The organism is Sporosarcina sp. E16_3 (assembly GCF_017347125.1).
Taxonomy (GTDB): Bacteria; Bacillota; Bacilli; order Bacillales_A; family Planococcaceae; genus Sporosarcina.
The window spans coordinates 1-41,495 of record NZ_JADPRX010000036.1; the positions used below are offsets into that span (position 1 = coordinate 1).

Here is a 41,495-nt window from a genome sequence, read left to right on the forward strand (position 1 = left end):
GTGTCAGAACTCTCATTATACAGGATTTGGGGAGGTGCTCTTTTTTCTTGCCGTTTTATACTTAGAGCCGCAAGGGCTCAGAGATATGAAATTGATTCAACTGTATTGTATTCACTGAATAGTGCTGTGCACAGGCACCTGAATTTTTTATGTTTAGCTAACTGGTTGAATTGCTTGCCATTGTGCCTTGTATTTCGATAAAAAATGCCTGTGCAAGAGTCCTATTTCCTCTCTTGTACAGGCATTGCAATCAGCTACCCTTTATAAAATATACATCCCCATCACACCGCACAGTATTCCCAGCAATACCACGGATCCTGCTACAAAAAACAAGACTCTTGTAGGGAACGATTTTGCAACTAACAACAGGGATGGCAGACTGATAGAAGGTAATGTGATTAAGAGTGCTGCAGCTGGACCACCGCCGAGCCCAAAGGACATAAACGTTTGGATGATAGGTATTTCCGCAGCTGTCGGAATCACAAATAACATACCAGCAATTGCAAAGATGATAATTGTAAAAATGGTATTGGCAGAGGCTTCACTCACATGCGGGAATAACCATACACGAATTGCCCCCATCAATAGAACGGATAGGATATAGGCCGGAAGAATATACAAAGTCATTTTCCCTAAGCTTTTCATCCATCTCGAAATGAAGGTCCCTGTTTCCACCTCTTCCGCTTTTTCCATGATTTTATCGAGATCCACCTGTTTTACAGCAGGCACAAAACGATTGGCCAGATAGCTGACGCCAAAAGTCAAAATCACACCGAACACCAGTCGGAGTAAAGTGAATTTCCAAGACAAAACAAATGTCATGAAAATTAGCGTGGCAGGGTTCAAGGTCGGGTTGCCGAGCCAAAAAGCAAGGCTAGCCCCTACAGAGACATTTTTCTTGCGTAGTCCGACAGCAACTGGTGCAGCACAACAGGTACACATCATGCCTGGAAGTGAGGAAAGGCCCCCAATTGCGGTGCTGCCAAAAGAAGTTTTTCCAAGTACTCTGAGTAACCAGTTTGCCGGCAATAAAACCTGCACTAAAGAGCCCAATAGAATACCCAGAACAGCCGCTTTCCAAACTGAATTGAAATAGATCAAGGCATAGGACCATGCGCCTTGCCATGAGACAGATCCTGCCTCAGACGGATCCCCCAAAATGGAATCCCCGATTGAATGAGAAGTAATGGCCAAGATGCTTTTGCTATAATACGGAATCCATTTTAAATAGGCCAATCCCACAATGGCAATCAACAAAAATATCAAAATGTAAACAATCGTCCTTTTGGAACGGGACGATTGAGATGGTAATAAATGATTCATCTGTACATCTCCCAAGAAAATAAAATAACTAGCTAATTATAGCACTATATTACGTAAATAATTAACTGTTTTTTCCTTTTCATTTTCTTCATATAGTTGTAGTGGATGTTGTGATTTCAGGTACACAATAGCGTTGTGTAGTATTTTAAAGAGTGAAAAAGGTAGATCATAACACTAATAAAAGGAAAAAATAATAAGTGCAAAGTTATACATTCTATGTAAATCAGATAATTACCACGGGAGAAGTCCACCCAAAACAGCAATCTTCTAAGCTGCAAAATGAAAAAAACATTTCTGTGCCGACGAAAGACGGCAGATTCACGAAATTAGGATCCGTGATAATGAATTCTAGTCAAATTTACGTCTATTCTTACATACGTGAATAATTCAGGTTTAAAATACGTGTAAACGGTAATCGGGGGAAACGATGCATGTCCGAACCTTTTAAACCATAGACATAGATATGGGGGTGGGTGCTTGGCTCAATTATTTCTATTTTTATTCTTAATCGGAATATTTATTTATGGCATGGCATTACTAAGATTAGGGCTTTTCAATTTATCTGCAAACTCCTTAAAATTATGGCTTACTAAATTAACGGATACGCCCTGGAAAGGTTTACTAGCAGGGGTTGGAATTACTTGTATTCTACAAAGTAGTTCGGCAGTCATGGTCATTACGATTGGACTCATTGCCGCTAGATTACTCACATTCCCTCAATCTATAGGAATTATTTTAGGAACAAATATCGGTACGACATTAACAACTGTACTCATCACCTTTGACCTAGAGCGATTCCTTGTACCTCTAGCCATTTGTGGGGCTATTTTATTATTAACTAGAAAAAGAAAGTTACGAAGTATCGGTCTAATACTTCTCGGCATAGCCGCTGTCTTTACTTCCATGAGTGGCTTTGAACTCTTAGCAGGTCCATTGAGCTCAATTGGATTTGTTAGTAATTCACTATTATCTTTGGATGACAGTTATCTTTATAGTATTCTCACCGGTACATTCATAACGGCGATTATTCAATCAAGCACAGCCACTATAGGCATTGTAATGGGATTCCTAACAAATGGCGTTGTACACTTGGACACTGGAATCGCTATTATGCTAGGTTCCAATATCGGTACATGTGTCACTGCTTTTTTGGCTTCTATTGGTGCTGGCAGGGAAGCAAGATTGTCTGCCTATGCCCATATATGGTTGAATATCATCGGGGTTATCGTATTTTATCCCTTTATCGGTTTGCTCACTTCGATTGGATTACAGCTTGCAAGTGAAGCTGACACACAACTCGCTTATATAGGTATTTTGTTTAATGTCCTTTCTTCACTCATTATCCTTCCTTTTGCAACTTCATTTGGAAAACTTATTATGAGAGTTCATGATCGTAAGTGAAATGGCGCCATCGTAGGTTTAAAAGAAGTACAATGCATAATACACAATGAAAAATAATTCACACACCCGAGTGAAAATTCAAATAGGTTCAGAAACTCTTTTGGATAGTTGATTTCATTGTATTAATATACAATTGATGTGTATTTTCAGAATAGCGTCGCGCACAGTGGTACCTGACAATTAAAAACGTAAAAAGATCACTATAGTGAATAAATATGTATAGTCCGTTAATAGTGAGTGAACACAAATAGAGAAGCCCATAAATACTGGCTTCTCTATTTGCGTGGCATATAATCTAAAGGCTATAAGTTCAAAATACCTGACTAATACTAGTTCATTCTGTAATTCACTTCTATTATCATGCATTTTTTTCTTGCAGCTGTTGTGTTAGTAACCCGCCTTCACTTAAGTATTTATTCATTCCTTCAGCCGCACGATAGGCAAAGGCCCCAATCGTTCCAGTAGGATTGTAATTACCAGTGTGTGGAAAAGACGAGCCCCCTACCACAAATAAATTTTCCATATCCCACATTTGCGAATATGTGTTGACTGCAGAATTTGCTGGACTAGCGCCCATAATAACCCCACCTATAAAGTGATCGGTATAAAATTTGTGATCAAATTGTAAATCATCTGCAACCTTGTCAACATCAACAATATCTGCACCCATCTTGTTCATTATTTCTTCACATCGGGCTACACCAGCTTTAGATCGATTAATATCATCCTCCATATATTTAACAGTCACACGCAGTAGTGGATTGCCTAGTGCATCTTTATATGTTGGATCTAAATCCAAATAGCTGTACTTATTTGGTAAAAATGCAGTTTGTGATGTGATAAACAAGTTTCGATTCGTGTAATGCAACGAGTTTTTCTTAAATTCCTTACCCCATGTAGGTGTTCCAACTGGGACTTGGTTATTGGAGATTGGTCTTGCTCCTAACTGACTAAAGTGGATCTCAAAACCATGCAAGTAATTGAGATTTGTATGATCTTCATTATCCCCTGCAAAATCATCAAGGGTGGAACCAAGTGAACCAGTTCCCATATAGAGGTTATACTTCTTATCTTCAAAAAAACCGCGAGCACCAATATAGGTAGAAAGATTTGAGAAATGGCCTGTAAAGTTTTTACCGATTATACCTTTACCCGTTTCTGGATTGTATGGGGTCCCGATTTTTGATAGTAAAAGTAATTTCGTATTTGAAAAGACAAATCCAGCAAGTACAACAATATCAGCAGGTTGTTCGTATTCTTGTCCAGTGCTCGTATCAACATAAATCACGCCAGTCGCACGTTTCCCATTATGGCTGACTCGCGTTACGTTTGCCCCGTTTCGCAGTTCCATGTTCCCGGTCTTCTTAGCAGTTGCAAGTACCGTTCCGATTGGATCAGCTTTCGCACCGAAATTACAACCGTATTCTTCACAAAATGCACAATATACACATCCATTAATGGTTTCTCCATCTGGATTTTGATAAGTTTGTGACACGGTAGCACCCGGCATTCGATAAGGATGATAGCCCAGTTCTGTAGATGCTTTTTGAAATAAATTAATAGCTGGCGTAGTTTTTAGTGGCGGATTAGGATATTTATCGGAGCGTGGTGGTCCGAGTGGGTTTTCTTCTCCCGAAATTCCAGCAGTTTTTTCAAATTTATCGAAATATGGTTCCATTTCATCGTAAGTAACCCCCCAGTCTTGCATTGTTGAATCCTTCGGAATTTTCCCCTTACCATAACGTTCAACTGTTTTGCTGTATATTTCAAAATCATAAGGTAGCCAGCGAAAGGTCCATCCGTTCCAGTGAACGCCAGCCCCACCCGTATTTTCACCCAATCTTGCATTCACATTGTTTCTTACTGGAAGTGCTGTTTCGGATAGATCACCTCTTGATGTTATCGTTTCTTTATGAAGGTTTTGCATCAAATCATAACGTTGCGAGTAACGTAGCTCGTCCTTTGTACCATTAAAGTCTTCGTGCTTCTTATCTTTACCGCGTTCAAGTATGACAACTTTATGACCTGCTTTAGTTAGTTCTGCCGCAACAATACCACCGGCCCATCCTGATCCAACGATGACTGCGTCAACCTTATTGAGTTTTTTGACCATTGCATTTCCTCCTATTGAATATATGATTAGTGTCCCTGATAATTTTCCAAACTAACTGGATCCATTTTTACAAAGTCTTCACTATCAATAACCCCCATATAGGATGCTTGTGCTCCAGGAAACTCCTTCATTCTCCAACCATCCATATTTTTATTACCACCATATAGTGGATCACAGTACGCACCTTCTAGTGTGGATCTATGAAGCAAGAAGAAGAATTCGGATGATAATAAACCATTCATTTTAATTTTTCCATCTTGTAAATCCTGCAAAATTTCACCTTGCTGCGCTTCCGTGGCTTTATCGAAACTAGTATTAAATCGTTTACCACTTTCTTGATTCATTACTCTTAGGCCAAGTAAAAAAATACTTCCTCGATCCAAAATCGATTGTTCACCTCGCTTTTCCTCAGCTCTTTCGCTTGGTTTAGTCTTAGGAACGAATGGACCTTGTCGATAGTCTCTGGCATTTACTCCCCATTGACCGGCTAACTGCTTGTCAATATAATAGGGCACCCCTAATTCAATTGCACCCGGCCCATTCTCATCTTTTGGAAAAATTTGCTCAGTTGCAGCTTGAAGTACCGCAAAGTCTTCCCTACGGGTAAAAAATTGTAAGGCTTCTTGAAAGTCGGTAGCATGTTCCATACCAGTTTTTGTAGCTGTTTCATTTTTTTGAACGAATTTGTTGGTCAGCAATCCTCCAAGAAACGAACCTCCTACAACTCCGCCAGCTACCATTCCTGTGTTTTTTAAAAACCTTCGGCGGCTAGGGTCATATGTTTTATCATCCTTCGTTTGCTTGTCATCATCTGAGTATTTATCTGTCATTTATTACCCTCCTCAAACTACTGTTTAAATTACACATTGATATCGATTTAAATATGATGTTCTAGGACTATTAATATTAAAATCCCTATCATTTTAGTAATCACCCTCCATAAGGACAAATTGAAATTCTTTATCGTCTTTCTCTTGAACAAGACCTCGGAGAATGGATTGAATAGAAAGTACTTCATGCTAAGGAAGATCTAAGCAATTTCTAAAACCAATAAAATTGGAACTACTTGACAATACTTGCCTTTTATAACTATTGCCCATTATTCGCTAAAATATAACACCTACTTGAATTCATCCTTAGATTTTCTCATTCGATAAATAGAGGATTGATGTAATTTGAATAAATAGATGACACTAAACTTTCCGCTTAAAAGCTATTCATATAAAATATATATAAGCATAAAATAACGCCCACCTGTCAAACGGGTGGGCGTTAACGTATTAGTTAAGTATTCTAAATGACAAGGAAGGTTACTGGTAGAACTTTTATCTGCGTATTCTAATTCCTTACTTAACGACTTAGCAACTTTAATTCCTTCGACCGTATACTCGTTCCAGACTTCGGGTATCAATTTTGTTGTACTAGTGCATGATAGATTTATGACATTTCATTAAATTGTTTCGTTATGCGAACTGCAATCCCAATCAATGCCGCATCTAGTATGCATTTTGAATAACCTACACTTATTTAGACAATAAACTTGAGGCCTAGTAAAATAACCACTTACACGTGAGAAGTGTCTGGTTCGCATTAAATGTTAAATTGTTCGGGTAGAAAGTAACTAAAATGAGGCGATTAACAGACAATGGAAAACACGCAAACGTTTGAACTCAAAAAGAATATACCACTGATGGCCGTTTTATTATCCGGTGCATTTATTACAATTTTAAATCAAACCCTTCTTGCAACAGCCTTGCCACCAATCATGAAAGATCTTCAAGTTACAGAAAGTACAGTTCAGTGGCTGCAGTCGATTTTCATGCTCGTCAACGGAATCATGATTCCAATCACAGCATTTTTAATCGGAAAATTTACTACACGGAAATTATTCATTACTGCGATGAGCATATTCGCCTTTGGTACATTCATCGCTGCCATTTCTCCTAACTTTGCCTTCTTGTTACTAGGACGGGTTTTTCAAGGAGCAGGTGCGGGGATAATGATGCCACTTTTGCAAACGATTATGTTCCTCCTCTTCCCTGTTGAACAACGAGGAAAAGCGATGGGTATGTATGGTCTTGTCATTGCATTTGGACCGGCAATTGGACCGAGCCTTTCAGGATATCTTGTGGATCACTATGCATGGAAAAGCGTCTTTTATGTTGTCCTACCGATTGCTCTTATAATTATCATTGCGGCCTTCTTTTTGCTGAAAAACGTCACGGAACTAACCAATCCAAAGATGGATTACTGGTCCATTGTCCTCTCGACACTTGGTTTTGGCGGACTCCTTTACGGTTTTAGTATTGCCGGTAACACGGGGTGGCTTCATGTGAATGTTGGCATAGCATTTGTAGTCGGAGCTATTTCACTCTATTTATTCATTCAACGACAATTGAAGCTGGAAGAGCCCATCCTCGAATTTCGGGTGTTTAACTATTTGGTGTTCACGTTGGCCACTGGACTCGGCATGATTGTATTCGCCTCCATGATTGCAACAACCGTAATTTTACCAATCTTCATGCAGAACCTGCTTGGATTCAACGCCTTTCATTCTGGCCTGATGCTCTTGCCAGGCGCCATCGTAATGGGCATTATGAACCCAGTGACAGGAACACTGTTTGATAAATTTGGAGCAAAGTGGCTGTTGCGAGGTGGATTTTTCATCCTAACAGTGACAACGTTCATGTTTGCAAACCTATCCGAAGAAACAAGTTTCACGTATTTAGCAGTCTTGAATGCGGTTCGGATGCTCGGCATTGCTATGGTCATGATGCCGTCTACAACGCTTGCGTTGAATCAGTTGCCAAATCATCTAATAGCTCACGGAACTGCCATGAACAATACGTTCCGTCAGATTTCTGGTGCAGTTGGGACTGCGGTTCTGGTCGCCATCACGGTAACAGCGGCGATAGGTGACGACTCGGTTGCTGGTGCCATCCACGGGGTCAATGTCGCCTTCCATATGGCAGGATACATTGCAGTCTTCGGACTTTTGTTATCATTTACAATTAGGGATTCGAAGCCGAACCAAAGCTCGACGGAAGCGTAACGCAAATAGGCTTCCGCACCATTTGAGTATGGGCACTGAACAGTATAAAGGGATTTCAAAGCGGGTATGTGAGCGGTAGTTACTCACATATCCGCTTTTCATTTGGAATCCGTTGTTAACCATTCTAGGCGCACGTGTTCCGCTAGTATGGCTTCAGCCGCTTGCGCGAACAGGATGTTGGTCATGCAGATCTGCCTGCGGTGCATTTATGACAATTCAAGGAAGGCAATAAACATACCTAGGGAAGCCCAGCAAAGACTAATATGATTGGACTCCCAGTTCTACTGTTTGCAATTGAGTGCATTATCTGAGTAGTTCCTCACGCAGTGGAACCTAAAACAAAAAGAGCTGTCCAGGTTCATTGGGACAACTCGGGTACTACAATTGTTTCATTTCGTGCCATCACTTTTTCATCATGCAGATGACAGGCGACGAAATGACCGGACTCTTTTTCGAGCCATTTCGGCTTTAATTCCGCACAGACCAGCATAGCGTACGGACAACGCGTACGGAATACACAACCTGACGGCGGATTTATGGGGCTTGGCAGTTCACCTTGCAACAAAATACGTTCACGTAATTCTTCGATGTCTGGATCCGGAATTGGAATGGCCGATAATAACGCTTCCGTATAGGGGTGTAGCGGTTTATCGTAGAGCTGTGCACTCGTGGTCAACTCGACCATATGCCCAAGATACATGACACCAATACGGTCTGAAATATATTTCACCATCGACAGATCATGGGCAATGAATAAATACGTCAAACCTTTCTCCCGCTGTAACCGCTGCAACAGCTTCACGACTTGCGCTTGTACGGATACATCCAGTGCTGAAATCGGTTCATCCGCGATGATGAATTCCGGATCAAGTGCAAGCGAGCGTGCGATGCCGATACGCTGGCGTTGTCCACCAGAAAATTCATGTGGATAACGGTTCGCATGATCCCCGCTTAACCCGACATCCTCCAATAATTCATTGACACGATTGCGCATTTCTTTCTTTGTCTTGTACAAACCGTGGATTTGCATTGGTTCAGCAATAATCTCATAGACCGTGGAACGCGGATTCAATGATGCATATGGATCTTGGAAAATCATTTGCATTCTCTTTAAGAAATGCCGTCTCTCTTTACTCGTCATGTCGTGAACGCTTTGGCCGTTGTACAACACTTCCCCGTCAGTCTTATTGTACAGGCCTAGAATCGTACGGCCTGCCGTCGATTTGCCGCAACCCGACTCACCAACAAGGCCGAACGTCTCTCCTTTGTAAATATCAAAACTAATTCCATCGACTGCTTTCAACTGGTCTCCGCGCCCAACATCAAAATAACGTTTCAATTCTATTACAGACAATAATGCCGGTTGTGTCATATCGTTCCCTCCTTTGTCACACCGTAACGTCGGACAGCACAAAGTTCTTTCTCCAATTTAGTGCCTGCAAGCTTCATCACTTCTACCGATTTCCCCGTGGAATGTGAATGAAGGAGCAACCCGTCACCAAAATAAAACCCGACATGACGGATACTCGCTTTTCCTTCATTATCAGCAAAGAATAGAAGATCTCCTTTTTTCCAGAGCGACTGATTGTCTACTGGAATTTCCACACCCACTCTCGCTTGGTCACCACCATCCCGTGGAATGGAGTGCCCACAAGCTTTCAACATACTGTATGTAAAACCGGAACAATCATAGCCATACGAAGACATGCCTCCCCATATGTAAGGCAGGTCGAGGAAAGCAAGGCCTTTATCAACCGCAACAGAAGGTTGTTCTTTTTTAAATTGATGAACAGATGGCGCCAGTTCCGTATCCCGTTTTAGTAGTAAGGCTTCTCCATCAGGTGCGCACACGCGTAAATGATCACCAGACTCTCCGATATAGGGGAGAATCGAGTTAAAAGGAATAATCACGGAAGGAGAACCGTCCAATTTCCAAAGTTGTGCTTTTCCTGCCGTCACTTTTGCAAATCCAGTCGCATGTATCGGTTGTGCTTCCTTTAACTGTGCAAGAGGGACCCAACCCGGATAACCGCGTTCGTCTTTAGTTGATGATTGCCAGACAGCAATGATTTTCGCCCAATCCCCTTGCACATCTTCAACGATGACCGGTTCACCAAACAGCAACTGCGTCTGAATCCGATTGCCATCGCACAAGTCAAGGCGTGGTTCATACGTTAACTTCCCAAGCCATTCCGTTAACCGGACTGGGTTCGCTGTTCCAGGTTCATCAATTACCCGGACAGATTCAGGTGAAGTCCACACGGTTGCAACCGGGACCACACAATACCAGGTGTTTACAATCGTTTCCATCAACCATCCACTCCTTTATCTATATGCTCCATCTGTTCATAGCCATTGCAAAAGTCATAGAACAGCCCTGACGTTTCCAGTAAACGAATTGTACTTCCTTGTTAGACTATTCCTACTGGGACAATATCCTTCGCCAGCATAAGCGGTGCATCAAAATCGAAGCGAGGTACGTTTGGCTAACACGTCGCATAATGCGGCTGGCAATCCTAAAGTTAGCGGTACAGCATCAACTATTCAAGAAAAAAAGCGGCGCCACAACGGACGCCGCGACTTTCTCCTAGTTCTTATCCGTATATTTCAAATCGATATAACCAACCGGGTGGCGCAAAATTCCGGTAATACTGGGTTTTTCAAGCGTCGTCTGGTTATAATAATAAATCGGGAAGACAGGCATTTCTTCCATTAGAAGCTGGTCCGCCTGTTTCAGCAATTCCCAACGTTTGTTTTCATCTGTTTCATTTTTAATGTCTGTAATAAGCTTGTCATACTCCGCATTCGACCACGTCGTCCGGTTCATAGACGAGTCTGTGATGAAACTTTCAAGTGCATTTACAGGATCTGCATAGTCATGCAAGAAAGAAGAGCGGGACATCTGGTATTTAAACTCTTTTTGTTCAGACGCAAAAACTGCGCTCTCAATATTTTTCAGGCCTACGTCAACGCCAAGAACTTCCTTGAACGTCGCTTGTAGCGCTACCGCGATGTTTTGATGGGATGGGCTTGTTGAATACGTCAGTTCCACTTTTGGTAATTCCGTATAGCCCTCTTCTTTCATACCTTCTTCGAGAAGCTTTTTCGCTTCATCCTTATTAAATTCAACAAGGTTCCCTACAGAGTCACGGAATTCCTTGCCGTCCGGACCGATAAATCCGTATGTGACGAAACCATATGCTGGCTTTTCGCCGTTTTTCGTCACGTAGTCGACGATTTCTTGCTGGTTTACCGCGAGTCCGAATGCTCTTCGGATCTTAGTATTTGTGAAAGGCTCCATCGAGGTATTCAAACGGTAGAAGTAAAGTCCCGCTTGGTCATCGATTCGCAGTTCATCGCTATCTTTTAACTTTTCCGCAAGTTCAGGTGGTACTCCTGATTGATCTAGCTCACCCGATTCGTACATCTGATATTCTGTTGTTGGATCATTGACCATAGCCCACTCTACTTTGTCGAGCTTCACAGCCGCTGCATCCCAATAATTTTCGTTCTTTTCGAAAACGAAACTTACATCATGATCCCACGATGCTAATTTGAATGGACCATTCCCAACAAATGATGCCGCTTCTGTGAACCATTTCGGATCGGCAGTTGCTACTTTTTCATTGATTGGGAAGAAACTTGGGTTTGTAATAATATTTAAGAACGCCTCATTTGGTGCCGTTAATGTTACGACAAAGGTTTTCTCGTCCGGCGCTTTTACTGCAACATCCTCAGCAGTACCTTCACCAGTATTATAGGCTTCCGCTCCTTCGATGAAATACGCTAGGAACGAAGCAGGTGAAGCTGTTTCCGGGTCAAGCATATGACGCCAAGCATAGACAAAGTCCCCCGCTACTACAGGATCTCCATTTGACCATTTCGCAGTATCACGGATGGTAAATGTATATGTCAGGCCATCTTCAGAAACATCAATCTTTTCTGCCGTCGCTTCTACAGCCAGATGATCTTCTGACAGACGCGTCATGCCTTCCATCAAGTTGTTTAATGCACCCCATGAAACAGCATTGAATCCAACTGATGGATCAAACGATGTCGGTTCCTCACCATTATTTAAGTATAGGATTTTTTCCTTTGCCACCGTTTCTTCTTTCTTTTCCTCGCCTTTAGTATCCTTGACCTTCTCTGGTTCTTTCCCAGCATCCTTCGTAGCAGTACAAGCTGCCAGCACGAGTGCAAGCATGGCTACAATGATAAACGTCAACCACTTCTTCATACAAAATCCCCCTTTGTTTGTGATGAATATGGAAGCACTTTCGTGCGTATTGCCAACGTTTAGGTGAAAACCAGTTTCGCGCGTTCATCCTGTAACCAGCAATTGACTGCATGGTCTTTAGTTAGATGTGTTGTTTCAGGATAAACACGGTCGCAGACATCCATTGCAGATGGACATCTCGCTGTGAATGGACAGCCCTTAGGCGGTGCAAACAGATCTGGCGGCGTCCCTTCAATCGGCTGTAGTTCCTCTTCTTTCAAATCAAGCCGCGGAACCGAGTTGAGTAGCCCTTTCGTATACGGGTGTTGCGGCGTATAGAAAATCTTACGCTTCTCTCCTATTTCAATCACCTTGCCCGCATACATGACTGCGATGCGGTCTGCAATCTTGGCGACAACGCCTAAATCGTGCGTAATAAGGATGATGGATACGCCTGTCTTTTCTTGGATTTCATTAAATAGCTCAAGAATTTGTGCTTGGATTGTAACGTCGAGTGCGGTAGTCGGTTCATCCGCAATTAGCAGTTCAGGTTCGCAAATGAGGGCAATCGCAATGACAATTCGTTGCCTCATTCCTCCTGAAAACTGGTGCGGGTATTGTTTCAGCCGCTCTTCGGGATTCGGAATGCCTACTAGTTCCAACATTTCAATCGCTTTCTCCCGCGCATTTGCCTTACTCACCTTGTGATGTGTTCGATATCCTTCAGTCAACTGTTCGCCAATTTGAAGTGTCGGATTTAGGGCGGTCATCGGATCTTGAAAAATCATCGAAATATCAACACCTTGAATCTTCCGCAGACCTGCTTTACTCAACTTCGTCAGATCTTTCCCTTTGAACAGGACTTTTCCATTCTTTATTCTTCCAGGCGGCTGCGGAATCAGCCCCATGATTGTGTTTGCCGTGACACTTTTTCCGCATCCGGATTCTCCTACGATTGCGAGCGTCTCTCCCTTGTACAGCTCAAACGATACACCGCGGAGTGCCTGGACTTCACCGCCAAATGTCTTAAATGATACGTGTAATTCTTCTACAGTTAGCACCTTTTCGGTTGAAACAGTTTTTCGATTCTTGCCCTTCTGTCTGTCTAAATCTTCATGCTGATTACAAACGAGCGTATTCGCATTATCCAATTGATGTTCATTCAAAATCCATCACCCCCTTAGTTTCGGATCGAGTGCATCTTGCATACCGTCACCAAGAACGTTAAATGCAAACATCGTCATTGATATGAAAAATGCTGGGAAGAACAATCGCCACCAGTGTCCAGAAAGGATAACTGGAAGTGCATCATTCGCCATGACACCCCAACTTGCAAACGGTGCCTGTATACCAAGCCCTAGAAAACTAAGAAAAGCTTCTGCGAAAATTGCACTCGGTACAGTCAATGTCATTTGGACGATAATCGGCCCCATCGTATTTGGTAATAAGTTTTTCCGGATAATCCTCGGAGTCTTTGCCCCAAATGATTTAGAGGCGGTAACAAATTCATAGTTTTTAATTTGGAGAACTTGTCCCCTTACGATACGGGCCATTCCGACCCAGCCTGTGATGGTCAGCGCAATGATAATTGTCGTCAAACTTGGCCCCATAACAACCATCAGCAAGATGACAACAAGCAAATGCGGCAATCCATACAGTATTTCGATAATGCGCATCATAAGGGTGTCGGTCCGCCCACCTTTATAACCGCTGATGCCACCATAGATAATTCCGATGAAGAAATCGATTAAAGCCGCCATGACACCTACAAACAATGAGATACGCGCCCCGTACCATGTACGAGTGAAAACATCGCGTCCCATCTCATCTGTCCCAAACCAATGTTCAGCAGAAGGTGCTTGATTCTGATTCGGTAAATTCGTTTGCGTTACAGTATGCGGCGAGAAAATCGGACCGAAGATTGCAAACAGTGTTAATATGATGAGAAAAATAAGTCCGCTAATTGCCAATTTATTCTTCCGCAAGCGGCGCCAGGCGTCTTTCCAGTAGGACAGCGATGGCCTGACGACCGTTTCTATTTTGTCTGAGTTCTTTCCCTTTGGTTTGAACCATTCATCAGGAATAGTTACGCTTTTGTCTTTCTGTACCATTACACATCACCATCCTTCCTGTGCAGTTTAATGCGCGGATCTAGGAAGCCATAAACGATGTCGACGAGGAACAGCATGAAAACGAGAAATGCACTGTAGAAGACGGTGGATCCCATAATTACCGGATAATCCCGGTTATTAATACTTTCAACGAAATATTTTCCCATTCCAGGTATCGCGAAGATTTTCTCAATAACGAATGTCCCTGTCAAAATCCCTGCAAGCATCGTTCCCATTATAGTGACGACGGGCATAAGTGCATTACGAAGGGCATGGCGCACGACAATACGGAACGGTGTAAGCCCTTTCGCACGTGCCATCTTCATATAATCTTGCGTCAACACTTCAAGCATACTTGCCCGCGTAAGCCGTGCGATAATTGCCGTCGGGCCAGTCGCAAGCGCCAATGTCGGCAATATCATATGAAGTGGGCTACTCCACGTTGCAGGTGGTAGCAATTGCCATGTAACGGCGACTTGCTGGATTAACAGCGTCGCAAGCACGAAGTTCGGAACGGATATCCCGACAACAGCGAAGGTCATTGCCATATAATCAATAAATCCGTTATGCCGGAGCGCCGCGAATGTGCCAAGAATAACACCTGATATGACAGCAACAAGAATTGTAATCATCCCAAGTTCGAATGATATCGGAAATCCCCTGGCAAGCAAACTGTTCACGGTCTCATTCGGCTTTTTAATCGATGGCCCAAAATCAAACGTCACAATCGATTTTAAATAATAGACGTATTGCACAGCAACTGGCTGATCAAGTTTATAGTACTTTTCAAGGTTCGCCTGAATCGTCGGATTCGTTGTCCTTTCTTCATCGAACGGCGATCCTGGTATTGAATGCATTAGGAAGAATGTCAATGTTGCGATGATAAGAATCGTAGCAATCATCATGAAAAACCGTTTGACTATGTATACAGCCATGCATCATTCCCCCAAACTCTTTGTCTTTCTCCCTTTATGTATCTAACAATTCAATTAAATGGGTAATTACAACTCTATCAAACTTTTGTGAATATTACAATATCACTACTGAGAAAAAACCGTTACCCGAAGTAATCCAGGTAACGGTTTTCAAGTACTGATTAGTAGAATGTTTTGCAACATTAAGAGTGCCGACAATATGAATCAATTTTATTGTAAAAACCAACGACACCATTCATTATCTGTATCACCATTCAACACACAAGTTCTTTTTAAAACCCATCCAAACTCCTCAACGCCTGCTCCAAAGGTTCCTTTAAAGGTAAGGCTAATGTTTTTGCATACGTTGCCGTAATATGGTTATTGTCCCGATACACCACGATATTCCCAATAACCGGATAGCAAGTTGTTTGATCACAGAAATAATCCGTGAGGTCTGCGAATATCACGTTCGAAGGAATGCCCCCGGTATTCTCCCAAGGTACTTCCTTTGAAACCCCCTTATCCCTTGGAATCGCACAACTTAACGGGTTTTCCTTCTTTTCTAAACAGCTAGGGATATTCTTTTTCATACGGGGGTTATCACGTACAGCGAATACCGTGCTAATCCCCTCCAGTTCTTTCCACTGGTTAATGTAACCTGGTGGGATCGTCTTACGCCTATTCAATGTAGACGTGGTGAAAACCAAGTCTGGCGGATCTTCTTTTAAGTGTTCGATCAAATTCTCATTCCATTTTAAACAAGCTTTGGTTAAGTAATGTTCCGGATCTTCGTTTGTAAATCGGCAGCCATCATGGTTGTAGACGTCAATTTGGAAGTTCAGGTCTTCCGCTAAAACTTCCAATGCGGGAAACCAATGTCCCGAATGAGACCCGCCGACCAGCGCTACCGTATAGCTAGGATTCGTTAACACCCCATACGAACATTTCTTCACTTTGACACTATTTATCGCAAAGCAGTTTGGATTCTCATAAAAGGAAGGAAGATCTGATTGAATATCGATGGATCCCGGAATTGGAACGATGCCTTTCGGGGGCTCGCTATTCTCATAGACAGCCTTCGCACCTGGAAAGGCTTTTTCATCATGATTAACGACCAGAGCATCAGCCTTCACCTTTTCAATATACGTTGTAATGGCAAGTATTGAACTTCCTGTTACCACCAACAGGCCACATAAGACAGCCGCAAGTCTGCCCTTCATTCTTTTTTTATCCAACTTCAGTATGGGTGCTTCTAGTAGTTTTGTTGAGAACAGCGATAACAGAACCGCCGCTATGACGATGACACTCCCCGCAAGAATCGGAACGGTTTCTACGTCCGCAGTAGCCTTATAAAAGATTAAAAGAGGCCAATGCCATAAATAGATCCCATAAGTAAGACCGCCTAAAAACGTCAGTGACTTAACACTTAAAAATCGGTCCACGCCAAATTTCGTACTATTTTCGGAAGCGATTAACACCAATAATGCCCCGCTAATCGGGACAAGTGCTAAATAACCAGGGAACCCCGTTGATACTGGAAGCAAAAAACCTGTAAAACAAATGATGGAGAGCCCGAGCCACCCCAACACCGTGTTTAGCCATTTATTCATCAGTAAGTATGGTAAAACCAATGCTAGCATACCGCCTATGCTAAATTCCCACATGCGTGCAAACGTATCAAAATACGCCCAAGGCTGATTCACTTCTGTTTGATAAATAGAATAACTAATCGAACAGATGAAGACAATAAGCAATGCCAGTAAAAAAGTTTTACGTACCGGTGTTTTCAAGACTTTCCTGGCTATAAAATACACGGAAGTGATTAAAATCGGCCAAAGGATATAAAATTGAACTTGTACACCCAGTGACCAAAAATGTTGAAATGGACTTACCGCATGATCTTGCGCTAAATAATCAACAGCATCCAACGCCAAACGCCAGTTTTCAAAATAGAAGGTGGACGCGGTCATATGTGTAATGGTCGAGCTCCATTCCAACTGAGGTAAAAACAGCAATGCAAGGCTTCCACTCACGATGATGACCAATAAGGCTTGAGGGCAAAGCCTTCTCGCAAGTCCCACCAAAAAGTCTCCAAATTGCACAGTTCCCGTTCTCTCTATTTTCGATAGAAGAGACATGGTAATCAAATAGCCTGATAGAACAAAGAATACATCAATTCCTCCTGATACTCTTCCCAGCCAAATATGATAAATCACGATTAGCAATGTCGTAATCATGCGTAACCCTTCAATCTCCGGGCGATATCTTTTTTGAGGGCTTTTAAAATCTTCCATTCTATTCATTACACTCCCAGTATTATGACAACATCTTGAATGCCTTCATTATGTTAATTTATTACAATTTCCCAGATTGCATATAGGTGGAATATGATTAATCTCTTCAATGATTTACGTCTTTTGTATATTCTAATTGCAAATAAAAAACGCTTCCAAACATCGTCCACTGATTGTTTAAAGAACTTATGCTTTGCTACGTCCTGTGGCAAAGCATAAGTAACCAACAGGGAGGGAGGAACGAACTGCAAATCCTCCTCGTTGGCCCTAACCAGTCGGGCTTTTACGGGCAGTTGATCCCCCAACTTCTCGTATCCTTGAAGTGGGGCTCTTACTGCCCATTAATGCGGGATCAATACCGTTGAGTGGATGGAAAACCAGGTTGGTGTCTCTATATAGTGAGCGGTTGGTTGACGGCTACTTCTTTTGGACAAATAACGACCTGATTTTCCTAATATGATTGGGTGAATACCCTTGGATTGTGTCTTATTCTGGTATCATCCCGCTTTTTGCCCCAATACTATTCCTGTATTAGCCAATGCTCCGAGTCCGCATCCCGCTTCATATAAAACACACGCTCCGCTACCCCTTCTCGCCCATATTGGTAGTGGATTTTAAACTCATTCTCAGAAACAGAAGCCGTTTTTCGATAAGATGCCTCTAAAAACAGTTCGCCCAACCGGCTAATTTCTGTAAACGCAGGCATTTCCGACAAATTTCCGAAGCCCAATAGATCGTCATATAAATACAAATCGAAATATTGCTCCGGTGTATACTCACCAGTAAGCTGTCCGGATAAATAATCAATATAAATCGAATTGGTTCGCTCTTCCGTTGCTACACCTACAACTTGCCCATAAATTTTGTGCACAGGGGTAATCGTTGCCCCCTGCACCGATTTACTTGCCGGGAAATGGTTCAGTAAAAAATATTCCCGCGCATTCAACAACTGGTCGTACCCCCCTGCAATTGTGATTCCCTGTTTTTCATAACGATCCATAATTTCAGATGGCAACGGTTTTCCGTTTATCTCTAGCTGGCCGTTTTTCAGCACGACACGATCACCTGGGACTGCAATCACCTCGTAATAAACATCCATATATGTCGGTAAATGGCTTGTCGTATTTGTCATCGTGCGTACAATATCGCCCGCCTTATAGACAACCTCATCGAATAAATTCGCTTTGCGCTCAATAACCGTATGGAAAGCATCCGAATTCCCGTTTAATGAAAACTTTTCATTATCCACATAATACAGACCGTCGACTTGATCAAAATGCGGAAGTGTCGCAAATTCCTCATAATCAACGGCTGACAGTTTCTTCTTCTTCTGCAGTGCCGAGATTTGCGCCAAATCATCCAGTGGATCATATGGGACGCCAGGTCCCTTATCTGAAGATAGAAAATTCGCCGGGTCAATTGTGAGAATAAGAAACAGTGCTACTATAGGAATCGCCGCCGTGACAAACAGTATTTGCCAAGAAAACTTTTTAGCCTGAGGCCGTAAACGTTCACGTACACGCTGCTTAATCCGCCTTTCCTGCTTCGTTGTATCGCCCATCATTTGATCAAGCTTACGTTTGAAATCGTTCAATTTTTCACTACCTCCTCGTCCTCTCCCTCAAAAAATCCCTTTAGCTGTTGCTTCGCCCTTCGTAGCCGTGTTTTCACGGTATTTTCATTCAGCTGTAGATAGTTTGCTATTTCCGCTATAGATTGCTCGTCATAATAAAACAATAGTAAAGGTTCACGGTATTTTAACGGCAGTTGGAAAAGATTTTTTTCAAGTGTAGCCAGCCGCTCTTGCTCCAACACTACTTCTTCTGCACCTTTTACCGAAACAAAGATTGTATCGAACAGCACATCTTTTTTATGCTTCCACGAGCGCAAATAATCTTTTGCACGATTGGCTGTCATTTTCGTTAAATAGGTCTTCAATGATGCCTCATTGCGAAACTGATCACTCTTTTGAAAATACGTAACAAATACTTCTTGTACAATATCTTCCGCAGTCGACCAATTCTTCACATATAAATAAGCGATGCGTACTAAATAACGCGAATGCTCATCGATTAGTTGATCAATAGTACTCATTTACGAACCCTCGCCCTCTCCTATGGCCACGTCATGTCCCCCTCCACATACGCAACAAATTGCTCAAACGACTTTTTCTCTGTCATTCCGTATCGGCATACTTCATAATTTGAAGTATGCCTATTTGCATACCCCTCGGTCGTCGTAAAGCCAATCAACACCCCTGCCTCTTTAGCTGCCACGATGAAATCCTTATTATAATGCCCATACGGATAGGCTAATGAAACTGCTCCAGGCACTTGCTCGATATTTTGCTGTATATCCAGAAGTATCTCTTCTTTTGAACGTTCTAACGCAATACCTATACCCAAAACCGTATTAAGTGAATGCAGTTCATATGTATGTGCTTCGAACTGGAAAACATCCGCCAGCTCTTCTATATCCGCTGCGGTAAAAAACTGTAGCGGGCCATCCGCATCAAACAGCTGCTCTCCCTGCGCCCGCCCTGTACGCGAGGAAATAATGTGCTGAAGCGCACTAAACCCGTATTGCTTTAAAATGGGATATGCATACTCCTTCGTCGATAATAAACCGTCGTCGAATGTAATGAGCACTGCTTTGCTCGGTACAACAAGGCGCCCCTCCAAATAATCATAAAGCTGATGTGCCGTCAGCGTCTCAAAATGATGATCCGACAAGTACCCCATTTGTTGCTCAAACGCTTCTAAGGAAATCGTACTATCCATCGTTCTCATCATCTCACGCGGCAAAACCTGATGGTATACAAGCACCGGCAGACCCGCATCCATTGCAACAGACTGCTTAGAAATATATCCCGGCCGCTCTCCTATTGTAATGATATACCAATCCTCTTCCTCACGTACGACCGGATAGCGATAGCCTTCTTCCAATTCAAGGATGACGCCACTTTGTAAGTTAGCATCCTCGTAAACTGCGGTCTTTTTCAGCGTATGAACAGCAGCCAACCGCTCCGTATGGACAAGTGTCGAAAGCTTCTTTTTTTCAACCCTCGCCTGCCCCTTACGGACAAAAGTAGTCATATTTCCCAATCGAAGCTCATAATACGCCTCATCCTCACCTGTTACAGCAACAGGCTGATTCGCCTCCAACACGCCAATCTGAGTCACAACATTCCCCTTCATATAAATCGGCTGGCGCTCCTGTAATATAAGCACCCGCTCAAATTCCCTTTTCGTGACAAACCGCTCCCCTTCCTTACCCTGCGCAAAAACTCTTCCTTCCGATTTAACCAAAATCCATATCGAACCAATACTCATAATACATACAATCAAGCACACCAATAACGGCACTTTACTAGAATTCTTCCTCATCCCCTTACCTCCGTTGTCAATTAAGTAACGTACAGACGGAGAATTCCAGAAAAAGTTTCAAAAGTTTCAAAAGTTTTTTTAAAAAGATGCACCAAAAATTGAATCATCTTAATTGAAATTTCTTTCAACTGCATTATGATTGAGGTGAGAAGAGATTAAGAGGAGGATTAATATGGAGAAAAAATCCCTGTTAGACTATCAAGAGTTTGATGAAAAACGATTTACCAAGAAAAATATCTATACAAAAGCGGATAGCGTCGCATTCGTGTTAAACTTCTTTCCGGGTCAAGAAATGCCTGCTCATAAGCATCCTGGTATGAATTTAACAGCTCTCGCGATTCAAGGGAATGGTGTGTTTACGATAGATGACCAAGAAACGACAATCATGAAAGATGAACTCATTCACTGTAATGGAAACTTGATGATTGCTTTCAAAAATACTAGCTCCGAAAAAACGAGTATCTATGTCATTTTGAACAAAGCCGATGAATAACAAGGTATTTTAATTATGTGTGTGCCTGTGCAACAAAAAATTCACCCAATTGTATAAAAAGACAACAGAGATTAGATTATCAGCACCTAATCTAATCTCTAGTTCATAAATATGTATTCACGGAGAATAGTCAAAATATCTTGGTGCACAGCGTACCTAACAATCTTGTATGAACCATCTCCGCTCCATTTTCTTTAAATACGCAAAAAGCAGTATACCTCCTCATTCCAAGGAAGTACACTGCTCTTGTATGTCATCATAGGTGACAGACAAACTATCAATTCAGAAAGGATTCAGTACCTTGTCCGAATTTTGCAGGTAACTGTCAACCTACTAAAGCAACATGCGCAAAAATTGTTCGAAATTCACGCCCGCCTCGCGCGGAACTTGCTCCTTTGACGTTGCTTCAATCGCAGCGGCTAAAAACGCCTCCGCAAGCTTCATTGACTCCACTAAATCCTGTCCCCGCATCATACCACCCATAATGACTGATGCAAACAAATCACCCGTTCCCGAATAGCTCTCGCCGTTATAATCTCTCATACGATAATAGGAATGATTTGCATCTACATACATATTGCCTACATAGCGCTTGTTCGCATCTGCTGAAGGCGGATTCAAACCAGTAATTATCACGTTTGCCCCTGTTACATGTTGTAGCTGATGGCCCGCCTCCTCTAGCACCTGAATATAATCCGACTCATTTTTATAGCTCTGAAGCTTCTCATACGACACCCCTGTAAGCAAGCAACACTCTGTAATATTTGGCGTAATAATGTCAGCGCACTGCACTAAATCCCTCATACGATCAAGCAACTCGCCTGTAAACATTTTATATACCTCGCCCGTGTCGCCCATTACCGGATCAACAAGCAGCTTCGTTTCACTCGAATGAAACACGTGTAAAAACTGAAATATGTTATCAATTTGCTCTTTTCCTGTCACAAAGCCTGTATGAATACCATCAAAGGTTGCACCAAGCTTTCTCCATTCCTCAACAAAATAGTCCATTGTTGGCGTTAAATCCTCACAATAAAAGCTTGGATACCCAGTCTGCGCCGTTAAAATCGCAGTTGGCAATGGCACTGCCTGAACCCCCATCACTGATAGAACAGGTATTGCAGCCGTTAACGAGCATTTCCCAAAGGATGACATATCCTGAATTACAGCAACTTTTTTAATCCTATTCGCCACCTAACTAATCCTACTTATACTCTCTTCATCGTATCATAATAAGGCAATGACGAAAATGCACCAATTAATAGAGATTGAAATAACTATTACTTTACAGACAAAACAATCTGACCCCTTACATTTTAATGAAATTGGCACTTTAACAATAGTCAGCACTTTGCTAAAGTTAAAGCAATTAAAAAATTCATTAAAGTGAGGAAGATGCAGATGCAACATATACAAAATCAAGTCTATACAAAACCACGAACGAAAACATTTGATTTAGTCATTACCGCAATTTTAGCAGCACTTATTTTCACCGCAACAATGATTAATATTAAATTACCATTTGGGCAAGGTGGACTGATTCACTTAGGGACATCTGTGCTTTTCATCGCAGCGATTTTATTCGGTCCTAAAAAAGGGGCACTTGCTGGAGCAATCGGGATGGGCTTATTCGATATCTTAGGTGGCTGGGCAATTTGGGCACCAACGACAATTATTTCCCGCGCAATACAAGGCCTAATCGTCGGTAAAATCGCTTGGTCTAAGGGCCATAGAGGCGACAACATTGGGTTAAACATTTTGGGAGCAGTTGTTTCAATGCCCGTGATGATTGCAGTATACTATATCGGGCAAGCGATTATGTTCAAAAGTTGGATTGCTCCTTTGGCATCAATTCCTGGAGACATCATCCAAAACGTTGTAGGTTTGCTTATCGCGATTCCAGTATGTATCGCGCTGAAAAAAACATCATACTTTAAAAAGAAATTTTAATACGTCCAACAGAAACACGCCATCACCTCTTTCTATATCGTATACAACAAAATCGACTCTCCATTGGAAAGTCGATTTTGTTGTTATTATAATTTATTTTTCGATTGGACCATTGTTAATCATAGATAATGGCACATTAATCTCGAAAATCTTGCCACGAATAGATTGAATCCCGAAAGACGTTAACCGGGCCGAGTGCATTTCTAAATAGGCTTGGGCCGTTTCTTTTGTTTCGAATAAATAGACGCCTCCAGCTTCTTTTGCCGCCGCATCTTCTGTCCAAACTTTCCAGATCATACCTGGCTCATCATTAATGCTTTGAGCCAATTCAGCAAAGCCTTTTGACATTTCTTCTCCAAATGGACCTTCCATTTGGAAATCTACTTGTAATAAATAAGTCATTTCAAGTCTCCTTTTTCATTTTAATACTTACTCGTCTACCACAGTTATTTTACTTGAATGTATTGCTCGCCAAGGATTTCATTTGTTTCATAAACATCTTGTGACAACTGCTTTTGAATAAATGGAGTCACATCTTTTTCCTCAATTGAATAATATTCTTCAATTTCGCGTGAAAATAATAATTTTTCTTTGCCAAGTAATTGAGCTAAATTGGTTAATTGCTTCGGATTTAACGTTTCATTTGGTAGTAATTGTTGGAGTGCATTGGTGTATTCCTCAAAAGTCCGGGCACCCACGATTCGAACCCCTTTTTGCTCTTCATTTACCATGACGATTGTTGGGAATCCGCGGACACCTAACTCACGGACGAGTTGGAAGTCTTCATGTAATGACGTATTTGCTTCTGGAAGCTTTGATTGATTAAGGATTTCTTCTCCATCAAGCCCAACTTGATTGACAAGATTAATTAAAATTTCATCTCGTGCAATGTTTTTATTAAAAGCAAAAACCTCTTCTCGTGCACGTCGTAAAAATGTGTTTGCTAGCTCAGGACTTTTTTCTTGAATTACCTTATACACTCGGGAAGGGATAAAAGACGACTCGATTGGATTATCGTACCAAACAGTTCCATCAATCGGCATGCGGGAGTGTTCACCGACTTCTCTCCAATGACCAGCAACATCTGATGGACTAGAAATGCCATTGCTCGCGTCTGTGAAGCCATCCCAATTTTCAAGCAACCCGCCCATAAGCGTGTGCATATTAAAATAGTGCCCGTACTGATCGACAAACTTTCGAAGGACCGGTTCTAATGCCCAGCAATGCGAACAGATTGGATCCGTTACGTAATAAAGTTCAACCTTTTTTTTCTGTGTCGACAAATCGATAAACTCCATTGTGGCAGTGTCGTCCCCACCTGGCCCACATATGCCAGTTTCTAAATCACAAATCATGTTATTTTTCGTTTCCATTTATATTCCCCTTTTCTTTATGGTGATTGGACAAATCAAGTTCAATATTTTGTTGTGCCCACGCTTGTATTGGCTGTAGGGCAATTGCAAGTTGTTGTCCTTTTTCAGTTAGATGATACGTAATTATAACGGGAGTTCCTGCTGTCACTATTTTTTCCACTAAGTCACATTCAGTAAGCTCGGTCAATTTCAACGAAAGTGACCGAGGGGTAATATCGTTTAAATCGCGCTTCATTTGAGAAAAATGAGCAGTGAAATTGGGACAATTTGATAAGTAATGAATAATAAGCCCATTCCAACGCCTTCCCAAAATCTCGAAGCTGGATTCTAAATAAGGACATACTTTAATAAGTAACACCTCCAACTATTACTTTAAGTATAAACGAGTATAATTAGTATATCAAGTATAAATATTATACATAGGGTGTCTGCCATTCAAACAAACATGTTCGTATCAAAAGATATGGAAGGAACAACCCAAAACTGTTTTTCAGTCTTAAGTATCTAACAAAAGCACCATTTGATACAAAATCGGTGGAGGATAGTTTACTGAGCAGACTTACCTAGTATGCATACTAGCTATTCCCGATTATTGCCGAACTACCCTATCACCAATAAACCTAGACAAATCAAATAAAGAGGTTTTAAAAAGAGGATGAGCCGAAACTAGCAGCAATGGAAGTTGAAAATCGGTTAGGGTACATATAGACAAAAGAAATAGAAAAGCAATCGTCAAATAACGGCCACCTGTTATATGGATGGCCGTTATTTGACAATTACGATTAAAATAGTTAGCAACGATCAAGGAATCTTATTATTGTTTTAAGAAATCTATTTCTATTTCATTTTTTCGTGGTTCACGTCTAAACAGATAGTTACCATTGCGAATTGACGCAATTACTTCTGCACGCTCACGAATTGCTTCATAAGTATCTTGTGCATCTAAAACGATAAAGTTAGCTGGTTTTCCCACTTCAATTCCATACTCATCGTTAACTCTCATAAGGTTTGCACCGTGGTATGTGATCAGGTTGAACGCCTTATTGATTTCATCAATGTGTGTATAATGTGCTAAATGGATACCATTGTCTAAAATATTCATCATATTTCCATTGCCTAATGGATACCAGTAATCCGCAATTGAATCTTGGGCAAATGCTACATTATTTCCATTGTTTAATAACTCTTTTACTCGTGTTAAGCCACGACGTTTAGGATAACTGTCGCCACGTCCTTGTAAATGTGCGTTTTCAGTTGGACAAGAAATAAAGTTGATTTTTGATTCTTTAAATAAACCTAACATTTTATTTGCATAACTGTTATCAACTGAACCGAAGCTACATGTATGACTTGCTGTTGTATATTCACCATAGTTTTTTTCCATAACAAGCGCATTTAACACTTCTAAAAACCGACTATTTGGATCATCGTTTTCATCACAGTGAATATCAATCATCACATTATTTTTTATTGCCATATCGACAATACGCTTCAAAGATTCAACACCATGTTCATAAGATATTTCAAAGTGTGGAATTCCTCCTACTACGTCAGCACCCATTTTAAGTGCTTCTTCCATTAAACGTTCTGCACCTTCGTATCTGAAGAACCCTTCCTGAGGAAATGCTACAAGTTGTAATGTAACGATATCTTTCAATTCTTCGCGCAGTTTAATTAAAGCTTTCATCCCTGTTAAATTAGGATCAGTAATATCTACATGGGTACGAATGAATTGAACGCCTTTACTCAATTCTTTTTGAATTCCTTTAATCGCACGTCCACGCACCATTTCTTCAGTCAATGATTTCTTATTATCACTCCAACGCTGTATCCCTTCAAATAACGTACCCGAAACATTCGCATTTCCTTCTCCTAGCCCTGAAAAGATATAATCTAAGTGTAAATGAGGGTCAACATAAGGGGGCAACACCAAACAACCTTGTAAATCGATCACTTCACCTGCGTGGTTTAAATCATTACCGATTGCTTTAAACTGACCGTTTTCCACTAAAAATTCATGGGATTCTGGATCCCCATAGATATTCGCATTAATAAATTTCTTCATTTATACATCACTCCTTTACTCATTCTAATACGATGCATTGTTATATTGCAATCTTAGCCATCATACCAATGACAACATGAAAGAAGGAGGAATTAGGCTTGTTTATCCTTCGTTATTTTAAATATTATACCTTTGCTAAATGTGCTTAAAAATAGTGAGAGGTACCTGTGCCAGAACCAAAGACGGACAATTCACACATTGGAATTATCATACTAAAAATAAAGAAAAACCGCATAGGAATTGATTTATTTTGTATTATTATACAGTCGTTTTATATTCACAGAATAGTGTCACACACGGGTATAAAAAATTAAACGCACCCGAATAAACAAACAAATGAATTTTATGGTAAAATTGCTATAAATATAAAGACTCTATATTCACTTCTTACACAATAGAGCAGCATTACGCAAGGGGGAAAAGTAAATGGAACTATACTTAATATTTGTAGGTATTATTCTTGTTATTGTATGTCCACACCTTTTTTTTGTAATGAAGAGTCGAACATACTTCTATTCAAAGAAATTGACTGCTCCGCCATGGGCAGACATAGAGACAAAACAATTTTTCCGTCAATTCAATCGAGCCTGGTCAATGAAGATTGAGAAAACTGTAAATGTGCGCGTAAAGAATAAAAAACACACTCTAACAGATGTGGAACTGCGAGAACGGTGGTATGAACTCAAAAAATTTCTTTTGTTAGCAGGCATCTCAAAAAGACTTCCGATGTTTTCCAAAAATGTAGACGATATTTGGCACTTCTTTTTAGAAGAAGAGGAACTGTATAATCAATTCTGTTTAGACTTTATTGGTGAACAGATTGAACATCACCCTCATGAAACGCCAACACTTCTTCCAATTGAACGTGCTTGGTTTGACATGTTATATCTTTCTTTTTTCAACGTTACTTCCCGCTCGCATTTATGGGGGAAATTCATGCAAAAAAAGAAAGAACACGCAAAATGGATAGAGCGTATAGTGAATGATCCAAAAGGAATCATTGAGTCATTTGGGCGTCACTCATCCAATGCCTCCTCGACATATACATTGGCTACCTTTCTCAAATTTGCACGACAACAAGCGATGAAGACAAATGGAAACCAAGGAAAGCGAGTTAAACGAAAAGACGGCTATTGGTATGGTACCTCACTATTCGCCTTATATGACTATGACACAGTTCAATTAAAGAAGAAAAAGGTGGATGGTACTTCCGTAGACGGATCTCCAGGCTTTGCAGCTGACTTCGATTATAAAGAAGAATGGAACGAGATTGTCACCAATGTGAATTCGTTTGAAGTGGGAACAGACGCCGGAGCTACGCCAAGTGCTCCTTCGGACGGAGGGGACTCTGATTCTGGGAGTAGTTGTAGCTCGTGTAGTGGGTGTTCTTCGTAATAATATGAAGAAGTGGTTGATTATGCTGGTAGGAAGTATTCTTATTGTGCAAGGTTGCGTTCCAGGTGGGAAGAGTATGCCCACCGAACAGAAAAAGGAGGAAAATACTTTGAACCAAGAATTACTTAATACGGTTGAACTTAAAGAGACAAATACCGTAAGTAAACTGATTACTAAAGGGGCAAATATTAACGTACAGGATGAAAACGGTCGTACTGCCATTATGTTAGCTACGTATAATAATGACGTTGCCACAGCAGAAGTCTTAATTAAAGCCGGTGCAGACGTCAATATCCAAGATGACATGAAAAACAATCCTTTCTTGTATGCTGGCGCAGAGGGGTACTTAGACATTCTAAAGTTAACAATCGAAGCCGGTGCAGACCCAACTATTACCAACCGATATGGAGGAACTGCTCTCATCCCCGCCTCCGAACATGGCTATCTCGACGTTATCAAAGAACTTCTCGCTTCAACTGATATTGATGTTAATCATGTAAACAATCTCGGTTGGACAGCCTTAATAGAAGCAATCATTTTAAATAATGGCAACAAAGTACAACAGGAAACTGTACAATTACTTATAGATAACGGTGCAGATATAACTATTCCTGATAAAAATAATGTCTCCCCTCTACAACATGCACGAAAAAAAGGGTTCAAAAAGATTGAGCAACTATTATTGGATGCTGGTGCAATGTAACAATACACAACGACCACGTAGATACTCCACGTCAAATCAGGTTAGCGTCTGCAATATCCTTTGCAATTCTTTGTGCTTTTTTTCGAAATACAGCGTACCAAAATGGTGCGCTTATTTTTATAATTCGGGTTTTTCCATGTAATCAAAAATGGTGGTAATTTATTATAAGTTAAGTGTTTTCCAGAAATTCAAGCACAAAACATCCTTCACAAGTTCGCTTTTGGAAACCCTAATTCATACACACGCTGTAACTGAATACTCCCGTCTAAATCCTCATGATATCGTTTTAACCATTTGATAACGTGTCTCGACATTCTCCGGTGAATCCTCCCCCATCCACTCAATCTATCCCCCTGATTTATCCAATTAATGAAGGTTATGCTATGATTAATACAAAGAGTTTAGTTGATGACACAAGATGATGACTTTAATGCCAACCTACAATAGACTAGTTCGCGCTCGCATTCCAGAGAGGTTTTATCCTTCTTTCCTTTGACGAAGGATAAAAATGTAGCTTTCAGCCCGCTACCTAACTGTCCACGCTAAAAGTATAATGTTACCAGTAGCCCTCCAAGTCTCGCTACGAATGTATGGCGAGTTCTTTCTCGACGTGAATCTCGCCAACTATGTGATTAGGCCTATTAATAACCGAGCGACTGGTTCGATAGCCCAAGCAGCGAACGCTAACATTGGACTTTGTGATTATAGTACAGTAGGATAAACAAGCAATGTCAACAAGAAAATATGAAAGTTTAATGCTAGTATTGAAAAGAAAGTTCTTAATTTCATAAGCATAACTTTCAATAAAAAGTAGAGGAAGTACAGTTTAAATGAAAAACCGTAAAATAAAACTAATTTTAGTATTATCTACTGTCTTGTTATTGTTGTTTACAAGTTTAAATGTCTTTACCTCTTACGTGAAGATGAAAAAGACGGTTGAAGAGTCAATCGGCAATCAAAATCTTGTAGCAGCAGAATCCATTGCGACTGCGATAGATAAAGAAACATATCGGAAATTTTTGAATAATCCCGCGAAAAACGACTATTATTGGGAATTAACAAACTACTTAGTTGATGCTAGAGAAAAACTGGGTGCATTATTTGTATATACATTGGAAATCGATAATCCAAAAGTATCGAACGTAATGATAAGCGGATTCAACAAGGGATTAGAAGAAATCTATGATATTGGAGTGCCTTGTACAGTACCCGAAAAGCAGGTCAAAAGAGCCTATGAAGGTAATACATATGTTACAAATGTAATTGAAGATCCCGATCATGGCTCTTATCTTTCTGTTGGAGTACCTATAAAGGATGAGGCAGGAAAGATCATGGGCTACTTAGGTATCGATATTAGTGTTGATACACTTAATGAAATTAAAGGGAAAGTACTGAAAAACAATATCCTTCTCTTCGTCTTTAATGGTGTCTTTATTTTGGTCGCTATCGGATCCTTCTTACTATTGCAAAGATGGTATCAAAAAGAAGTGGCAAAGGAAGTCGGGTATACAGAAGATACATACCAAGCTGAACTTAAAACGCTAATCACTTCCATATCTTCTATAAGACATGATTTTACCAATCATATTCAGGTTTTACACGGACTACTTCAACTAGGGGAATCAAAGCAGGCCCAGCAATACATATCATCTTTGTCTAAAGAAGTTATGCCAATAGAATCTCTAAAGTTAAGTATTGATCATCCTGGACTTTCAATCCTATTGCAAACAAAGAAACTGGCTGCACAAAATTATCATATTGATATGAATTTTACGGTTTCTCATGATTCATTTGATAAAATAAAAACAACAGACTTAATTATAATACTGTCGAATTTGATTGATAATGCAATTGATGCAACAATTGCATTACCTGAAGCTGAACGTAAAATAGCAATTAGCTGTAAAACGGATGTTACGAAGTATGTATTTAAGATTACGAATACTGGGCCTAAAATTATTGAGAATGAACATATTTTAAAACAAGGATATACAACAAAAAAAGCAGAACAAGGAAAAATAAGAGGGCAAGGTTTATTTATTGTGAAGGAAGTTGTGAATAGCTATAACGGGAAATTCTCAATTGATTCAATAAATGAATTAGAGACTATAGCCTTTGTCGAAATCCCTATAAAGTAAATTTGAATGAAAGCGTAAACTCCCTACTGCAAGTTGTGGGGAGTTTCTTCATTTTTCTCGTTATTTGGGTTCTTAATTCGAATGGTTATTTAACTGTTTTCATGTCTAGTAGACATAACACTCGTTCACGTTCATGTAACGCTAGTGGCATATTATCAAAGTATATTTAATGATAAATTTCGACAAAAATATATAATTTCTTAAAACTATTAACGAGACTCCCCCGTCTAACTTTCTATAAACAGTAAAGGAGTTTTTAACTTGAAAAAAACGCATCGTAATCGTCGTTCCTTTTGGATTGACGTTACATTTTCAATTGTTATCATCGCACTAACCGTATCCGCTATCAGTTTAATTTCACTAACTGCCAAGAAGGAGACTGCTTCGCCCCCTGAAAATAAAAAAACTACAACTCAGGCTCCGGTAGTGGTCGATACTACTGACTCAAATTATCCAGCTATTAAAATTAGTACTGAAACTTCGAATGACTTATACACACCATTTTCCATTCAATATCCCCAAAGTTTACATAGTCCTTTCAATAAAGCTATTACTAGTTACATAAAAGATGCAAAGCGAGGTTACTTGAATAAACATGACGGTAGTAAATTGAAAAGAAAAATGAACATTTCTTTAGATATTCTTACCCATCGTTCAGGAAACTATTCTTTTGTTCTGACCGACAGTCGTACAACTGGCAAGCCTAACGAAGAGACTAGGATTCGATCATTCCATTTGAATCCTAAAACAGGAGGAAGTTTAACAATCTCGGATGTACTCGGACACAATTCGGAACACCTTGAGATTCTTTCTCCCCTAGTACGTGAAGCAATATACAATGATCCATTGATCGCAGACTACATTTTCCCAGAAGAAGTTCATATCCAGACGGAACCAACCTGGGCCAACTTCGATAATTTCGCAATCACAGATGAATCACTGATTTTTTATTTTGATAAATATGAATTGGCAGCAGGTAAAGTCGGTCCACCGGTTATTGCAATTCCGTTGAGTGATGTAAACAACATACTAACCGAGGAATTCCAATCGGTAATTGTAGATTCTGCCGAAAATTCAATCACCAAAGAAGAGCATGACAACGGCATTAAGAAAATTGCCCTCACATTCGACGATGGACCCCACCCGAAAGTGACGATGCAAATTCTTGAGACGTTGAATAAATACGATGCAGTAGCAACATTTTTCATGCTTGGCAGCATGGTTGAAAAAAACCCAGATATCGCAAAAAAAGTACAGGAAGCAGGCCACGAGCTTGGAAATCATACATGGAGTCATCTTGATTTGACAAAGTTAGGCGCAGAAAAGGTGCACAATGAAATCTACAAGACATCTGCCATTATTGAAAATATTACTGGTCAGAAAGTAACTGAGTTCAGACCCCCTTATGGCGCAGTAAACGAGGCTGTTCGCAGCCAAACAAACTTACCTGTCATCTTATGGAATGTCGATTCACTTGACTGGAAAGACCGTGATCCAAACCAACTTCTAGCTAAAATTAAAAGTGCGACGAAAGACGGAAGTACCATCCTTATGCATGATATCCATCAATCGACAGCAGACGGCCTCGACGCAGTTTTAGCCTACTTGCAAAGTGAAGGCTATACCTTCGTCAAAGTTTCAGATTTAAAATAATCAGTTACTACGCCCCTGAACTAGATGTTCAGGGGCTTTTATTTTCAGAAGTACAAATTGATACCTGTCCCATCAACATCCGAAACAAATGGATTACTGAACGGGCTTGTTGTAACCGCTATACTAAAAGAGGCACCGCTGTGTCAGAAACAATTATGATCAATATACACATTCAAGAAATTATACAAAAAACTAAGAAAAACCGTATAGATATTGATTTACTTGATATTATTATAGACTTGAGTTTTTTTTTACTGAATAGGTAGCTAAAATTTAAAACAAAAATTTTTTTATATTTTTGGTTTAAAGTGGTTTATCATAATCTCCTACTGGGTATACTTAGATTACAAGGCGGAACTACCGAAGGATGAAACGCGTAAACGCGTAGACGGGTAACCTACGAGCGATTCTGAGGATGAACTGCACAGCCTTGGCGGAAAATTTGCTTTACTGACGAGCGGTACATTTGTTAAGAACCCTGTACTTTGGTTCCAAATCAGTATGTGTTATCAAGCAGTAAATGGTCCATTTTTTGTTATAAGTGCAATTGAATAACTGACTTTAACATACAGATCGCGTACCTAACATCTTGCGACTGTAGGGCCAAAGGGGCTAATCGAGTCAGAAGTAACGAACTGGATAGACGAAAGAACTTCGAATAATCGTCAGAAAGAACAGTTTGCGTAATTTAAAACTATCAAATTTTCCGAGTGCACCCCATTTTTATTGGGGATTGGAAAAAGCATGGTCCTTTAATCCAAGGATCATGCTTTTTCTTTGATTCCCCTACCCCACTTCATTGGTAGACCTATGCTTTGTTCATCCCTGGAAGCACGAAGCTTTTCTTCCCTATCAAGTAGCACATCCATCGACATAGCCCGTAGTTGTCGCAAAGGATAACCCACTATTTATTGAATCTGGTTCCAGTTGCTGCCACTGATAGAACAATTATCAGTGGCTTTTCATTTTTACAGGACTGAAGCCTGTGTAATTACATGGTCAGGCTGCTTAATAGACAAACTAAACTCTCCTTTTATTAAAAGTCCATATTGAGGTGATGATGATGGCTGATTTTAACTTATTTTTTACGATCAATTACCTTTTGTCCTCGAAAGAAAACTTTACTGATTTTTTCAACACTGGTAATTTCCAGACCCGGAATACCTTCTGCCACTAGAAAGTTGGCATCTAATCCTGGTTCTAATCTCCCAAAGTGATCTTTTTTACCTAAAAGTGCTGCTGGGTTTGCAGTCAGTAATGCCAAAATCTCATTTTCATCGTAGTTATTATTCTTTAATAATTTCATTGATGGGTGGGCAATTAACATTAATACGTCCCTCAATCGGATACCATCTAGATCTCGGGGACTTCACCCTAGGATTAGATGCTTGTTTTTTCCATATCATCACCGCCTGCCTTTTTACTAATTTATATGCAAATGCGGAAGTGTGTGTTTGTCTTGATTACAAAAAACGATAGGTACTACTCGTGACATGTTTTTTACCACCTAGTGACAAAGGCTTTACCACCTCATACCTTCTTGATGATCAAGAATAAAAAACACACTTTTCAAAAATGGGAATGTTATACTTGCTATACAAACTTGACTAATTTTAAGCAATATAAATGTTCTGTATACGCGCCATAATGTGGAAGAAGAAAATTCGTCATTATTTTAATAGGTAGCTGACTTAGCGACTTCAGTTTTCACATCCTATTTACTTGGATTAAATTTTTTGGTTTATTAAACAAAGAGGAGGGTCAATATGGAAATAGTATATTTTGCAGGTGGATGTTTATGGGGAGTACAAGCTTTTATAAAAACGTTACCTGGAGTAAAGTTTACAGAAGCAGGAAGAGCTAATGGAACAAGTCATACACTTGAGGGTGATTATGATGGGTACGCCGAATGTGTAAAAACTGGATTTGATCCGACAGTTGTAACAATCAGGGAATTAATGGGGTATTTATTTGAAATCATTGATCCGTACAGTTTGAATAAACAAGGACAGGATGTTGGCGAGAAATACAGAACAGGCGTATATAGTGATAAGCCTGAACACTTAAAAGAGGCGAAGGCGTTTCTTGGTAAGAGAAATGATTATGACCTTATAGTTGTTGAAGTATTACCTCTTACAAACTATGTAAGAAGTGCAGAAGAACATCAAGATAGGTTAGCTAGATGTCCAAATGATTATTGTCATATTCCAGAAGAAATAGTAAATAGGTATAAGTAAGGGAGAATAAAAAGGGACACTTGTGTCAGACCGAAAAGGCGAGTAATTCACACATTCAAAAGAATATACAAATAGTAAAGAAAATCGCATAGGTATTGATTTATTTTGCATTATCATACAATTGTTTAGTATTCACTGAATAGTTCCCCGTAGCTACCTAAAATTATGTTATTTATTATTTATTCATCAAACAAGCATACCCCCATTCTCATTGATGATGGGGGTAAAATAATGTTATTTAACTTTTGAATAATTCTACAATCAACGTATCCAGTGATTCTTTTAAATTGATTTTTCCTTACACTGTTAAAGTTCTATTCAACCAATAACAAATCGAATTCTAGTATTACTCCGCAATTAACTTAATCTTATCTACTATATTTTCTATTACTGGATTTATATCCGCATACCCATAATAACGAACATATATGACAGCTTTTCCTTTCGAAGCAAATACTTCTTTAAAATCATCTTCCTCATGAACGATTAAAAGGTTGAGGTCTGCATGCTTTGTTTCAACAAAATCATCATCGCTATATTCATAATTATATCTTTTTATTAAATCAGCAATTAGATTGTCTGCTAAAGCTGGTACACGTAACTGATAAACCATTGTGTTAATACTCGGTGAATATTCACCACTCCCATCCCCCCACATTTTCCCGGGAACAACACCGTGTTCATCTGATTCATATTTGATTGGCGCTAACGGACTCCAATTATACGTATAGCGGTTGCTCCAATCAACATCGTCTCCCATATAGTAAGCTTCTCCCCGAACCAAAGCAGGATTCTGCTCTACATCTGCTAATCTGACAATCGGTAAGTCAAGATTTGCTTCTGGCAATGTTGCTGTATTACTTTTTATAAGCTGCCCGATTGGAACGATGGCACTAAGTCCAGCAACGATTGTAAATAGGAATGTGATAACCGAATTTAATCGATAGCGCTTCTTCCATGGGGCATGATGATTAATCGATTTTCCTTCAATCAGATCTTTTCGTAAAGCATGAATGGATAAGGCTGCTTGCAGTGAAATATAGGCCGGATATATAAATAGAATAAATAAAAGCGTTTGTTGAATAACTAACCCCTCAACCAAAACAAAGGTCGGTGTTCCATCAAGAAACCAAATTGCAGATAACATGCCAATCGTTAAAAGTAACGCGGCAACAACCATAACAGCATTAAAGACTAATTTTTTGCCCAGTGCCTTTAATGTAAAAGACTGCTCGGCAGGGTCTGTATGTAGCTCTGGTGCACCGCGTTCAACAGGTGATGCGTACACTTGAAAATATTGATGGCCTGTCACATAATCCCATCCACTATCCGCATACATCTCAATCTGTTCTGGTGTAATCCTCTTATTTATTGTTATATCGATTCTATACCTCATTTTTTCCGGTTCACCTTTAACAAAATGAACAAAACGTAACCCCATCTTTTTTAGATGGAATCCCTTTGCAGCCATGTCTTGAAACCAGCTTTCATGTTCACCGATTCGCCAATAATCACTTGGACGAAGTTTACGAACCGTCTTATTCATTCTCATCACCTATCTCTAAAATATTTCCGTCTTGGATTAAGGATTTTAATCGACTATACTCTGTTCTTAATGCATGCTCCCCTTCTGATGTAATTTGATAGGTCTTTCTTCTACCATCATCTTCTGCTAATGAAATAAGGCCATCTTTTTGCATCCGTGAGAGTACTCCGTAAAGTGTCCCCGGGCCCATTTTTAATCTGCCATTCGAAACTTCTGTAATTGCTTGCATCAGCTGATACCCATAGTTGGGATGCATTAATGCTAGCAGCACATAATACATAGCTTCAGTCATCGGTCCCCCATTATATGCCATTACTTACATTCCTTCTTTCACATTTCAAGTTATTATGCCGCGCAGTATTATGTGTAACGATATATCGTTTAGCATAATAGTACTTCATGAAATTTCTATTGTAAATAGTAAATGATGATTAGTTTTGTTCATAGTAAATTTCGGGTTAAAAAGTAGTACCCGTGATACCCACACCACGACACAGTTTTTTTGAAAGAAAGTAGCTTTTCTTATATTATTTCCTTTCTTATAGTACTTAGTAGTTGTTAGCTGTTTGTGAGGGCTTCTTTAGTAAGAGTTACAAATGACAATGGTCATGAACCTATTTTCCCTGGTTGATTCATTTGTTAGAAATTCGTATTTGACGAACCGGCTCAACACAGTCCGGATGTATTGCGCGCTACTATTTCGCCTTGTTTCCTGCCCTATTTTTGTAGAATTCTCGAGGAGTTTTACATTGCACTATACACGGAATAAAATATCTACCGTGCATTTGACAAAGACATTCATAGTGGAACACATCTGCTACACTTCAGGTACCTAAATTTATAAAAATGTAGTTGTATTGAATTGTCGGAATATCGTCGTGCATAGGTGCCTGACGTCTAGTGAAACCTGTCACACTAGTGAATTGTCTGAATTGCGTCATTCATATTGATCCTAAAATAATACTAAATGTGCTTTTAATGCTAGTAATTTAGGGTATACCATTATTAAGGATTTAATAAGGGGCGATTATCTTTGGACAAGAAGTTTTGGAAGAATCCAGTATTTTCAATTTCGGCGTCAGTAATTTTTGTGCTTGTAGTATTAGGTGCGACAATACCAGTTAAGTTCCGATATGTAGCAGATGTATTATACGATTTTACAACGATAAACTTTGGGTGGTTCTACTTACTCACGGTTTTCATCATCGTTGTATTTTTAGCCGGTCTAGCGATTAGTAAATACGGAGCAATTAGGATTGGAGGAGATGAGGAACGTCCAGACTTTCCATTTTTCACGTGGATTGGCATGCTATTCTCAGCCGGATTCGGAGTCGGACTTGTTTTCTGGGGTGTTGCAGAACCGATGAGTCATTTTTTCACTTCTCCAATCCGTGGCATAGCGTCTCAATCTGAACAGGCTGGACGTATTGCAATGGGGTATTCGTTTTTTCACTGGGGCATATCCCAATGGGCGATTTTCGGTATCGTGGGTTTAGTCATTGGTTTTTTACAGTTCCGCAAGAAAAAGGATGGACTCATTTCAACCGCTTTGGAACCGTTACTAGGAAAAAACAAAAAAGTGAAGATTGGAATCGATTCCTTCGCGGTTATTGCGACTGTCATGGGAATTGCCACGTCACTGGGTCTCGGTATCTTGCAAATGAGTGGCGGGCTTGAGTCCGTTTTCAACATAAAGAGCTCGTTTAGAGTTCAGCTAATCATCATTTTAGTCGTCTTCATATCCTATATGCTGTCTTCTTTAAGTGGTTTGAATAAAGGCATTCGATACTTGGGGAACTTTAATTTGGGTCTAGCCATTGCAATGCTAGCATTCTTTTTCATTGTTGGCCCAAAAGTATTCATTTTAGAAAGTTTTACATTGGCGATTGGTGATTATATAACAAACTTTATCCAATATAGCTTTCGATTACAGCCCTATCAAGGAGGCACCTGGATACGGGATTGGACGATATTTTATTGGGCATGGACGATTGCATGGTCCCCTTTCGTAGGTGCATTCGTTGCACGCGTATCGAAAGGAAGAACGATTCGAGAATTTATCATTGGCGTAATGGTTCTTCCGCCAGTGTTTGCATGTATGTGGATTGCTACACTGGGTGGAACTGCGCTTTACAGCGATTTGAATAACGGCACAAAAATTGCTGAAGCTGTCGACGCAGATGTCACATCTGCAATTTTTGAAACGTTTCAACATATGCCATTCACGGGACTCATGTCCGCGTTGGCGATTCTCTTAATATTTACATTCCTAGTGACTTCCGCAGATTCGGCTACATACATCCTTGCCAGCATGACAACAAACGGAAGTCTACTGCCTCCATTAGTTGTTAAAATGGTTTGGGGGTTCCTCATGTCCGCCATTGCGGCAGTATTATTGTATGCAGGTGGTCTGGAAGCGCTGCAATCAGCATCACTTGTGGCAGCATTACCATTCACAGTACTCCTTCTTCTGCTTGTATTCGGAATGAGTAAATTGTTAAAAAACGAACCTATTACAGTTCGACCTGTAGATATAAGAAGTTTTGAACAGGTTGAACGACAAGTAAAGAAAAAAGCTGGAACGGACAGGGCAATACCGCCATCCTCTAAGAGAAGGAACCAGCAGAAGAAGTAATTCACTCCAAACTAAAGTGCCTGCCTCCAATTAGTCTTGGGGGCAGGCATTTTGTTGGGTGCCTGTTCACGGTTGAATTATGACAACTCAAGGTTCTGTATAAGAGACTAGTAAAAAAGAGCAAACCTATAGAAAGTTTCAGCCGCCAAAATTGCATCTTTGGCGGCTTTTACCCTGTTAGATGTCCCTCTATTCTTACGTCTCACAAAGCTTTAGCACTTCGTGTACTGGTCAATAGGATCACTACTTTGCTCTATTCTCATAGGTTTTGCTTATTCCAATAAAGGGTATAGGCACTAGGAATCTACTTACAACGAAAGAGGTGCATAACTTTGAAAGTGAGCGTGAAATTAACTTCATTCATTTTACTAGTTTTAGTCACGCAACTAATTTTTCCGCATTCATCTTCTGCAAATAATCTGGACAGCCCTACATATATGGTCATTTCATTTGACGGAATGCGTCACGATTTCACAGAAAACTACATAGAGGAAGGAGTGCTGCCGAACTTTAAGAAGGTGGAAAATAACGGCCTTGTGGCTGAGGATATTCGAACGATTTACCCTTCTTTAACGGCGGCTTCCCACGCGGCGATCTCCACTGGAGCAAAGCCTGGAATTACGGGCATGATTAGTAATCACCTGCGTATGCCCAACATGGATTTAGCTGATAATAAAAGCGCATTTTTCTCACCAATTGATGCTACACCGATTTGGGCTGAAGCAAGGGAACAAGAAAAAACAACGGCTACTGTTCTCTTTCCAGGTTCGAATCCCACGGAGGGAAATAAAGCCACATACGCCGTTTATTACGGCACAACTTGGGCTGATAGCGCTTTGGATAAACTTAAATTCAAGTTACCTACTGAGTGGACAGAACTTCCCAAAAGTTTTAGTCCTGTAAAAGAAGCAACCCTTACACTGAAACTTAAAGAAACAGTTGATCAGGAAATCTATATTTTAGCCTTAGATTCTACAGACAACAAAAAAACGGATTATGATACTTTTTATTTTTATACGAAGAAAAACGGTCTTTTGATCGATACGATTTCAGAAAACGATTGGGGTTCAATTTCATTTCCCATCAATACGAATCACCTTGCCGGCTTGTCATTCAAGCTAAAAGATGTGGATCCTACGCTTAAAGACGTTAAACTTTATAGGACCGCTGTCACGTCAGCAGTCCTACATGGACCGGAACAATTTCAAAAAAATATTGCATCGAAGTTTGGGTTTCTTCCCGTTGAGTACGACGATAAGGCTCTTGAAAAGGGTTGGATTACACGCCACGAATACGAGGTCATCCATGAACGTTTTGCAAAGTGGACAACCGATGTATCCCTTTATATTAAAGAGCAATACAAACCCGATATACTTTTCTTTTATTATCCCCAAATTGACCATGAAGAGCATAAATACTTATTGGTAGATCCAAGGCAGCCGGGTTATACGAAGAAAAAGTCAGAAAAGTTTATGGCGTACATTACTTGGTCCTATAAGCTCGCCGACCGAACAATTGGCACTGTTTTAGAGACAATGACCGACAACGATCGACTTTTAATCGTTTCGGATCACGGCATGGAACCCGTTCACACGAAGATTTCGCCAAATCATGAACTTGAGCAAGCCGGTCTTTTAAAACTAGATAAAGACGGCAAAGTGGATTCTAAAAAATCCAAAGCATTCGCTGTCGCAAGTGGTGCCATTGCACATATTTACATTAATTTAAAGGATAGAGAACGGAACGGTATCGTTTCTGAAGAGGAGTTCCCCGACGTTCAAAAGGAAATTATGGATATCTTTACAGAATTCAAAGCGACAGAGCCCTCTTTTATCAACAGATTCAAGTATTTATATCATAGGCAGCGTGAAAATAGCCATAATGACGATGAACGATCTTTATTTCAAGTGTTGGTTGGATCGAAAGAGAGCCCCTTTGAAAAAGTAGTTGCAGCAGGGGATCAGGATCAGGACTTGGAAATTCTTCAACACGAACAGGCGGGTGACGTATTGCTTATTGCGAAACAAGGCTATTACATCGGCCAAGATGATGTCGGATCAGCAGTCAAAATAGCAGCGGACCGTGGAAGTCACGGTGGCGATCCGGAGCGGATCGAATTACGCCCTATTTTGTATGTGACAGGCGGTACTTATTCAAAAGTGAAGATTACAGAAAAAGTATCCACACTAGACATCGCCCCTACCTTGTATCAGTTAATGGATATTAAAGCACCTGATTTCATTGATGGGAAGGTTATTGCGGAAATGATTGAGGCTGAAAGGAATTAGTGATTAGTAGTCAAATTCTATACGTTTTGATATCTTTAACTAAAATGCCTGCCCCCAATTAGTGTTGGGAGCAGGCATAATTTTTACGTATGTGAATCAATTTCATAATGCGTACTTTTAAAAAATCATAAAGAAACAGAATTTGAAATGATTTCTTAAAAAAACGAATGAAATAGACGATTACGCTGTTGCGGCTAATTGAAGCT

General features: G+C 40.3%; 33 protein-coding genes. 11 read left to right on the forward strand and 22 right to left on the reverse strand.

Annotated elements, in window-relative coordinates:
- Positions 1-261 precede the first annotated feature (261 nt).
- Entirely contained in the window at positions 262-1,323 is a 1,062-nt protein-coding gene (locus I2483_RS16535) for a permease (RefSeq protein ID WP_207278194.1), read from the reverse strand.
- 477 nt (positions 1,324-1,800) lie between these two features.
- On the opposite strand from I2483_RS16535, the gene I2483_RS16540 reads away from it, so the two are divergent.
- Positions 1,801-2,724 carry a Na/Pi symporter gene (locus I2483_RS16540; protein WP_186670916.1) on the forward strand — a complete coding sequence of 308 codons (924 nt, stop codon included), beginning with the start codon at positions 1,801-1,803 and terminating at the stop codon, positions 2,722-2,724.
- Between the two features lie 358 nt (positions 2,725-3,082).
- On the opposite strand, the gene I2483_RS16545 is transcribed toward I2483_RS16540, so the two are convergent.
- Together I2483_RS16545 and I2483_RS16550 are read right to left on the reverse strand one after the other, a co-directional pair.
- Positions 3,083-4,837, reverse strand: coding sequence for a GMC family oxidoreductase (locus I2483_RS16545; RefSeq protein WP_207278195.1), 1,755 nt, complete (start codon positions 4,835-4,837; stop codon positions 3,083-3,085).
- A 26-nt stretch (positions 4,838-4,863) separates the two neighbouring features.
- Complete coding sequence (locus I2483_RS16550; RefSeq protein WP_207278196.1) at positions 4,864-5,667, reverse strand: gluconate 2-dehydrogenase subunit 3 family protein; 804 nt, start codon at positions 5,665-5,667, stop codon at positions 4,864-4,866.
- Between the two features lie 815 nt (positions 5,668-6,482).
- On the opposite strand from I2483_RS16550, the gene I2483_RS16555 reads away from it, so the two are divergent.
- Positions 6,483-7,889 carry an MDR family MFS transporter gene (locus I2483_RS16555; protein ID WP_207278197.1) on the forward strand — a complete coding sequence of 469 codons (1,407 nt, stop codon included), beginning with the start codon at positions 6,483-6,485 and terminating at the stop codon, positions 7,887-7,889.
- A 358-nt stretch (positions 7,890-8,247) separates the two neighbouring features.
- Here the strand turns inward: I2483_RS16555 and I2483_RS16560 are convergent, their stop codons facing one another.
- The 10 genes from I2483_RS16560 to I2483_RS16605 all read right to left on the reverse strand — a co-directional run bounded on the left by I2483_RS16560 (position 8,248) and on the right by I2483_RS16605 (position 20,813).
- Entirely contained in the window at positions 8,248-9,261 is a 1,014-nt protein-coding gene (locus tag I2483_RS16560; RefSeq protein WP_207278198.1) for an ABC transporter ATP-binding protein, read from the reverse strand.
- Positions 9,258-10,199: a C40 family peptidase gene (locus tag I2483_RS16565; protein ID WP_207278199.1), complete on the reverse strand. Its 942-nt coding sequence runs from the start codon at positions 10,197-10,199 to the stop codon at positions 9,258-9,260. Before I2483_RS16565 ends, I2483_RS16560 begins: the two co-directional genes overlap by 4 nt.
- A 277-nt stretch (positions 10,200-10,476) precedes the next feature.
- Positions 10,477-12,126 (reverse strand): peptide ABC transporter substrate-binding protein, encoded by a 1,650-nt coding sequence (locus tag I2483_RS16570; RefSeq protein WP_207278200.1) that lies wholly within the window; start codon positions 12,124-12,126, stop codon positions 10,477-10,479.
- A gap of 59 nt (positions 12,127-12,185) precedes the next feature.
- Complete coding sequence (locus I2483_RS16575) at positions 12,186-13,166, reverse strand: ABC transporter ATP-binding protein (protein ID WP_346267745.1); 981 nt, start codon at positions 13,164-13,166, stop codon at positions 12,186-12,188.
- 111 nt (positions 13,167-13,277) lie between these two features.
- Positions 13,278-14,216 carry an ABC transporter permease gene (locus tag I2483_RS16580; protein ID WP_207278201.1) on the reverse strand — a complete coding sequence of 313 codons (939 nt, stop codon included), beginning with the start codon at positions 14,214-14,216 and terminating at the stop codon, positions 13,278-13,280.
- Entirely contained in the window at positions 14,216-15,151 is a 936-nt protein-coding gene (locus tag I2483_RS16585) for an ABC transporter permease (protein WP_207278202.1), read from the reverse strand. The genes I2483_RS16580 and I2483_RS16585 overlap by 1 nt, the downstream gene beginning before the upstream one ends.
- Before the next feature lie 272 nt (positions 15,152-15,423).
- Entirely contained in the window at positions 15,424-17,427 is a 2,004-nt protein-coding gene (locus I2483_RS16590) for an acyltransferase family protein (protein ID WP_207278203.1), read from the reverse strand.
- 520 nt (positions 17,428-17,947) lie between these two features.
- Positions 17,948-19,021, reverse strand: a complete 1,074-nt coding sequence (locus I2483_RS16595; protein ID WP_207278204.1) for a S26 family signal peptidase — start codon at positions 19,019-19,021, stop codon at positions 17,948-17,950.
- The gene (locus tag I2483_RS16600; RefSeq protein ID WP_207278205.1) at positions 19,018-19,521 is read right to left on the reverse strand and encodes a sigma-70 family RNA polymerase sigma factor; all 504 of its coding nucleotides are present in this window, start codon (positions 19,519-19,521) and stop codon (positions 19,018-19,020) included. The genes I2483_RS16595 and I2483_RS16600 overlap by 4 nt, the downstream gene beginning before the upstream one ends.
- A gap of 20 nt (positions 19,522-19,541) precedes the next feature.
- Positions 19,542-20,813 (reverse strand): polysaccharide deacetylase family protein, encoded by a 1,272-nt coding sequence (locus I2483_RS16605; RefSeq protein ID WP_207278206.1) that lies wholly within the window; start codon positions 20,811-20,813, stop codon positions 19,542-19,544.
- A 172-nt stretch (positions 20,814-20,985) separates the two neighbouring features.
- Between I2483_RS16605 and I2483_RS16610 the strand changes: the two genes are divergently transcribed.
- Entirely contained in the window at positions 20,986-21,306 is a 321-nt protein-coding gene (locus tag I2483_RS16610) for a cupin domain-containing protein (RefSeq protein ID WP_207278207.1), read from the forward strand.
- A gap of 333 nt (positions 21,307-21,639) precedes the next feature.
- Here the strand turns inward: I2483_RS16610 and I2483_RS16615 are convergent, their stop codons facing one another.
- Positions 21,640-22,488, reverse strand: a complete 849-nt coding sequence (locus I2483_RS16615) for a pyridoxamine kinase (protein WP_207278223.1) — start codon at positions 22,486-22,488, stop codon at positions 21,640-21,642.
- Positions 22,489-22,707: 219 nt separating this feature from the next.
- Here I2483_RS16615 and I2483_RS16620 point away from each other — a divergent pair, with 219 nt between their 5' ends.
- Positions 22,708-23,256, forward strand: a complete 549-nt coding sequence (locus I2483_RS16620; RefSeq protein ID WP_207278208.1) for an ECF transporter S component — start codon at positions 22,708-22,710, stop codon at positions 23,254-23,256.
- 93 nt (positions 23,257-23,349) lie between these two features.
- On the opposite strand, the gene I2483_RS16625 is transcribed toward I2483_RS16620, so the two are convergent.
- The 4 genes from I2483_RS16625 to I2483_RS16640 form a co-directional block, all read right to left on the reverse strand.
- Positions 23,350-23,658: a monooxygenase gene (locus I2483_RS16625; RefSeq protein ID WP_207278209.1), complete on the reverse strand. Its 309-nt coding sequence runs from the start codon at positions 23,656-23,658 to the stop codon at positions 23,350-23,352.
- A gap of 44 nt (positions 23,659-23,702) precedes the next feature.
- Positions 23,703-24,629 (reverse strand): DsbA family protein, encoded by a 927-nt coding sequence (locus tag I2483_RS16630; RefSeq protein WP_207278210.1) that lies wholly within the window; start codon positions 24,627-24,629, stop codon positions 23,703-23,705.
- Entirely contained in the window at positions 24,613-24,978 is a 366-nt protein-coding gene (locus I2483_RS16635; RefSeq protein ID WP_186672890.1) for a winged helix-turn-helix transcriptional regulator, read from the reverse strand. The genes I2483_RS16630 and I2483_RS16635 overlap by 17 nt, the downstream gene beginning before the upstream one ends.
- A gap of 465 nt (positions 24,979-25,443) precedes the next feature.
- Entirely contained in the window at positions 25,444-26,694 is a 1,251-nt protein-coding gene (locus tag I2483_RS16640) for an amidohydrolase family protein (protein ID WP_207278211.1), read from the reverse strand.
- Between the two features lie 426 nt (positions 26,695-27,120).
- On the opposite strand from I2483_RS16640, the gene I2483_RS16645 reads away from it, so the two are divergent.
- The 4 genes from I2483_RS16645 to I2483_RS16660 all read left to right on the forward strand — a co-directional run bounded on the left by I2483_RS16645 (position 27,121) and on the right by I2483_RS16660 (position 32,583).
- The gene (locus I2483_RS16645) at positions 27,121-28,089 is read left to right on the forward strand and encodes a glycine-rich domain-containing protein (RefSeq protein WP_207278212.1); all 969 of its coding nucleotides are present in this window, start codon (positions 27,121-27,123) and stop codon (positions 28,087-28,089) included.
- Between the two features lie 4 nt (positions 28,090-28,093).
- Positions 28,094-28,792 (forward strand): ankyrin repeat domain-containing protein, encoded by a 699-nt coding sequence (locus I2483_RS16650; RefSeq protein ID WP_207278213.1) that lies wholly within the window; start codon positions 28,094-28,096, stop codon positions 28,790-28,792.
- Positions 28,793-29,622: 830 nt separating this feature from the next.
- Positions 29,623-30,930: a Spo0B domain-containing protein gene (locus tag I2483_RS16655; protein WP_207278214.1), complete on the forward strand. Its 1,308-nt coding sequence runs from the start codon at positions 29,623-29,625 to the stop codon at positions 30,928-30,930.
- Positions 30,931-31,191: 261 nt separating this feature from the next.
- Positions 31,192-32,583 (forward strand): polysaccharide deacetylase family protein, encoded by a 1,392-nt coding sequence (locus I2483_RS16660; RefSeq protein WP_207278215.1) that lies wholly within the window; start codon positions 31,192-31,194, stop codon positions 32,581-32,583.
- 764 nt (positions 32,584-33,347) lie between these two features.
- Here I2483_RS16660 and I2483_RS19495 read toward each other — a convergent pair.
- Together I2483_RS19495 and I2483_RS16665 are read right to left on the reverse strand one after the other, a co-directional pair.
- Entirely contained in the window at positions 33,348-33,476 is a 129-nt protein-coding gene (locus I2483_RS19495; RefSeq protein ID WP_255550492.1) for a hypothetical protein, read from the reverse strand.
- A gap of 185 nt (positions 33,477-33,661) precedes the next feature.
- Complete coding sequence (locus tag I2483_RS16665) at positions 33,662-33,925, reverse strand: amidohydrolase family protein (RefSeq protein WP_207278216.1); 264 nt, start codon at positions 33,923-33,925, stop codon at positions 33,662-33,664.
- Positions 33,926-34,349: 424 nt separating this feature from the next.
- Between I2483_RS16665 and I2483_RS16670 the strand changes: the two genes are divergently transcribed.
- Complete coding sequence (locus I2483_RS16670) at positions 34,350-34,820, forward strand: peptide-methionine (S)-S-oxide reductase (RefSeq protein ID WP_207278217.1); 471 nt, start codon at positions 34,350-34,352, stop codon at positions 34,818-34,820.
- 346 nt (positions 34,821-35,166) lie between these two features.
- On the opposite strand, the gene I2483_RS16675 is transcribed toward I2483_RS16670, so the two are convergent.
- Together I2483_RS16675 and I2483_RS16680 are read right to left on the reverse strand one after the other, a co-directional pair.
- Positions 35,167-36,366: a DUF2812 domain-containing protein gene (locus I2483_RS16675; RefSeq protein ID WP_207278218.1), complete on the reverse strand. Its 1,200-nt coding sequence runs from the start codon at positions 36,364-36,366 to the stop codon at positions 35,167-35,169.
- On the reverse strand, positions 36,359-36,679 hold the full coding sequence (locus tag I2483_RS16680) for a PadR family transcriptional regulator (protein WP_207278219.1): 321 nt from the start codon (positions 36,677-36,679) through the stop codon (positions 36,359-36,361). The genes I2483_RS16675 and I2483_RS16680 overlap by 8 nt, the downstream gene beginning before the upstream one ends.
- 720 nt (positions 36,680-37,399) lie before the next feature.
- On the opposite strand from I2483_RS16680, the gene I2483_RS16685 reads away from it, so the two are divergent.
- Complete coding sequence (locus I2483_RS16685) at positions 37,400-39,001, forward strand: BCCT family transporter (protein ID WP_207278220.1); 1,602 nt, start codon at positions 37,400-37,402, stop codon at positions 38,999-39,001.
- Between the two features lie 338 nt (positions 39,002-39,339).
- Positions 39,340-41,289, forward strand: coding sequence for an alkaline phosphatase family protein (locus I2483_RS16690; RefSeq protein ID WP_346267746.1), 1,950 nt, complete (start codon positions 39,340-39,342; stop codon positions 41,287-41,289).
- Positions 41,290-41,495 lie beyond the last annotated feature (206 nt).

Bases quoted from the DNA above. Each gene is read 5' to 3' on its own strand.
- I2483_RS16640 (WP_207278211.1), bottom strand. From the start codon at position 26,694: ATGAAGAAATTTATTAATGCGAATATCTATGGGGATCCAGAATCCCAT.
- I2483_RS16550 (WP_207278196.1), bottom strand. From the start codon at position 5,667: ATGACAGATAAATACTCAGATGATGACAAGCAAACGAAGGATGATAAA.
- I2483_RS16580 (WP_207278201.1), bottom strand. From the start codon at position 14,216: ATGGTACAGAAAGACAAAAGCGTAACTATTCCTGATGAATGGTTCAAA.
- I2483_RS16680 (WP_207278219.1), bottom strand. From the start codon at position 36,679: ATGGCATATAATGGGGGACCGATGACTGAAGCTATGTATTATGTGCTG.
- I2483_RS16565 (WP_207278199.1), bottom strand. From the start codon at position 10,199: ATGGAAACGATTGTAAACACCTGGTATTGTGTGGTCCCGGTTGCAACC.
- I2483_RS16555 (WP_207278197.1), top strand. From the start codon at position 6,483: ATGGAAAACACGCAAACGTTTGAACTCAAAAAGAATATACCACTGATG.
- I2483_RS16570 (WP_207278200.1), bottom strand. From the start codon at position 12,126: ATGAAGAAGTGGTTGACGTTTATCATTGTAGCCATGCTTGCACTCGTG.
- I2483_RS16585 (WP_207278202.1), bottom strand. From the start codon at position 15,151: ATGGCTGTATACATAGTCAAACGGTTTTTCATGATGATTGCTACGATT.
- I2483_RS16650 (WP_207278213.1), top strand. From the start codon at position 28,094: ATGAAGAAGTGGTTGATTATGCTGGTAGGAAGTATTCTTATTGTGCAA.
- I2483_RS16610 (WP_207278207.1), top strand. From the start codon at position 20,986: ATGGAGAAAAAATCCCTGTTAGACTATCAAGAGTTTGATGAAAAACGA.
- I2483_RS16645 (WP_207278212.1), top strand. From the start codon at position 27,121: ATGGAACTATACTTAATATTTGTAGGTATTATTCTTGTTATTGTATGT.
- I2483_RS16605 (WP_207278206.1), bottom strand. From the start codon at position 20,813: ATGAGGAAGAATTCTAGTAAAGTGCCGTTATTGGTGTGCTTGATTGTA.
- I2483_RS16600 (WP_207278205.1), bottom strand. From the start codon at position 19,521: ATGAGTACTATTGATCAACTAATCGATGAGCATTCGCGTTATTTAGTA.
- I2483_RS16535 (WP_207278194.1), bottom strand. From the start codon at position 1,323: ATGAATCATTTATTACCATCTCAATCGTCCCGTTCCAAAAGGACGATT.
- I2483_RS16655 (WP_207278214.1), top strand. From the start codon at position 29,623: ATGAAAAACCGTAAAATAAAACTAATTTTAGTATTATCTACTGTCTTG.
- I2483_RS16620 (WP_207278208.1), top strand. From the start codon at position 22,708: ATGCAACATATACAAAATCAAGTCTATACAAAACCACGAACGAAAACA.
- I2483_RS16560 (WP_207278198.1), bottom strand. From the start codon at position 9,261: ATGACACAACCGGCATTATTGTCTGTAATAGAATTGAAACGTTATTTT.
- I2483_RS16625 (WP_207278209.1), bottom strand. From the start codon at position 23,658: ATGACTTATTTATTACAAGTAGATTTCCAAATGGAAGGTCCATTTGGA.
- I2483_RS16590 (WP_207278203.1), bottom strand. From the start codon at position 17,427: ATGGAAGATTTTAAAAGCCCTCAAAAAAGATATCGCCCGGAGATTGAA.
- I2483_RS16630 (WP_207278210.1), bottom strand. From the start codon at position 24,629: ATGGAAACGAAAAATAACATGATTTGTGATTTAGAAACTGGCATATGT.
- I2483_RS16545 (WP_207278195.1), bottom strand. From the start codon at position 4,837: ATGGTCAAAAAACTCAATAAGGTTGACGCAGTCATCGTTGGATCAGGA.
- I2483_RS16675 (WP_207278218.1), bottom strand. From the start codon at position 36,366: ATGAATAAGACGGTTCGTAAACTTCGTCCAAGTGATTATTGGCGAATC.
- I2483_RS16670 (WP_207278217.1), top strand. From the start codon at position 34,350: ATGGAAATAGTATATTTTGCAGGTGGATGTTTATGGGGAGTACAAGCT.